The sequence below is a fragment of the Flavobacterium sp. Sd200 genome, assembly GCF_009826935.1.
Lineage (GTDB): Bacteria > Bacteroidota > Bacteroidia > Flavobacteriales > Flavobacteriaceae > Flavobacterium.
Window position 1 is genome coordinate 57,672 of sequence record NZ_WUMN01000002.1, and the last position, 57,671, is coordinate 115,342.

At 39.6% G+C, this 57,671-nt stretch carries 44 protein-coding genes (2 of these 44 cut by a window edge); 16 read left to right on the forward strand and 28 right to left on the reverse strand.

Annotated elements, in window-relative coordinates; genetic code table 11:
- From GR160_RS06380 to GR160_RS06430, 11 genes are all read right to left on the reverse strand, one after another.
- Nucleotides 1-1,236, reverse strand: the 5' portion of a protein-coding gene (locus GR160_RS06380) for an acetylxylan esterase (RefSeq protein ID WP_160749035.1). Its footprint begins 60 nt before the window's first position; 1,236 of the gene's 1,296 nt are visible here — the first part of the coding sequence; it begins with the start codon at nucleotides 1,234-1,236; its stop codon lies off the left edge, out of view.
- Nucleotides 1,237-1,238: 2 nt separating this feature from the next.
- A complete protein-coding gene (locus tag GR160_RS06385; protein WP_160749036.1) occupies nucleotides 1,239-1,952 on the reverse strand; it encodes a rhamnogalacturonan acetylesterase in 714 nt (237 codons plus the stop codon).
- Between the two features lie 162 nt (nucleotides 1,953-2,114).
- The gene (locus GR160_RS06390; protein WP_160749037.1) at nucleotides 2,115-4,106 is read right to left on the reverse strand and encodes a RagB/SusD family nutrient uptake outer membrane protein; all 1,992 of its coding nucleotides are present in this window, start codon (nucleotides 4,104-4,106) and stop codon (nucleotides 2,115-2,117) included.
- A gap of 17 nt (nucleotides 4,107-4,123) precedes the next feature.
- On the reverse strand, nucleotides 4,124-7,204 hold the full coding sequence (locus GR160_RS06395; protein WP_160749038.1) for a TonB-dependent receptor: 3,081 nt from the start codon (nucleotides 7,202-7,204) through the stop codon (nucleotides 4,124-4,126).
- Nucleotides 7,205-7,674: 470 nt separating this feature from the next.
- Nucleotides 7,675-9,702 carry a M3 family metallopeptidase gene (locus tag GR160_RS06400; protein WP_160749039.1) on the reverse strand — a complete coding sequence of 676 codons (2,028 nt, stop codon included), beginning with the start codon at nucleotides 9,700-9,702 and terminating at the stop codon, nucleotides 7,675-7,677.
- Nucleotides 9,703-9,712: 10 nt separating this feature from the next.
- Entirely contained in the window at nucleotides 9,713-10,036 is a 324-nt protein-coding gene (locus GR160_RS06405) for a type II toxin-antitoxin system RelE/ParE family toxin (protein ID WP_160749040.1), read from the reverse strand.
- On the reverse strand, nucleotides 10,033-10,251 hold the full coding sequence (locus tag GR160_RS06410) for a hypothetical protein (RefSeq protein WP_160749041.1): 219 nt from the start codon (nucleotides 10,249-10,251) through the stop codon (nucleotides 10,033-10,035). The genes GR160_RS06405 and GR160_RS06410 overlap by 4 nt, the downstream gene beginning before the upstream one ends.
- A 7-nt stretch (nucleotides 10,252-10,258) precedes the next feature.
- On the reverse strand, nucleotides 10,259-10,486 hold the full coding sequence (locus tag GR160_RS06415) for a hypothetical protein (protein ID WP_160749042.1): 228 nt from the start codon (nucleotides 10,484-10,486) through the stop codon (nucleotides 10,259-10,261).
- 109 nt (nucleotides 10,487-10,595) lie between these two features.
- Nucleotides 10,596-11,075: a 5-(carboxyamino)imidazole ribonucleotide mutase gene (purE, locus tag GR160_RS06420; protein ID WP_160749043.1), complete on the reverse strand. Its 480-nt coding sequence runs from the start codon at nucleotides 11,073-11,075 to the stop codon at nucleotides 10,596-10,598.
- A gap of 81 nt (nucleotides 11,076-11,156) precedes the next feature.
- Complete coding sequence (locus tag GR160_RS06425; protein ID WP_160749044.1) at nucleotides 11,157-12,332, reverse strand: 5-(carboxyamino)imidazole ribonucleotide synthase; 1,176 nt, start codon at nucleotides 12,330-12,332, stop codon at nucleotides 11,157-11,159.
- Nucleotides 12,333-12,470: 138 nt separating this feature from the next.
- Nucleotides 12,471-13,034, reverse strand: coding sequence for a dihydrofolate reductase family protein (locus GR160_RS06430; protein ID WP_160749045.1), 564 nt, complete (start codon nucleotides 13,032-13,034; stop codon nucleotides 12,471-12,473).
- A gap of 217 nt (nucleotides 13,035-13,251) precedes the next feature.
- Between GR160_RS06430 and GR160_RS06435 the strand changes: the two genes are divergently transcribed.
- A complete protein-coding gene (locus GR160_RS06435; RefSeq protein ID WP_160749046.1) occupies nucleotides 13,252-14,715 on the forward strand; it encodes a glycoside hydrolase family 130 protein in 1,464 nt (487 codons plus the stop codon).
- Nucleotides 14,716-14,789: 74 nt separating this feature from the next.
- Here GR160_RS06435 and GR160_RS06440 read toward each other — a convergent pair whose 3' ends face one another.
- Nucleotides 14,790-16,592, reverse strand: a complete 1,803-nt coding sequence (locus GR160_RS06440) for a hypothetical protein (protein ID WP_160749047.1) — start codon at nucleotides 16,590-16,592, stop codon at nucleotides 14,790-14,792.
- Between the two features lie 146 nt (nucleotides 16,593-16,738).
- Here GR160_RS06440 and GR160_RS06445 point away from each other — a divergent pair, with 146 nt between their 5' ends.
- The 4 genes from GR160_RS06445 to GR160_RS06460 all read left to right on the forward strand — a co-directional run bounded on the left by GR160_RS06445 (nucleotide 16,739) and on the right by GR160_RS06460 (nucleotide 21,527).
- The gene (locus tag GR160_RS06445; protein ID WP_160749048.1) at nucleotides 16,739-17,242 is read left to right on the forward strand and encodes a GbsR/MarR family transcriptional regulator; all 504 of its coding nucleotides are present in this window, start codon (nucleotides 16,739-16,741) and stop codon (nucleotides 17,240-17,242) included.
- A gap of 65 nt (nucleotides 17,243-17,307) precedes the next feature.
- Complete coding sequence (locus GR160_RS06450) at nucleotides 17,308-17,748, forward strand: hypothetical protein (protein WP_160749049.1); 441 nt, start codon at nucleotides 17,308-17,310, stop codon at nucleotides 17,746-17,748.
- A gap of 11 nt (nucleotides 17,749-17,759) precedes the next feature.
- Nucleotides 17,760-18,635, forward strand: a complete 876-nt coding sequence (locus GR160_RS06455) for a methyltransferase domain-containing protein (protein ID WP_160749050.1) — start codon at nucleotides 17,760-17,762, stop codon at nucleotides 18,633-18,635.
- Nucleotides 18,636-18,875: 240 nt separating this feature from the next.
- Nucleotides 18,876-21,527 (forward strand): TonB-dependent receptor domain-containing protein, encoded by a 2,652-nt coding sequence (locus tag GR160_RS06460; protein WP_160749051.1) that lies wholly within the window; start codon nucleotides 18,876-18,878, stop codon nucleotides 21,525-21,527.
- Nucleotides 21,528-21,991: 464 nt separating this feature from the next.
- Here GR160_RS06460 and GR160_RS06465 read toward each other — a convergent pair whose 3' ends face one another.
- A complete protein-coding gene (locus GR160_RS06465; RefSeq protein ID WP_160749052.1) occupies nucleotides 21,992-22,810 on the reverse strand; it encodes a hypothetical protein in 819 nt (272 codons plus the stop codon).
- Between the two features lie 133 nt (nucleotides 22,811-22,943).
- Here GR160_RS06465 and gcvP point away from each other — a divergent pair, with 133 nt between their 5' ends.
- From gcvP to GR160_RS06490, 5 genes are all read left to right on the forward strand, one after another.
- On the forward strand, nucleotides 22,944-25,793 hold the full coding sequence (gcvP, locus tag GR160_RS06470; protein WP_160749053.1) for an aminomethyl-transferring glycine dehydrogenase: 2,850 nt from the start codon (nucleotides 22,944-22,946) through the stop codon (nucleotides 25,791-25,793).
- A 153-nt stretch (nucleotides 25,794-25,946) separates the two neighbouring features.
- Entirely contained in the window at nucleotides 25,947-26,189 is a 243-nt protein-coding gene (locus GR160_RS06475; RefSeq protein ID WP_160749054.1) for a hypothetical protein, read from the forward strand.
- Nucleotides 26,179-26,484, forward strand: a complete 306-nt coding sequence (locus GR160_RS06480; RefSeq protein WP_160749055.1) for a type II toxin-antitoxin system RelE/ParE family toxin — start codon at nucleotides 26,179-26,181, stop codon at nucleotides 26,482-26,484. Before GR160_RS06475 ends, GR160_RS06480 begins: the two co-directional genes overlap by 11 nt.
- A gap of 164 nt (nucleotides 26,485-26,648) precedes the next feature.
- On the forward strand, nucleotides 26,649-27,020 hold the full coding sequence (locus GR160_RS06485) for a group III truncated hemoglobin (protein ID WP_160749056.1): 372 nt from the start codon (nucleotides 26,649-26,651) through the stop codon (nucleotides 27,018-27,020).
- A 130-nt stretch (nucleotides 27,021-27,150) separates the two neighbouring features.
- The gene (locus tag GR160_RS06490; RefSeq protein ID WP_160749057.1) at nucleotides 27,151-28,209 is read left to right on the forward strand and encodes a 3-oxoacyl-ACP synthase III family protein; all 1,059 of its coding nucleotides are present in this window, start codon (nucleotides 27,151-27,153) and stop codon (nucleotides 28,207-28,209) included.
- 7 nt (nucleotides 28,210-28,216) lie between these two features.
- On the opposite strand, the gene GR160_RS06495 is transcribed toward GR160_RS06490, so the two are convergent.
- On the reverse strand, nucleotides 28,217-29,683 hold the full coding sequence (locus tag GR160_RS06495) for a lipopolysaccharide biosynthesis protein (RefSeq protein WP_160749058.1): 1,467 nt from the start codon (nucleotides 29,681-29,683) through the stop codon (nucleotides 28,217-28,219).
- Between the two features lie 92 nt (nucleotides 29,684-29,775).
- On the opposite strand from GR160_RS06495, the gene GR160_RS06500 reads away from it, so the two are divergent.
- Nucleotides 29,776-30,306 carry a class I SAM-dependent methyltransferase gene (locus tag GR160_RS06500; protein ID WP_160749059.1) on the forward strand — a complete coding sequence of 177 codons (531 nt, stop codon included), beginning with the start codon at nucleotides 29,776-29,778 and terminating at the stop codon, nucleotides 30,304-30,306.
- 1 nt (nucleotide 30,307) lies between these two features.
- Here the strand turns inward: GR160_RS06500 and GR160_RS06505 are convergent, their stop codons facing one another.
- Nucleotides 30,308-30,940 (reverse strand): T9SS type B sorting domain-containing protein, encoded by a 633-nt coding sequence (locus tag GR160_RS06505; RefSeq protein WP_160749060.1) that lies wholly within the window; start codon nucleotides 30,938-30,940, stop codon nucleotides 30,308-30,310.
- Complete coding sequence (locus tag GR160_RS06510) at nucleotides 30,937-32,685, reverse strand: hypothetical protein (protein WP_160749061.1); 1,749 nt, start codon at nucleotides 32,683-32,685, stop codon at nucleotides 30,937-30,939. Before GR160_RS06510 ends, GR160_RS06505 begins: the two co-directional genes overlap by 4 nt.
- Nucleotides 32,686-32,761: 76 nt before the next feature.
- Here GR160_RS06510 and GR160_RS06515 point away from each other — a divergent pair, with 76 nt between their 5' ends.
- The 3 genes from GR160_RS06515 (at nucleotide 32,762) to GR160_RS06525 (ending at nucleotide 35,232) form a co-directional block, all read left to right on the forward strand.
- Entirely contained in the window at nucleotides 32,762-33,610 is an 849-nt protein-coding gene (locus tag GR160_RS06515; RefSeq protein ID WP_160749062.1) for a glycosyltransferase family 2 protein, read from the forward strand.
- Between the two features lie 84 nt (nucleotides 33,611-33,694).
- The gene (locus GR160_RS06520) at nucleotides 33,695-34,435 is read left to right on the forward strand and encodes an ABC transporter permease (RefSeq protein WP_160749063.1); all 741 of its coding nucleotides are present in this window, start codon (nucleotides 33,695-33,697) and stop codon (nucleotides 34,433-34,435) included.
- Nucleotides 34,435-35,232 carry an ABC transporter ATP-binding protein gene (locus GR160_RS06525; RefSeq protein ID WP_160749064.1) on the forward strand — a complete coding sequence of 266 codons (798 nt, stop codon included), beginning with the start codon at nucleotides 34,435-34,437 and terminating at the stop codon, nucleotides 35,230-35,232. The genes GR160_RS06520 and GR160_RS06525 overlap by 1 nt, the downstream gene beginning before the upstream one ends.
- A gap of 262 nt (nucleotides 35,233-35,494) precedes the next feature.
- Here GR160_RS06525 and GR160_RS06530 read toward each other — a convergent pair whose 3' ends face one another.
- The 11 genes from GR160_RS06530 to porU form a co-directional block, all read right to left on the reverse strand.
- Nucleotides 35,495-40,546 carry a gliding motility-associated C-terminal domain-containing protein gene (locus GR160_RS06530; protein WP_160749065.1) on the reverse strand — a complete coding sequence of 1,684 codons (5,052 nt, stop codon included), beginning with the start codon at nucleotides 40,544-40,546 and terminating at the stop codon, nucleotides 35,495-35,497.
- Between the two features lie 151 nt (nucleotides 40,547-40,697).
- Complete coding sequence (locus GR160_RS06535) at nucleotides 40,698-41,297, reverse strand: SprT-like domain-containing protein (RefSeq protein WP_160749066.1); 600 nt, start codon at nucleotides 41,295-41,297, stop codon at nucleotides 40,698-40,700.
- A gap of 12 nt (nucleotides 41,298-41,309) precedes the next feature.
- The gene (locus GR160_RS06540; RefSeq protein WP_160749067.1) at nucleotides 41,310-41,987 is read right to left on the reverse strand and encodes an SDR family oxidoreductase; all 678 of its coding nucleotides are present in this window, start codon (nucleotides 41,985-41,987) and stop codon (nucleotides 41,310-41,312) included.
- Nucleotides 41,987-42,934 (reverse strand): M20/M25/M40 family metallo-hydrolase, encoded by a 948-nt coding sequence (locus GR160_RS06545; protein WP_160749068.1) that lies wholly within the window; start codon nucleotides 42,932-42,934, stop codon nucleotides 41,987-41,989. The genes GR160_RS06540 and GR160_RS06545 overlap by 1 nt, the downstream gene beginning before the upstream one ends.
- A gap of 94 nt (nucleotides 42,935-43,028) precedes the next feature.
- A complete protein-coding gene (locus tag GR160_RS06550) occupies nucleotides 43,029-43,640 on the reverse strand; it encodes an alpha-ketoglutarate-dependent dioxygenase AlkB (RefSeq protein WP_160749069.1) in 612 nt (203 codons plus the stop codon).
- A 1-nt stretch (nucleotide 43,641) separates the two neighbouring features.
- Nucleotides 43,642-44,229 carry a leucine-rich repeat domain-containing protein gene (locus GR160_RS06555; protein WP_160749070.1) on the reverse strand — a complete coding sequence of 196 codons (588 nt, stop codon included), beginning with the start codon at nucleotides 44,227-44,229 and terminating at the stop codon, nucleotides 43,642-43,644.
- A gap of 78 nt (nucleotides 44,230-44,307) precedes the next feature.
- Nucleotides 44,308-45,981 carry a pyruvate dehydrogenase complex dihydrolipoamide acetyltransferase gene (locus GR160_RS06560; protein WP_160749071.1) on the reverse strand — a complete coding sequence of 558 codons (1,674 nt, stop codon included), beginning with the start codon at nucleotides 45,979-45,981 and terminating at the stop codon, nucleotides 44,308-44,310.
- Nucleotides 45,982-45,989: 8 nt separating this feature from the next.
- Nucleotides 45,990-46,988, reverse strand: a complete 999-nt coding sequence (gene pdhA, locus GR160_RS06565; RefSeq protein ID WP_160749072.1) for a pyruvate dehydrogenase (acetyl-transferring) E1 component subunit alpha — start codon at nucleotides 46,986-46,988, stop codon at nucleotides 45,990-45,992.
- Between the two features lie 195 nt (nucleotides 46,989-47,183).
- The gene (gene cdd / locus GR160_RS06570; protein WP_160749073.1) at nucleotides 47,184-47,666 is read right to left on the reverse strand and encodes a cytidine deaminase; all 483 of its coding nucleotides are present in this window, start codon (nucleotides 47,664-47,666) and stop codon (nucleotides 47,184-47,186) included.
- A 3-nt stretch (nucleotides 47,667-47,669) separates the two neighbouring features.
- Nucleotides 47,670-48,899, reverse strand: coding sequence for a type IX secretion system outer membrane channel protein PorV (gene porV, locus GR160_RS06575; protein ID WP_160749074.1), 1,230 nt, complete (start codon nucleotides 48,897-48,899; stop codon nucleotides 47,670-47,672).
- Between the two features lie 36 nt (nucleotides 48,900-48,935).
- The gene (porU, locus tag GR160_RS06580; protein WP_160749075.1) at nucleotides 48,936-52,796 is read right to left on the reverse strand and encodes a type IX secretion system sortase PorU; all 3,861 of its coding nucleotides are present in this window, start codon (nucleotides 52,794-52,796) and stop codon (nucleotides 48,936-48,938) included.
- A gap of 204 nt (nucleotides 52,797-53,000) precedes the next feature.
- On the opposite strand from porU, the gene gldJ reads away from it, so the two are divergent.
- Entirely contained in the window at nucleotides 53,001-54,680 is a 1,680-nt protein-coding gene (gene gldJ, locus GR160_RS06585; RefSeq protein ID WP_160749076.1) for a gliding motility lipoprotein GldJ, read from the forward strand.
- Nucleotides 54,681-54,790: 110 nt separating this feature from the next.
- Nucleotides 54,791-56,080: a UDP-N-acetylmuramoyl-tripeptide--D-alanyl-D-alanine ligase gene (gene murF / locus GR160_RS06590; protein ID WP_160749077.1), complete on the forward strand. Its 1,290-nt coding sequence runs from the start codon at nucleotides 54,791-54,793 to the stop codon at nucleotides 56,078-56,080.
- A 15-nt stretch (nucleotides 56,081-56,095) separates the two neighbouring features.
- Here the strand turns inward: murF and GR160_RS06595 are convergent, their stop codons facing one another.
- Nucleotides 56,096-57,671: the 3' portion of a T9SS type B sorting domain-containing protein gene (locus GR160_RS06595; protein ID WP_160749078.1), read on the reverse strand. 1,112 nt of this gene lie beyond the right edge of the window; 1,576 of the gene's 2,688 nt are visible here — the last part of the coding sequence; its start codon lies beyond the right edge, outside the window — the gene reads right to left on this strand; the stop codon is at nucleotides 56,096-56,098.

Sequence of the window (57,671 nt, forward strand, 5' to 3'; positions counted from 1 at the left end):
ATGTTCATTTACAGGAGTAATAAGAGCGGTTTTACTTGCCTTAATTACATTATATGCGGCATAACTTGTAGTAGGTGGGCACGTATTGTCATTAAAACCCCAAGTCATGAAAACAGGTACTTTTATTTGTTTTGCAAAGTTCACTACATCATAATATTCCAGCGTTTTTATGATCTCGGGCTTGTCCATGCCTTTTAGTTCTTTAAACATGTGAGGGTATCCTCCTGCCCTATCGTGCAGGTATCCTACCATATCGCTAAGGGCAGGATAGCTTGCTGCACAAACCGTAACCCTTGGATCTAAACCAGCAGTAACTAATGCCAATGCACCACCCTGACTGCCGCCCTGGGCTATAACATTTTTACCGTCCCATTCAGGAAGCGACGTAATGTAATCGATTGCGCGAACACACGAAAGATAAACTTTTTTCATATAATATTTATCCCTGTCTTCAATGCCGTTTACAAGGTAGCCATTGTCTCCCCCACTAAAAGCTCTTGCTATTTCTTTATAAGTCTTGGCATCAAGATCGGGCCTTATGCCATGTATCTCGGTCTCAAAACGTATCAATCCATTTTCGGCATAGGCCATACTTGTAGGGTTAGACGGATCTACCACATGTATCCCGGCACCCGGAGGTGTAAATACCACAGGATATTTACCCGGCTTTTTAGGTATGGTTAAGTATCCATATATATTCACGTCTTCTTTATAGGCCTGTACCTTTACAAGGTAACAATCTACTTTATCTGTAGAAAATTCGGGTTTAAAAACCTTTTCGACTTTCATGGGGCATAAAGCGGCCTCTTCTTTAGCTTTGCTCCAAAATTCATTAAAATCGTTAGGATATTTTGTGTAAGGCTCTATTTTTTCCGGATCAAAGCCCACTTTAACGTGGTGTTTATATTGCTGTCCTTCTATCTCGGCAGTAAGCCTGCAATCTACAAAACCAGGCTTGTTTAGAGTACCTAAACTAAGCTCAGCCTTTCCCTTTACGAGCTTTATTTTTCCTTCTTTAGTAGCCTTTAACAGTTCCGGACCTATGCTGTATTTAATTTCTATGTCCTGAGGTATACCATAGCGGTAAAACTGTATGGTTACTTTAGCTTCTTCGTTTACTTTATACACCCAGTTAGTACTGCCAGGGGTTGTAACCCAAAGCACGTCACTGTTAGTTTGTGCTATTGCTATGCAATTGGTAAGTAATAAAATTAAAAACAGTAGTATCTTTTTCATGTTTATTTAAACAATTTAGCAATTGGTGCTTTTACTTTTTTACAATCGTCAACAAACAATTTTGCTACCCTTTCTGCTCCCTGAACATTTAAATGAGTGGAATCCTGTTTTTTATCGGTAAACAAAAACAACGATTTTGATTCTTTTGGCCCCATACCACCAACCAAATTTCGGGTAAGGCTTTCCATATCCACATACATGGTCTTTGTTTCTGTAGCAACCTCTTTGGCAGCTTTTATATAATCGCCATGACTGTCTATAAGGTTTCCTTTTCCATCAAAATGCCTGCGTACTATAGATGAACACAATATAGGTGTTCCTTTATGTTCGCGGGTTTCGGTAATAAATTTTTTAAGGTTGTCTTTATAAGAAGTAAAAGGCTCCGTATGACGATCAGGATTTGGTTTTTGGTCGTTATGCCCAAACTGTATAATAACATAATCACCGGGTTTAATGCTGTCGCACACAGCTTTCCATCGGTTCTCGTTTATAAAACTCAGCGTACTGCGTCCGTTTACGGCATGGTTGTGTACTGTAGCTTTATCATTTACAAGTTTACGTAAACCTTCTCCCCATCCCAATTCCGGAAAAGCATTTTTGCTTTTAGGCGCCATAGTAGAGTCGCCAATCATCCAAATACCTGTAGTCGCAGGTTTCTCCGGTGCTAAAATAGCTGTAGTAAAAATCAGGAGAGCAAATACTTTTATAAAATTCATAATACCTAAGGTTAATGTGTTATAAACTATTTTAAAAATCAGCAATTAAATATAAAAAAAGTAAATCAACACACAATAACAAAATTACTGTGCATTGATTTACAGGATAATTATATAATGTCCGCTACTATATAATAGTTAAGCATTTACATTTTTATAACATTAATAACCAGGGTTTTGCATAGCCTGCTTTTGAGCTGGCGAAAGTGGCACACCTCCCGAAGTAACAAGGTCAAGGAAGGTTTGCGGTATTGGCCTTAACAGGTGTTTGTCCTGAACGTTTGCAGATGCAGTAGGATTATATGCCTGAACTCGTTTTACAAGCGTTTTAGTTCTTGAAAGGTCTTCCCAACGGTGGAACTCTCCACAAAGTTCTCTTGAACGCTCATTCAATAAGAAACACATCATACGGTCGTAATCAGAACTATAGCCAAGCCTTGCAATAACGCGCTCGTCTTCTGTCGGTAAAGCATTGATGTTTGTAACAGCAAGGCTGGTAGCAGCTGTTGTAGTGGCAATGTGAGTAGACTCATAGTATGAATTCTCTGTCATGTATGAGTTGTCATTAGGAACCGATGCAGTTGAAGAAGCAAAGGCTGCACCACCATCTACGTAAGCGGCACGGTTTTCACCTGCTTTAAACGAAGCACGGTCGCGAACTGCATTTATGTAAGTTAAAGCATCGTTGTAAGAACCTGAACCCATTGCAGCTAACTTAATTTTTGCCTCAGCAGCAATCAGATAAGTTTCTGCAGAACGTGCAAGTATCTCGTCACGGAAACCATTAGTTTCATTAATCCCAAGCCTCGAAGCATCAAAGTGTTTAGACAGCGATGGGAAACGTGGCTCTAATGTTAGCAACTGATTTGAGGCATTGTGTGCCACATAAACACTTGGAATGGTTTTGGTAGTTGTAACCGGATTTCCATTTTCCGTAAACGTACGGGTGTAAAGAATGCCCGGGTCGTTATTATACTTCCTTTGTGCAAAGGTATTGTCATTTATATCATTAATCACGTACATAATACCTAGATCACCTTTAACATAGTAGCTTCCTGACGCGTTGTTAAGACGGTGTTTAGTACGGAAACTTTTCCATAAACGCGAATCGTTAACAAGGTCATAATTTTCATACGTATAATATGAAGGAGCCAGCCTGCTGTATGGGCGCATACCTGTAAGGTCCCTTTTCATCATAGGAAGGTCATCATATTTTGAAGCAAACACCACGTGCATAAAGTTTTTGGCAGTAGCACCCGGGTCACTTGTAAACTGAGCTGATAAGATTAGTTCCGGCAGCGATTCGTTGGCACTGTTAGGTGCTGTAAAATTCCAAAGGGCACTGTAATTAGCCGCCAAAGCATGGCGTGATATTACTTCGTCGCAAAGGGTTACCGTCTGATTAAGATCCGCCTGTTTGGTTGAACTGTTCCAGGTGTCGTTAATCTCACTTGCGCGGCTAAGCAATGCTTTAGCAAGATAATGTGCTGCTGCATCTTTAGTAATTTTAGCAGGTGCTCCTGTATTAGCCAACAGGTTGTAAGCCTGTGTAAAATCGGCTACAATCAGGTCATATATTTCCTGAGGTGTAGCACGAGTAAACTCAGTCTCTACCGTAGTTGTAACGTTTGTTTTTAAAGGCACGCCTCCAAATTGCCTAACTAAGCGCAGGTAGCTGTATGCCCTGAAAAAATAGCCTTCTCCTAAAGCAGTTTGTTTAATAGCTGTACTGGTAGAAGAGCTTTCTGTTGCATATTTAATGATCTGGTTCGCAATATGGATACCCAGATAAGTATCATCCCATTGGCGCTCCATGCTTATGGTATTACTGTTAATAGCATTTATCCTCGACTGAAATGCTACAGTATAATTGTTCCATACACCGTTAGAGTCATCCCCCCCTATTACAAATTCATCTGTCCCGGAGTTCATAGAGGTCATCATTACCTCTCCGGCAAAGGGAACAGCAAACATACGGTAATATCCTCCTATTACTAATGATTGTATACCTTCATCTGTTTTATAATAATCTGTATTTCGTTGCGTAGTAAGCTCTTCGTCAAGAAAGTCGTCATGGCACGATTGCGTAAGACCCATAGCAGCTACAAGCAGTGCTATGTTGATACCCTTAATTAATATTTTACGTGTTTTCATACTGTTTTTTTTAAATCTTAGAATTCAAAGTTAAGCCCAGAAACAAAGCCTCTGTTAAAAATAGCATTGTTTACATCCATGTCCCTAAAGTCTATTGCAGAATAGATCATTCCCGGGTTAAGCGCCTGCACGTACAGCCTTAAACTACTGATTTTTAATTTATCTGTTATCGATTTAGGGAAATTATACCCTAAAGATATGTTTCTTATTTTAATAAACGTAGCATCCTCATAACCTAAACTTGTAGCATAAGGGTCTCCTGTTCCTGAAGTATAGATTGGCTTTTGGTAATCAGAATTCTGATTTATCTCTGTATAATAGTTTAATTGTCTTTGGTTGTAGCGTCCTGTTAGAGCCTCCCCACCTGCATTATACATATATTTCAGCCTACCATAAAGGAATATTGAAAGCTCTATACCTTTATATTTAAAGGTATTGGTCATACCCACAACATATTTTGGCATGGTGTTACCTACAATTGTACGGTCGTTGTTTTCATCTATTTTATAGTCGCCATTTAAATCTGCCGGCCTTGCGTTACCTGCTGAGAATGTGTGACCATTAGCATTAAACCTTGCCATTTCGGCAGCATCTTCAGGTTTCCATATACCATTAGACTTATAACCGTAAATTACACCTAACTGCTCACCGATAAACCAGTTGTTCTGAATATCATCAAACTTACCTGTAGAAAGCGTTACAATTTCATTATCCTGTGTAGAGGCACTTAATGTAGTATCCCAAGAAAAGTTTCCTGTATCTATATTAACAGTATTAAGTGTAAGCTCTAAACCATTACTTTTTGTTTCACCAACGTTTGCAATGGTAGTTGTATAACCCGTTACAGAAGGGATGTTTTTAGTTAAAAGCAAATCAGTAGTATGTGCAGTAAAATAGTCTAACTGACCTGATATCCTGTTACCAAAGAATGAGAAGTCAACACCAACGTTATAGGCAGTGGTTTTCTCCCATGTAAGATCCTGATTGGCAAGAGCTGTATTTGTTACCGTACCGGCATTAAGTCCAGGCCCTGTTGGATAAAATAATGGAGAAAGCGGGCCTTTTGTAGAGTAGGCATCAATAGCAGAGTTACCTGTAGAACCCACCTCTAAACGCAGTTTTAAATTATCAAGCCAGTTTACATCCTGAAGGAAGCTCTCTTTTTTAATAGTCCAGCCTAAAGCCGCACTTGGGAAGAAGCCCCATTTGTCTCCGTCAGCTAGCTGAGACACACCATCATAACGACCAGATGCTGTAAAATCATAGCGATCATTAAAAGAGTAGTTTATACGCCCCATGTAAGAATATATCTGTCTTTCTGTTAAACCAGAACCCCATGATAAAAGAGCAACGTTTGAATTAGTTAAAGCATCCCACTTTTGATCTGAATAAGGTATGTTGTTTGCAGCAGAGCTGTTATACTCATATTTAAATTTGGTTTCACTTTGCAGTAACGTAAGGTCAAATTTATGTCTTCCAATCTGCTTGTCATAAAAGATAAGGTGATCTAAAGTATAAGACAGGTTGTTGTTAGCGTTAAGCGACGCATAGCTTGTTCCTGAACGTACTACTGAAAGCTTATCAAGGTAAAGACCATTTCGGTTGAATGACATATCCGGACCGAAGTTAACCCTATATTTTAAACCTGCCAACGGCGACCAAATTTTACCAAAATCTAACTGTCCGTAAAAACTGGCAAATATCCTGGTATTTACACGCTCGTCAAAAGAGTAATTTACCTCATCAATCACAGTCCTTACACCATCATCTCCACCAGGGAATATAATACGGTTTCCGGCATCATCATAAGGTAGTGCATAGCTAAATACAGCACGTGCAGTATCATACAAACTACCCGCAGTACTCACACTACGACCCGCCTCAGACTGTCCGTAGTTTTGCACACCATAGCTTCCGTTCATAGTACCTCCAAAAGAGAACCAATCCACCGGGTTAATATCAACACTTACTTTTCCTGTATAGCGCTCGTATGCCTGCCCTATAACTGTACCTTTACTGTCAAGGTAACCAAAAGATCCAAATGCTTTTACCTTATCAGAACCTCCGCTCACGTTAAGTGTGTACTGATTGGTTACACCAGTTTGTGTAACATAGTCTGTCCAGTCTTTAGACTGCACTCTTGATCCGTCCCATGTTCCTGTTTCCCAACCTCTGGCAATATTTGCAAATGCTGTTGGATCAGCAGTGGCATTAAATATAGCCTGGTCGTTTGCAAGTGTAGGCTGGTCACCCCTTGGAAAAGTAACAGGATTTTCATAGTATCTTGCCCAACGCCTAAAAGTTATGTAATCTGAAGCATTCATCATAGGCGCAAGATTGTCAATATTTTCTATGGTGGTAGCATAATTAAGGTTAACAGTAAATTTACCGTTCTTACCTTTTTTAGTAGTTACAATTACAACACCATTAGCACCGCGCGAGCCATAAATAGCAGTTGCAGACGGACCTTTAAGAATGTCTATAGCCTCAATATCAAGAGGGTTTATATTATCTATACCGCCTGATATTAACGGAATACCATCCACAACATAAAGCGGGCTGTTTGAAGCCGTTAACGAACGTACACCACGAATGTTAATAGACCCCATTGTACCCGGACGCTCGTTTGAAGTAATATCTACACCCGCAGCTTTACCCTGAATGGCCTGAAGCGCATTGTTTACCGGCCTTGACGCTATTTCTTTAGCGCTTACACTGGTAATTGCACCTGTAACATCCGATTTCTTTTTTTGTCCATAACCAACAACAACAACTTCTTCAAGTTCTGCCGCATCATCCTTTAAAGATACACTATAGGTTGTTTGGCTACCCACTGTAATTTCCTGTGTTTGCATACCCACAAAAGAAAATACCAAAACGTTGCCCTGGGCAACTTCGATAGAAAATTTACCATCAACATCAGTCTGAACACCTGTGCTGGTGCCTTTTACAAGCACGTTTGCACCCGGTATAGGTAAATTATTAGAATCTACTACTGTTCCGCTAACTGTCTTGCCCTGCGCAAACGAAATAGCAGGTAAGAGCGTCATGAACAGCACCAGTAATCTGAAAAAAAAGCAACTTGTAGTTTTTTTCATAAGTTCATAATTTATTAGTCTATAAAATAAATATCTCGTAGTAAAATTAACTTTTAGATAAGCTTTCACTATCCTGTGCTGTCCTGTTAGAAGTTATTTTTGCAACCGATTACATCGTTTTAGTTAATTTTAAGAATGTAAAATGCTCTAAACCACCCGTAAACACTGGGAATGCAGTTTACAACGTTTTCGTAATAAAAAACTAAACCTGTATGATTATTTAGCTATTTTGAGTATAAACACGCTTGAAAATTCAGTTAAAACACTTCTAAACTCGTCGTGATCGGGTAAATAAATCACAAAAAAAGAAAGTTTTTACACTAATCTGATAATTTTACAAGGGTAATAAAACAGATAATGTAATTGCATTTACCATATTTAAATACAGATGTAATGATCAGTTTATATATAGAAAATGCCCTGTAAAGTAACTTTTACAGGGCATTTTCTATGTATGTCTTAAAAGTGGATTATAATAATCCAGCCCGTTTCAGCAAAGCATCGGGTTTAGGTTCCTGTCCCCTAAAGCGTTTGTACAGTTCCATTGGATGCTCAGTCCCCCCTTTAGAAAGCACATTGTCTTTAAAACTTTTGGCAACTTCTTTATTGAAAATACCTTTTTCTTTAAAGTATTCAAAAGCATCGGCATCCAATACCTCAGCCCATTTATAGCTGTAATATCCTGATGAATACCCCCCCTGAAATATATGGCTAAAAGCGGTGCTCATAGCATTCTCTGCCACGTCAGGATATAGCTGTGTGGCGGCAAACTGTGTCGTTTCAAAATCTTTAAGATTTGCAATACCGGAAGGGTCTTCGCTATGCCAGCCCATATCGAGCAGGCCAAAGCTCAGTTGGCGCAGGGTAGCAATGCCCTCCTGAAAACTGGCGCTTTCTTTTATTTTGGTTATATATTCTATAGGTATTACCTCATCCGTTTGATAGTGGCGCGCAAAAAGCTCCAGTGCTTCCGGCTCATAGCACCAGTTTTCCATAACCTGGCTTGGTAGCTCTACAAAGTCCCAGTACACACTGGTGCCAGATAAACTTGGGTACACTGTATCGGCCAGCATGCCGTGCAGCGCATGCCCAAACTCGTGGAATAATGTAGTAACCTCATTAAACGTAAGCAACGATGGCTTGGTAGCCGTAGGCTTGGTAAAGTTGCACACTATAGATACATGCGGACGCTCGTTAATACCACCTTTTACATACTGCGATTTATACGATGTCATCCAGGCACCGTTGCGTTTGCCCTTGCGCGGAAAGAAGTCGGCATAAAAAATGGCAACAAGGTTGCTGCTTTCATCATACACCTCATAGGTAGTTACATCGGGATGGTATTTGTCTATATCCTGAACCTCTTTAAAGCTAAGGCCAAACAGTATACCCGCTATGGTAAAGGCACCATTAAGCACATTTTCGAGCTTAAAGTAAGGTTTCAGTTTTTCGTCGTCGAGGTTAAACAGTTTCTGCTTTAATTTTTCAGAATAGTAGGCACCATCCCATTTTTCTAACGTTTCTATACCGTCCAGCTCCTTGGCAAAGGCTGCCAGTTCTGCAAACTCGCGCTGTGCAGCAGGGCGCGCCTTATCGAGCAGGTTGTTTAAAAAAGCCTTTACCTTTACAGGGCTTTCTGCCATGCGCTCTTCAAGCACAAAATCAGCATGCGATGCATATCCCAAAAGATTGGCACGCTCGTGGCGCAGCTTAACTATTTGCAGTACTATTTCGCTGTTGTCGTGTTCATTGCCTTTAAAGGCACGTGCTCCAAAGGCAATGGCTATTTGTTTGCGCAGTTCACGGTTATCGATATAGGTAACAAACGGCATATAGCTTGGATAATCAAGTGTGAATATCCAACCCTCTTTATCTTCGGCTTTGGCCAGTTCGTGTGCGGCTTCTACAGCACCTTCAGGCAGGCCGCTAAGGTCTTTTTCATCGGTTATATGCAACTGGTAGGCATGGGTTTCTGCCAGTACATTTTCTCCAAACTGCAGGCTTAGCTTAGAAAGCTCCTTATCAATTTCGCGCAGCTTCGCTTTTTTATCTTCGGGCAGGTTGGCACCATTGCGGCTAAAGCTTTTATAGTTTTTTATAAGCAGCATAGCCTGCTCCGGTGTAAGGTTAAGTGTGTCTTTAGCTTCAAACACAGCCTTTACCCTTCCAAAAAGTTTGGTGTTAAGGCGCACGTCGTTGCCAAACTCCGACAGTAAGGGCGAAATCTCTACCGCTATTTTTTGTATCTCATCATTCGTTTCGGCAGAATGCAGGTTAAAGAATATCGACGAAGCACGTTCTAACACATCGCCACTGTAAGACATGGCCTCAATCGTGTTTTCAAACGTGGGCTCTTCGGGATTATTGGCAATCGCATCTACCTCCTGTCGGGCTATTGCTATGCCGTCTTTAAGGGCTGGTAAAAAATCTTCGGTGGTAATGCCGTTAAAAGGCGCGGTATCGTGTTTTGTAGTAAACTTTTGTGTGAGTAGGTTCATAGTGTTGATATCAGATACGTCCGTAATATTTGCGTATCTCTTTAGTAATTGATTTAAAACTGCTGCGATTATCAAAAACGGTTACGACTTCTATTTCGTTGTTTTTGATACGGTATAAAAATGAGGTTTGTTTGGTAACGATGCAAAGATGCAGATTATAAAAGTGTTTTGATTTAATACAACTTTCGGGAAATTCTGACACCTGATATAATTTTTCATCCAGTTGCAGCCTGAAATTATCTTTGACCTTAACAGACCATTCGTCAATTAAATAATTGAACAATAGTAAAAGTTTCTTTTCTGCAAGAGGTGAAAAATAGAAATTATATCTCAAGGCAATTTCTTTTTAAGGTCTTCCCACGAAATACGCTCTCCCCTGTCTAACTGCTCAATACCATATTGTACTTCAAGCTTTTGATCTTCTGTCAGTTCATCATAAAAGTCTCTTTTTTCTTTGGTGATTAGCTTGCGCACTTTTTCTATTAGTTTTGAATCCTCTAAATCAAGTATCATTTTAGCCAGTTCTATTTTTGAAGCCTGAATATCCATACTGCTTTTATTTAAAATATTTCGGATAATGTTTATGCATATTCTCATTTACAACTTCATGTGAAACAGTCTCTCCTCTTTCCACCTGCGCAAGAGCCTCATCAATAGCTCTCATTTGATCATTGCTTAAGCCATATTCATTTGAAACAAGTTCCTGAATTTTCTCAATCAGCGAAGCACTTTCTGTTTCCAGTATTGTCTTAGCCAGTTCTATTTTTGCAGCCTGAATATCCATAGCATTGTCATTTACTTTCAAATGTACAAAAACTATTCCGAATGCATAACCGCAACGTTTGTCAAACAACGTAAAAAAAAACCAGCCTGCAGAGACTGGTTCATACTTATTACTTAAGGCTTTCGCCGGCTTTAATCACGGCTTCTTTTAAACCATGCTTGTAGGCTATAATTTTTGCCTGAACTAATTTGTCGTGACTACCCAAAATTTGTGCGGCAAGTATGCCTGCATTTTTTGCACCGTTTAGTGCCACAGTTGCTACAGGCACGCCGCCCGGCATTTGAAGGATAGACAGCACGCTGTCCCACCCGTCTATACTGTTGCTTGATTTTACCGGCACACCTATAATCGGCAGCGGGCTCATACTGGCCACCATGCCCGGCAGGTGGGCGGCACCGCCTGCACCGGCTATAATAACGCTGATGCCGTTAATGTGCGCCGTTGTGCTAAACTCAAAAAGCTTCTCGGGCGTGCGGTGTGCAGATACTATATCTACAACAGTTTCTACACCAAATTCTTTTAATATATCTATGGCATCCTGCATTACCGGCATATCGCTAATGCTGCCCATTATTACTGCTACTTTCATTTTTCGTTTAGCCCCCTAACCCCCAAAGGGGGAATTCCTGCAGGGGTAACAGGCTTATAATTCATAACTGTTTTCAATACGCTACTCCCCCTTTGGGGGCTGGGGGGCTGCTATAACCCTAATGTTATTTTTAACCTCTTCGGCTATTTTACGGGCTTTGGTTATATCCTGGTTCACTATGGTAACATGCCCCATTTTCCTGAAAGGCCTTGTTTGCTTTTTACCGTATATATGTGGCGTAACGCCGTCGCGACCTAATATATTTTCGATATTTTCATACACCACATTACCGCTATGGCCTTCGGCACCCACAAGGTTTACCATAATTCCGGCTGCCTTGCTGTCGGTATTGCCTAAGGGCAGATTTAATATGGCACGCAGGTGCTGCTCAAACTGCGATGTATAGCTGGCTTCTATAGAATAATGCCCGCTGTTGTGCGGCCTTGGGGCAACTTCATTAACTAAAATTTGGTCATCTTCAGTTTGGAACATCTCTACGGCAAGCAGGCCCACATGGTTAAATTTCTCCGACACTTTCAGGGCAATGCCACGGGCATTGTTAGCCACGGCATCGTCTATACGGGCAGGACAAATAACATATTCCACCTGATTGGCCTCCGGGTGAAATTCCATTTCTACCACAGGGTAGGTTTTTATTTCGCCATCAGGGTTGCGTGCCACTATAACGGCAAGTTCATTTTTAAATGGCACCATAAGCTCTGCAATGCACTGCACATCGGGCAGGCCGTTAAAGCTTTCTGCATTGCGAATAACCTTTACCCCGTTGCCGTCATAACCTCCTTCGGTGCTTTTCCAAACAAAAGGCATGGTTACCTCTTCGTTTTCTACGGCAAGCTTCAGGTCGGTTAATGTTTCAAAACGCTTGTAAGGAGCAGTGGGAATATCGTTATCAATATAAAAATCTTTCTGCACGCCCTTATTTTTTATCAGCTTAAGTGTTTTGGGCGACGGGTACACCTTTACACCTTCGGCTTCCAGCTTTTCGAGCGCTTCAACATTAACATGCTCAATTTCAAAAGTAAGCACATCTGCCTGTTTGCCAAAATTGTAAACGGTGTCAAAATCCATAAGGCTGCCCAAAAAGAATTTGTTGCTGCCTATTTTACAGGGAGCATCATCACTTGGGTCGAGCACATAGGTTTGAATATCAAATTTTCGGGTTTCGGTAAGGAGCATCTTGCCAAGCTGGCCCCCACCCAAAATCCCTAATTTAAAATCAGAAGAAAAATAGTTCATTACAGCGTGTTGTTTGAAACGCCAAAGATACTGAAAAAATCAGGGTAATAATAAGCCACTAATTACACGAATTTGCACGAACAATTTTCTATCAAAATACAGGTTAGAAACCTGATGTGTTTTCAATCTTAAATTAAGCTATGGTTTATATACCAAAGAAAGCACTCCGGTTTCATAGGTTTTACTTTTAAGCAGTTTCATATCGAGCCATTCTGTACTGTCGGGCAAAAAGTGTTTGCCTGTACCCACAAAAGCAGGTGATACCGTAAGGTGAAACTCATCTGCAAGACCAGCTTCTACAAGCGTTTTACATAGCGTGAGGCTGCCCCACAAAATAATATCTTTACCTTCCTGCTGCTTTAGGTTTTGCACATACTGTACAGCGTCGGTATTTACAACCGTGGCAGGGTTCCACCTGCCCCATGGCGCATTTACCATTGTTGATGAAAAAACAAACTTAGGTGTACTGTTAAGCATAGGTGCTATAGCTTCTTTATCGGGGTCAGCATCGGGCCAGTAGTCTAAAAACATGCGGTAGGTATTGACACCTAACAGTATAGCATCTATACTTTCCATAAGTTTTAGCTGGTCGCTTTCCCAACCCTGATTGTAATCCGGAAACTCAAAAAAAGCCGTTGTGCCATCGCTGTCGGTAGCAAAGCCGTCCGCCGATATCCATTGCTGTACAATTAGCTTCCTCATAACTCCTGGTTTTTACATTTTGCTACTAATAAATTTACCAAACATTTAAACACACCTGTATTAATACCTTGTGAAAGTTTTGAAGCGACGCTCTCAGCTTAAATTTCCTGTACTATTTTTCACATAAGTTTAGCATTTTATAGCCTAAGTATTACAGATTTATATTCGTATTTTAGAGGTTCCTTTGATATGCCTGTTAACCTAAAAACGAAAATACATGAGACTATCTGTAGAAAGAAAGCCCGTAAAGGTATTGCCGGATACCAAACGCGTTATAGCACGCTACTTTTTTAACGGCGAGGAACGCGCTGTAGAGCTTATAAAAAAGATACTGGCATTAGGCAAAGAAGAAACCTTTGCACTTGTTTCTCCGTTGCTTCAGGACTTTTCCAAACGTCACCGCAACATTACGCGCAAGTTGCTGCGCAATGCAGAGCGTGTAAAAAAATATGTAAAACAGGCAGGCTTTGAGTTTGAAAAACTGGACGAAGACTGCAAACTGCTTATAGGTTCTTACTTTACTCACGAATATTCTATAGAGTCGGCTGCTTTTTTTAACCCCTCCATAGTTCCGGATCCGGATCAGAGCAACCTCGAAGAGGGGCAGCTGCGCGTTATTATAAGCTTTAGGGCGGTGGGTGAAGGACACGTGTCGTCGGTAGTTTTCCGCCGGGCCATTATAGACCGCAATAACGACATTACTGTTATACCTGCCGGAAATTATATAGACGAGGCCGAAAAAGTACACAACGTAATGTACCAGAAAAGGCTGTTCCTTAAAAAAGCCGAAGAGGCCGATATTAACGATGAATTTATAAACTCGGTAGTAGACAGTCTCGACGACCGTTTTAACTACGAGCAGCTTAAGGCACTTATAAATGAGGAAAGGGGAAAAACCAGCGACATAAAAACCCTGAAACAGTACAACCTTATACTAGCACTGAGCGACAGCTACAGGCGTATAAGCTTTAGCAGGGATACCGATATTAGCGACAGGGTTATTTTCCCGATATCCGACTTTGAAAGCAAAGGTATTGAAGACGCCCGTTTTGTATTGTTTACTGACGAAAACGGCAAAAAAACCTACTATGCCACTTACACCGCCTACGACGGGGTGCACATTATGCCCAAGCTGCTAAAAACCTACGACTTTTATGATTTTAAAACCAGCCCGCTTAACGGTGAGGGTGCCAAGAATAAAAACCTGGCGCTGTTTCCACGGAAGATAAACGGCAGGTTTGCCATGCTGTCGCGCATAGACGGATGGAACAACTATCTTATGTACAGCGACAATATAAACGAGTGGGACGACCCGGTTAAAATTCAGTGTCCTGAATATCCTTGGGAGTTTGTACAGATAGGCAATTGTGGATCACCTATAGAAACCGAATACGGCTGGCTGGTCATAACCCACTCGGTAGGCTCAATGAGACGCTACAGCATTGGAGCATCGTTATTAGACTTAGATGATCCTTCGAAAGAAATAGGCCGCCTTAAAGACCCGCTTATTGTGCCCAACCCGGATGAGCGCGAGGGCTACGTGCCAAACGTAGTGTATTCCTGCGGTTCTATAGTGCATAACGATGAACTCATAATACCCTATGGCCTTAGCGACCACAGCTCTGGCTTTGCCACCGTAAAGCTGCAAACATTACTGGACAGGCTGAGGAACGGAGGATAGTTTTTAGATTATTGGATGTAAGATTATTAGATATAGGAAACCCCGGAGTTTGTGGCTTCGGGGTTTTGCTGTTATTAACTTTTGATTTTAATTTTAGTATCCTTACTAATTGCCGTGGCAGGGATTATTATCGCATCATCGGAAGTTGTTGCACTACCAGAGTCACCATCCGATTCGCCGGAGGCCGATTCAGACTGGGGTGTTTCTGTATTTTCTGTAGTTTGCGCAGCAGGGGTTTTGGCGCTTGCTTTTGATTTAGCGGAACCTGAAGAACCATTGGTAGACTTTTTACCGTCAAACACAGTATATGTTAAAGAGATAAACCCTCCTGACTTGAAAGGTCTCCGGTACTCAAGATCTTGAGTAGACACATAAGATACCAAAGTATTATATAGTTCCGACTTTAATTCCTTTACCCTCACAAATGAAATACCGCCCGTTAGGTTAAATTGCTTATCCTGCCCAAAAAACAATGACACCCCCGCAAAATAAGCAATTTGAGGATCATCATTTATTGTTGCCCCTGCACCAATAGATGGGCCTATACCAAAAAATTCAGACAACTTTATACCAAAATTAGCAAAACCTGCAATGCCCACAGGAGCACTTTCATTTCCCGTAGAAACTAATTTATAACCCGATGATTCATTAATAGTTCCTGTCTCTACAACTGGTTGCCTTTGCCAGCCATATTGTTCAGAAGTCAATTTGCTGCCAATACCAACAAATGGGCCGGTACCAAAACTATAAAACCATTTATTTCTTACTCTTAATTTCACGCTTAATTCACTACTGTAAAGTGGTAGCCCCTTGAAAGGAGAAGAATCAGCAACTTCTGATGGTGTTATGTCAATATTTAAAGAAAGTTCATTACCAAAAGCAAAAATCGGTGGGCTTGTATATTCAAAATTTGTAGCTACAAAATTATTGCTAAAATAGACCAACTCTAACATTTTCTCGTCGGTTAGATTATCAAGAAAAGCTTTGAAATCGTCGAGTTCTTTTTTTAAGGTTTTTTTGTCATTTATAGATTTTTCGGCGACTGCTATCTGTTCCTTCAGACCGGCAATTTCACTGTTAATTTTATCTATGTTTTTCTTATGATTGTTTTTTTTGACCTTATCTTTTTCTTTGTCAAACAAATCCGATTCTTTCTTTAAACCTTCTTCTTTTTGCTTTAATGCTGTTTCATGCTTTTCTAATTGTTTAGTTTCGAATTCTAACAAAGTATTATTTTCAGCGTTCAAACTGCTATACTTCAACCTTAAATCAAACAATTTTTCTGATAAATTTTTAAATTCATCAAAATTTATAGATTCACAACAATCAACATCAACAGGACAAATGGAATTTGCTTTAATCGTATTTACAATTAAAGTATTGTAACTATCTTTAAAATCAACATAAGCATCAATAAAGTCATTTTCAATTTTAATAATGATTTTTTTGTTGGATTTATTATCTTGAATGGTATCACCGTCTGTACTTGCCTCAGAACCTCCACTTCCAGGTAAATTTTCTACATCTCTGTTTGAGTTTAATTTAGAGAAATCAAAACCATTACCTAAAAAAAACTGTTTAAACAAAGTAGGCTCCTCACTGCTGAACACAATATCATCTGCACTAACCTTAACATCATACAAATATCTGTTGATATTTATAATCTTTATTTGAAACTCCTCATTGTACCTCACCTTAATATCTTTAAGGCTTTTTACCTGCTTACTATTATAATAAAAGTGTTTACAGTTAAAATCATAAACTAACACATTTTCGTCATTAGGGCAGTCTGAACAATCTTTGTAAAGCCTTTTTTGCGCAGATGACTCAGCAAAAAACAAAAGAAATGCTAACATAAAAAATAAATATCTTTTCATAATTTAAAATTTTAGATTCCAACAAACCACAAACATTTTTAACAGAAAAAAAATACCTATTAATAGGTATTTTACTCTCATTGTCAAATAATTAAAAACTTTCATTTATTTTTGAAACTTCAAAAAATTATTCATACATTTGAACTATGGAATTTAAGGAAGCTAAAAATAAATTTGTGCAAAGCTGGGGGGCATTAGGCTCGCAATGGGGTATTAATAAAACTATGGCGCAAATACACGCCCTGCTGATGATAGCTCCTGAACCCCTAAGTATGGAAGACATAATGGAAGAGTTGCAAATATCTCGTGGCAATGCCAGTATGAATCTTCGCGCCCTTATGGACTGGGGCATTATATATAAGGAATACAAGCCGGGCGAGAGACGCGAGTTCTTTACATCTGAAAAAGACCTTGACGAACTTGCTGTTAAAATTGCACAGGAACGCAGCAAACGCGAAATTAAGCCTGCCCTTAAAGTACTTAAAGAAGTATCGTCGGGCACTAATGAGAATTCTGCCGAAGCAAAACACTTTACAGAGCAAACTGCTAAACTTTATGATTTTGTTTTAAAGGCTGACAACATGCTCGAGAAATCGATAGAATTTAAAGACAATTGGCTGGCACGCCTTGTTATGAAAATAATGAAATAAAAAAATTTAATACGTAATTTCAATTTTTTCTGAAAGTTTAAAATAATCAATAAAATATATAAATCATGAATCTAAACATCCCTAACTGGCTCATAATACTGGGAGGTATTGGCCAGATATTTACTGCGCTCATTTATCCTTATATCCGCCATCGTGTGTTTGACTGGTACAACGATGTAAAACAATTAAAACCACTTAACCAGGAAATTGCCAAAACCTACGGGCGTTACATACAGGGACTCAATTTTAGTTTTGGCCTCATAGCATTGCTGCTCACTAACGATTTAAAAAACGGTACACCTTTAGCCATTGCTATAACTGGTTTGATCGCCACATATTGGGTAGGCAAAGTAGCCACACAAATTGCCTACTACCCCATGTATGAGATTCCGAAAGAAAAGCTGTTTAAGTTTGGAGGTTATGGCATGAATGCATTGTTTGTGTTATTTGCAGCAGTATATTCTCTATTGCTGACTTACAACCTTGTTCATTATTATAACCTTTAAATTTTAAAGCAATGACAACATCAACCTTAGATCGGGACCAGTTAATTCATAAAAAAAACACTTTAGAAACAGTGCATTTTTATAATGAAGCCACTGAAGATTATGAATTTTGGAGCCGTGATTTTAATATGCACTTTGGTTACTATAATCCGTTTCGTACCAATCCTTTTAAGCGTGACAGTATGCTTAACGAAATGAACAGGCAAATCTTTAAACGTCTTGCTAATGCTAAAATGCTTTGCGACCTTGGTTGTGGTATGGGCGGCACTATGCGATACGGTTTAACTAACAATTCTGCCTTAAATATAACCGGAATAACACTTTCTGAGTTTCAGGCTTCAGAAGGCAATAGGCTGTTAGGAGGCCTCAACGGAAATATTACCGTTAACGACTACAACAACACAGGATTTAAAAATAGTACTTTTGACGGAGCAATTGCCATTGAAAGCTTTTGCCATAGCGGCCACAGCGAACAATCATTTAAAGAAGCTTACCGCATAATAAAACCGGGTGGTCGCCTGATAGTAGCAGATGCTTTTCTGAAAAAAGATTTTGAACAATTATGTATTGGAGGTAATTATTGTTACAAAGGTCTATGCGAGGGATGGAGCCTTGAGAAACTTGGCAACATACATACTGTAAATATCATGCTTAAAGACATTGGGTTTACAAATGTAGCCATTGAAGAAGTTTCTTTTAAAGTGGCGCCATCTGTACTTCACGTACCGTTTGCAATTACAGGTTTCATCTTCAAAAAAACACTTAACAGTCACCCCATCAAAGCTCAAAGCATTAAAAATCTAAAAGGGTCACTCTTCGCATTACTGTCAGGTTTACAAATGAATAATTTTGGCTACTACATCATAACCTGCACAAAACAAGTGTAATCCTACAAATGTTTTATTTACTACAAAAATCATCTCAAAACCCAAAAAATATAACATTACTTAAAATTCATTCTTGCGTAAAATTAAGGTTAGTCACACACATACTATGCAGGCATAACTTAACTCTTGGTTTCAAAAAAGTTACGCTTTTGTAAGCTCTCTTCCTTTTAACGCTTCCTTAACGTACTTTAAGGCTTAACACCTAATTTTTGCGGTACTAATCTAAAATACAACGCAAGAATGAAAAATTTTACCCGTTATTTTTTTACGGCTTTCGTTATGCTGTTCTCAGTAGTAATGATGGCCCAGGAAACCATTAAAGGTAACGTTACCGATACGCAAAACCTGCCACTTCCGGGTGCTACAGTAATGGTTAAAGGCACTAAAGATATTGCCACAACAGGCATAGACGGTACATTTACACTTAGCACATCTGCAACATCGGGCAGTGTTATCATAAGCTTTTTGGGCCACAACCAAAAAACAGTAGCTTTTACCATTACACCAGGCACACCTCTAACCCTTGAACCTATTATGCTTACAGAAGACAGCGAAGAACTTGACGCCGTAGTAATAGTAGGTAAAGGCGTTATCGACATGGCTCAGGACAGGCGCACTCCTGTTGCCGTGAGCAACATTAGCCGCAGGGAAATTCAGGAAAAATCAGGTAACCAGGAGTTTCCGGAAGTAATGAAAAATACACCCGGCATCTATGTGGCCAGCCAGGCAGGTGGTTATGGTGATTCTAAAATGTTTGTTCGCGGTTTTGACCAAACTAACACAGCATTTATGCTTAACGGCCAGCCAATAAACGGTATGGAAGACGGTAACATGTATTGGAGTAACTGGAGCGGCATGACCGATGTAGCCAACCAAGTGCAGGTGCAGCGTGGCTTGGGTTCTTCTAAGCTTGCCATATCATCTGTAGGTGGTACAGTAAATATTGTAACTAAAGCTACAGATCTTCGCAAGGGCGGCTTTGCCCAGTCTATGATAGGTAATGACAACTACAGCCGTACAACGGTGGGCTACAACACCGGCCTTATGGAAAGTGGTTTTGGTGCAAGTGCCATGCTTACAAAATGGAGTGGCGACGGATACAACCGCGGTACTTATGGCGAGGGATACAACTATTTCCTTTCTTTTGGGTATAAAGCAAACGACAAACACCTTTTTAACTTCTTAGTGTTTGGTGCTCCTCAGCAGCATGATCAAAACTATACAAAATCTATTGCCAACTATCTTAGGTATGGCCGTAAATACAACAACAACTACGGCTTTCTTGATGGCGATTACATAAGTGAAAGGGTTAACTACTACCACAAACCCGTAGCAAACTTTAACTGGGATTTTACTATCAGCGATAAAATGAACCTTAGTACGGTAGCTTATGCCTCTTGGGGTCGTGGTGGCGGTACAGGTAACTATGGCTCATCTGCCAACAAAAAATATACATCAGACGGACATATTGATTTTGGAACCATACGCACAAACAACAGGGCACTTACTGACGGTATAGGCACAGTAGCAAACTCATACCTTATACGTAACTCGGTTAACAACCATTCATGGTATGGTGTGGTAAGTAACTTTAACCACGAAATAAGTCAAAACCTCAGCTATAATGCAGGTGTAGACCTTCGTACTTATAAGGGCACACACTACAGGGAAGTATCAAACTTTATGGGACTTAACGGATTTTTTGTAGATGATAATGTGCAATATCCGGACTACACAGTTACAGAGCAGTTTAGTGCTAACCCGTGGAGTTCATTCACTAACAAGCCAGCCAACACTCAAAAAATTGATTACGACTATGATGAGCGTATTAGCTATTTAGGTGTTTTTGGTCAGGTAGAATATAAAACGGATGAATTCTCTGCGTTTGTTCAGGGAGCAATATCTAATCAAAGCCACGTGCGTTGGGATCGCCAGCAATATTCTAAAGAACAGGAAAAATCAGATAAAGTTAACAACACAGGCTACAACATTAAAGGTGGTGCAAGTTATACTTTTGCAGAGCAGCACACCCTATTTGCTAATGCAGGTTTTTATTCAAGACAGCCTTACCACGATAACATATACCTGAACTTTGGTAATGAGGTAAACAACTTTACAGAAAACGAAAAAATCACAGGCCTTGAAGCGGGTTACCGTTTTAGGAGCAACTATGTAGATATTAACCTTGACGGTTATATGACACGATGGAAAGACAGGGTTACTACAAACGCTATGTATAATGTACTTAATACTATTACGGGCAACGAAGAACAGCTTTTCAGCAACAACTCAGGCGTACATCAACTGCATACAGGCGTAGAACTTGAAGTTACAGCCCACCCTACATCTCAGCTTGATATTAAAGGTTTTGCTTCTATAGGTAACTGGAAATATGACGATAATGTTTATACAAGGGTATTTGACGAAAGCAGGAACATTATTCCTAACAGTGTTTATAAAACAACAGCAACCAGCACCAGCTTTATACAAAACGAAACTATAAACGAAGTAAAAGGCAGAAAAGTGGGTGGTGCTGCACAAACAGTATTTGGCCTTGGCGCATCTTATAAAATAGTTAAAGGCCTTAGTGTAGATGCCGACTGGAGAATGTATGATAAACTATACTCTTCTACAGTAACAAAAGATATCGTAGAGATACCGTCTTATGATCTTGTAGATGCCGGTCTTACCTACAGGCTAAACTTTACAAACACATCTTTAGTTTTCCGCGCTAACGTAAACAACGTGTTTGACGAAGTTTATTTAAGCGAAATAACATCTTCTAACGTAGTTACACCAACATCTGTTAACTACAGGGGCGTTAATGTTACAAACAACGTGTTCTTTGGCAACGGCCGTACGTGGAACTTTAGCATGAGATATAATTTTTAGGTAGTTTAATATTTTTTTGTTACAGGCGCCCTGCACACTTTGTGCGGGGTGCTTTTGTATTTAGTAAATCCCGCAAAGTTTCGCAAAAGAAAAACTGAAAAGCTTAAGTAAAACTTTGTGATCCTCTGTGCCTTCTCCGTGTAAATAATACCAAAATTATGTATATAATTCAGTCTGCCGGAAATTTACATAAATAGATTACAATTTTACCACAAAGGCCACGAAGTTTTCACAAAGCTCACAAAGCAGTACGAATAATTTGCACACGACGAACAACAAGTTGTCTTACTAAGTTCACAAGGCATTGTGACTGGTGCTGTTGGCAGATATAACTTTGTGAACTTAAAAGCGAAGCGTAATACCTTGTTCACTTCGTGAAAACTTCGTGGCCTTTGTGGTAAAAAACAATCCAGTTTAACCATTGGTTGAAAAGACTAATCTATATTCATAAATGCTACAAAACCCTAATAAACCCTATCTAACAAAAGCAAAAGCCCAAGCCAGATAATGGGCACGCTTTCTACCCAAAATAAAGTATAATACTTAGGCCGTTCAGGGTTGGCAAAAATGGTAAACAACCCTACCATAAGTATCAAAAAAACATTAACCAAAAGCTGTGCAGGATCAACAAAGGTTTTCAGGAATTCTAAAAAGTAAAAAACGGCAAGCAAGCCCATATTCAGCAACCTTGTATTTTTTACTCCTATTTTTTGCGGTACGGTTTTTAGCGCAGGATCGTCTACGCTCAGGTCGATGATTTCAAAAATCAGGATAAGAATGATCACAAGCAGAAAGCGTTGGCAAAACTTCAGCCACGCATCATGTCCAAGTTCCAATCCTGTATTAAGCAATGGCATCAGGGTGGTAACTCCTGCCCAGCATAGTGCAACAATGTATATTTTTATTCCGGCAAAATTGCGCAGGTTTCCTTTTGCCGAAACAGGCACCGCATACAGCACCGCAAATAAAAACAATATCAGAGCGGCAATTTGTGCTTTGACCGAGAGCATAAAAAAGCACCATGCCCCTATTCCAAGCGAGAATAAACTTAAAGACAAAACTGCCTTATGAAAATTATTTAAAGGACGCTTTTTGCGGAAACGACTTTCATACTTTATAAAGTTGTAACCGAAAACTGTTCCGAAAAAGGCAAAACCCGCCATAGGAGCATCAAATGGATTGTGGAACATATAGTTGGTCATAAGCACCAGCGAGAGCACAGCAACAGCCACATGCAGGCTGCCGTGAATGTATATATAGAACAATTGTTTTGCAACCTTCATCTTACAAAAATAATCAATATCACAACAGTTACTCATTTGCAATGAAAAATTCACAAAATGAGGAAATAAGTTGTATTTTAATTTGAATATAAATCACTAATTTTGCGCCTTTAAACTACAGCACACAACGCACATGAAAACAGATGCTTTTGCTTTAAGGCATATTGGCCCAAGAGAGGCCGACCTTCAACACATGTTTAAAACCATCGGTGTAGAATCTATAGACCAGCTGGTATATGAAACCCTACCTGATGATATCCGTATAAAGGCGCCCCTAAATCTGGATCCAGCCCTTACCGAATATGAGTACCTAAACCACATTACTCAACTGGGCAATAAAAACAAAATTTTCAGGTCTTACATAGGCTTGGGTTACCACCCAGCCATTGTTCCGGCACCTATTCAGCGCAACATTTTCGAAAACCCGGGCTGGTACACTGCCTACACGCCTTATCAGGCAGAGATAGCCCAAGGGCGTCTTGAGGCACTTTTAAACTTCCAGACTACGGTTATCGAACTTACCGGAATGGAAATTGCCAATGCATCGCTTCTTGACGAAGGTACTGCCGCTGCCGAGGCTATGGCATTGTTATTTGACGTGCGTACACGCGACCAGAAAAAGAACAATGTAAACAAATTCTTCGTAAGCGAAGAAATACTGCCACAAAGCCTTAGCGTGCTGCAAACCCGTTCTACCCCAATTGGAGTAGAGCTTGTGGTGGGCAACCACGAAACGTTTGACTTCTCGTCAGAATTCTTTGGTGCTATATTGCAATACCCGGGCAAATACGGCCAGGTATATGATTATGCATCGTTCATTCAAAATGCAAAATCTAAAGATATTAAAATTGCTGTTGCCGCCGATATACTAAGCCTTGTAAAACTTACATCGCCTGGCGAACTTGGTGCCGATGTTGTGGTGGGTACAACCCAGCGTTTTGGTATACCAATGGGTTATGGCGGGCCTCACGCGGCTTACTTTGCCACTAAAGAAGAGTACAAACGCTCTATGCCGGGCAGGATTATTGGTGTTACTATAGATACCAATGGCAACCGTGCACTGCGCATGGCACTGCAAACCCGCGAGCAGCACATTAAACGCGAAAAGGCAACATCTAATATATGTACGGCTCAGGTACTACTTGCCGTTATGGCAGGTATGTATGCAGTATATCATGGACCAAAAGGACTGCAATATATTGCAGATAAAGTTCATGCGGCTGCTGTTACCACTGCCGATGCGCTTAACAAACTTGGTGTTTACCAAACCAACACGTCGTTCTTTGACACTATCGTGGTTAAAGCCGATGCTGCCAAAGTTAAAGCTGCCGCCGAAGCTAAAGAAATCAACTTCTATTATGTAGATGCCGATACCATAGCGATAGCATTTAACGAAACTACATCTGTAAAAGACATTAACGATATTGTTGCTGTATTTGCAGAAGCTACAGGTAAAACTACTGATACTGTTACTACACTTACCGATGCTGTTTCAATTCCTGATAGTTTAGTTAGAACTAATGAATTCCTTAAGCATGAGGTTTTCAATAAATACCACAGCGAAACGGCTTTAATGCGCTACATTAAAAAACTGGAGCGTTTAGACCTTGCGCTTAACCACAGCATGATATCTTTAGGCTCATGTACCATGAAGCTTAATGCCGCTGCCGAAATGCTTCCGCTTAGCCTGCCTAACTGGAACAGCATTCACCCGTTTGCACCTGTAGAACAGGCAGAAGGATACCAAACCATGCTTAAAAAACTGGAAGAGCAACTAAACGTTATTACCGGTTTTGCAGGCACTACCCTACAGCCTAACAGTGGCGCACAGGGCGAGTATGCCGGCCTTATGGTTATTCGTGCTTATCAGGAATCTATAGGTCAAAGTCACAGAAACATTGCTCTTATTCCTGCATCTGCACACGGAACCAACCCTGCTACCGCACACATGGCCGGTATGGAGGTTGTGGTTACCAAAACATCTGAAAACGGAAACATAGACGTAGAAGATCTAAGGGCAAAAGCCATACTGCACAAAGACAACCTTGCGTGCCTAATGGTTACCTACCCTTCTACACACGGTGTGTATGAAGCTTCGATTATAGAGGTTATAAATATTATACATGAAAACGGCGGACAGGTTTACATGGATGGCGCTAACATGAATGCACAGGTTGGCCTTACCAACCCTGGCACTATTGGTGCCGATGTTTGCCACCTTAACCTACACAAAACCTTTGCTATACCTCACGGTGGCGGTGGCCCGGGTGTAGGCCCTATATGTGTGGCTAAACACCTTGTGCCGTTCCTGCCTACCAACCCTGTTGTGGCTACAGGTGGCGAAAATGCTATTACAGCCATATCGGCGGCACCATGGGGATCAGCTCTAGTATGCCTTATCTCTTACGGCTACATAACCATGCTGGGCGAAGAAGGACTTAAGAGTTCTACCGAGCATGCCATTATAAACGCTAACTATATTAAAGAGAGGCTTGCCGGTTACTACGACACGCTTTACACAGGCGAGATGGGACGTGCAGCACACGAAATGATATTAGAATGCCGTCCGTTTAAAGCAAACGGCATAGAGGTTACTGATATTGCCAAACGTTTAATGGACTACGGTTTCCATGCACCGACTGTATCATTCCCGGTTGCAGGCACGCTAATGGTAGAGCCTACTGAGAGTGAGAACCTTGAAGAGCTTGACCGTTTTTGTGATGCCATGATAGCCATCCGTAAAGAAATAGACGAGGTTACTGCCGATGATAAAAACAACGTGCTTAAAAATGCGCCGCATACTTTGGCAATGATCACTACTGATAACTGGACACTACCTTACACCCGCGAAAAAGCAGCGTTCCCATTAGAGTACCTGCACGAAAATAAATTTTGGCCGGGCGTGCGTCGTGTAGACGATGCATACGGCGACCGCAATCTTGTTTGTTCATGTGCGCCAATTGAGGCATACATGGAAAATTAAGTTTTATAAGGCTGTCTTCGGGCAGCCTTTTTTATTAAGCCACGAATTACATAAATTGCACTAATATTTGATTTTGCCAAATAGGTGTATTTTATGAAACTCGTGGTTTTTTTATTTATTAAAATGTATAACTTTGATAAAAACACTATTGTTATGGAAACTACTTTTCATTTTTCTTCTGCTGATGAAATTTCTCCTGATTTTATAGAAACCCTCAAAGCTGCTTTCAAAAAAAAGCCAATTGCTATAACTGTAGAAGAAGATTTTTATATACCTGCATGGCAAAAAGAAGAAACATTAAAGAGAAAAGAGCACATAAAGAATCATCCGGATTCTTTAACAGATTTTGACATCATGATGGCAGAACTCGAACAGGAAATGGATAATGAAAAATAAAAAATTTGTTGTCGACACAGTAAAATCTGACCTGAAAGAAGCTGCCGAATGGTATAACAATGCTAAAAAGGGATTAGGATTAATTTTTCTGAGAGAAATAAACCAAAATGTTAACAACATAGCCAATAACCCATTAATTCATAATATACGTTATTCAAATATACGAATCGCATTTTGTACTAAGTTTCCTTATGGCATCCACTATGAATATTTGCCAGAACAAAATCAGGTAAATATTCTGGCAATTTATCATACCTCCAGAAATCCTGATCTTTGGAAAGACTCTGATATCTAAATTTAGAGATAATTCTAAGAATGTTAAAGCTATCAACACCTACAAAGAGGCATATTGTAAATAGGTTTAGTAAAAAATCTCATTACTTATCTCAATACCGTTATGACCTCAATCATTAAATCCTTATAATTTATTACTGAAATTTGTAGTAAACATTATAGGTTATGAAAGACATAGAAAACCGCGAAGACCTCGAAAAACTGCTTTGGGAATTTTACACACGGTTGCTTAACGACCCAGGCATTAGCTATATTTTTACTGATGTAGCTAAGATAAACCTTGAAACCCACATGCCGTCGCTTACAGATTTTTGGGAGCAAAGCCTTTTTTATACAGGCAATTACCGCAAAAATGTAATGCAAATGCATTTAGACCTGAATGAAAAAGAAAGACTTACCGAAATTCATTTTGAGATTTGGCTCAACCACTTTAACATAACCGTTAATGATTTGTTTTTTGGCATAAATTCCGAAAAAATTAAAACAAGGGCGCAATCAATCGCAACTGTTATGAAAATAAAAATGGCAACACACTGAAATTGTCAATTTATTAACATAGATTTGTTAGCTGACGCTGCAATTAAATTTATATGCAGGCATAGCATTTTTAACAAAGCTATCCCGTTATTTATACTTAAATTAGCTTAAGCAAACAAATAGTATTGAGATGAACATAAAGATAACCGGTTCAGGCTGCTACATCCCTAACCGTATAGTTACTAATAAAGATTTCGCACAGCACCAGTTTTTAAATGAGAATGGTTCTCCTTTGTCGTATTCTAACGAGGTAGTAACCGAGAAGTTCAGGCAGATTACCGGTATTGATGAGCGTCGTTATGTTGAAGAGGATTTACTAACATCAGATATTGCTTTTTTTGCTGCCGAACGTGCCATTCAGGATGCAGGCATAGACCCGGAAACACTGGATTATATAATTTTTGCGCACAACTTTGGAAATGTTAAGCAAGGTGCTATACAGGCCGATCTTTTGCCAAGCCTTGCCAGCCGTGTAAAGCACAGCCTTAAAATAAAAAATGCAAAATGTGTTGCTTATGATATTCTTTTTGGGTGTCCTGGCTGGGTAGAAGGTGTTATACAGGCACAGGCATACATTAAGAGCGGTATGGCTAAACGCTGCCTGGTTATTGGTGCCGAAACCCTGAGCCGTGTGGTAGACCTGCATGACAGAGACAGTATGATATACAGCGATGGAGCCGGAGCAACGGTTATAGAAGCTACTGATGATGAAGGGGGCATTCTTTCACACGAAACCGCATCGTTTACTTATGATGAAGCTTATTTTCTTTTCTTTGGAAATTCATATAACAAAGACCATGATAAAGATGTTAGATACATAAAAATGTATGGCCGAAAAATATATGAATTTGCCCTGAGCCATGTACCACAGGCCATGAAAGAATGCCTGGAAAAAAGTGGTGTTGCCATTGGCGATCTTAAAAAGATACTTATACATCAGGCAAACGAAAAAATGGATGAAGCAATTGTAGAGCGTTTTTATAAGCTGCACGATGCTACAATGCCAGAACGTGTAATGCCTATGAGTATTCATAAACTGGGTAACAGCAGTGTAGCAACCATACCTACATTATATGACCTTATGATAAAAGGGCAACTTGCCGACCAGGAGCTCAATCCGGGCGATATAGTGCTTTTTGCATCTGTAGGTGCCGGCATGAATATTAATGCCGTTGTATATAAGGTTTAATAAAGCTTTATTGCAACTTAATAAACTTCTTTAAGGCTTGTTTTACCCACACATTTAACTGGTAAACAAGCCTTAACCTGTAAACAACCATTACTGTTACAAACACATAAAGACTTGTTTTATAAATAAGGTTCATAAAGTGCGAATCGGTTTTAGGTAATCCCCATACTGCAAACCCAGCAAGTAAAAATACGATTGCCATTTTTAAAAACTTACCGTCGAAAGGCAACAGATCAAATTTCTTTTTTAAAAATATCAGTTTACTTACGTTAAAGGTTGTCATACTTATAAACGATGCAAAAGCTACTCCCATTATACCATATCCTAAGCTAATGAACCAAATATTGAGTCCTACATTGAGAACCACCAAAGAAAGTATGGCGATCATATTGAATCTGTAGTATTTAGAATAGGTAATAATTTCTGTATTAAAACCTGTCGCCATATTTATCAGTACACTAAAACCAAGCACTTTAATAATGGGTATTGTATCTTTAAGCTTATCGTAAGCAGGAAGTATCCTAAACAATTCTTCCAAACCTAAAAAAATACATCCGTAAAAAATTGCCCCTATAAAAAAAAGCAATCGCGCTATTTCTTTATACTTTACATTTAATTCCTTATATCGTTCGGCTTTTAAATCCGCCGAAATAAGCGGAGCATATAATGCAAAAAGCCCCATTGCCGGAATCTGCATAGTTGATGCAAGCGTTACTCCGTTTCTAAAGATACCGTTTGCCTCTTCAGAGATATATTCGAATATTATTATTCCATCGATCCTAAACGCAAGTAAAGACCCAAGGCTGCCTGCAAACGAATATAAGCTGTATTTATAATAATCGTTACGGGGAATTTCTTCAAACAGTTCTTTAAAACTATAATTAAATCCCGGTTTATAATACTTGAAAAGATAAATACCAATAAGAAAAAAAATTGCTATATAGCAGCAGGCATATAGCGTTAAAGATGTATAAAACCCTACAAAGTTGTTTATTAAAAGTATAAATAAAAGCGGCAAAATTATTTTAGGAATAATTTTTTCAAATAAAGTTGGCACTGCAAGCCTTCGCATGTCCTGTGCCTGTTTTCTAAAAAGTTCAATATAGGACAACGCTAAAGCAACAGGAAATGCAAAATATAAAAGCTCTTTATTTTTATAATTCCCAAAAAAATTAAGTAGAACAATAACTAAGAAGACCACAACACCAATTACACTAATAGATGCCAAGCTGTAATTAAATAACTGCTTTTGATGTTTTTCACTTAATCCCGGATAGAACTTAATCAATGCGTGAGAAGCACCCAAAACCATTATCGGGAAAAGCATTTGCGAAATATTATCTATAAAACCTATTGTTCCTGAAAGCTCGTAATTAAGCGGATAAATAAACAATGCTGATATAACACCAATGAAAGTACCTGAGTAATTAATTATACTGTAAAGTATAGCCTGCTTTTGTAATTTACTTTTCAAGTCAGTAAAATATATTAATGGCAAATATAGTCCTGATTTTTATAAATGAGGATTACTTTTTTTTATATTTTTGAAGCATCTATTTAAACACGATGTACGAAAAAAGCTTTCCTCACAAACGATATAAATTAACACTTGAATTTCTTACAAAACATGTTTCTCCAGAGGAAAAGATTTTAGACTTAGGTATCAAAAATCCTTTTTCTGAAATAATGGAAAAAGAAGGATATAACGTTAGTAATACCGGAGGTGAGGATATTGATATCGATCAAAGTACAATCGTTGACAGACAGTATGATGTGTTAACGGCTTTTGAGATCTTTGAGCATCTGTTAAACCCATACACAGTGCTTAAAAGTGTAAAAAGTGACAAGCTAATCATATCAGTCCCTTTAAGGCTATGGTTTAGCCCTGCCTATCGCAGTAAAACCGATATGTGGGACAGACATTATCACGAGTTTGAAGAATGGCAGTTAGATTGGCTATTAGAAAAAACCGGATGGGTAATTAAAGATCGTAGCAGATGGACAAATCCCACAAAAAAAATTGGCATTAGGCCATTGTTACGACGTTTTACACCGCGTTATTATATTGTCTATGCGGAAAGGAATTCAAAATCATAGCCTATCGCAGCAAACTAAAATGTGACTTTACTTCCATAAACATTCCATTACAATCTGTGTAAGTTAGCACAAACCAATAATCTGTTGCAAAAAGAGCTTCAGAATTGAATTTGCCATCCCAACCACGCTCTTTCAGAGGATTAATTTTTTTTATCAGTTTGCCATAACGGTCATAAATTGTAACATTAACATTTGTCATGTTACTTATGTCTTTGATGGTCCAATAATCATTTATACCATCATGATTTGGTGTAAAATACTTGCTATAGGTATAAGTGGATTTGCATGGAGGTTCGCAGGGTTCTATACGGGCAAGATAGCTGTTCCCTCTTTTAATTACTGTCTTACCCCTGAGTACTATCTGCTTCCCTGCTTTCATGGTAATGTTTGAAGCAGAATTTTCAGTAATTATATAATTATTACTAACGTTTATTGAGTTTTCAGCCCAATATAAATACGAATTATTCTCTTCCGGATTTCTCAATGTGATGAAAGGATCGCAACTTACAATCTCATCTCTTAAGAAACTTTTTAAAATAGCCGTATCATTTTCAACCCTATAAGCATTTTTCACAGGATCGGGAACCATGACCAATTTGATCAATATTATTTTAAACAACAGCAACTTCATCATTGTTTATTTTTCAGTTTATCAATCTCTCTCTGCTGTAATTCTATTTTTTTATTCAAGTCTATTACATATAATGTGAGCTCTTCTATTTTTTGCAACAAAAGTTTATTCATTTCACCCAGTTCAATTCCGTCATTTTTAACCTCTTTTTCACTTGGTATGTGCATCAAATGCTTTTCTTTATTAATGTATGCTTCTACTTCATTTAATGTAGGCAAATTGTAATCTTCGTCAAATACATAATCGGCCCATTCCTGTTTTAATGTTACCCTTACTTCTTCAGTCAATATACCTCCCTCTACAAAAAGGCTGTAATAACTAACATCTTCGTTACCTGAACGGGTTGGAATCAGATTGGTTTTAATCCCTACTTTACCATTTGTATAAATGTTATCATTTATAGACATCGAAACAGTGTTATCAAGCTTTAACCAGTCAGAATCAAACTCAGCCGGAGCAGGAACAGGATATTCAAAAACATTACCACTACTATCTGTACCCAGTAAAAAATCAGGTGTTGTAGCGTTGCTTAAATTTTGAAAGCGTACCGTTCCATTAGTATGAAGATTGGCAGTAGGATTATTTGTATTAAAACCAACTAATCCATTAGTATACTTGGTATCGTTTATATTCATGGGCACGCCTCCGTCAGGTTTTATCCAATCAGCATCACTCGAAGCTACCCCACCCGTCACAGGAGTATATTTACCAACATTTCCTAAAGCATCAACACCTAAAATAAAGTTAGCAGCTGTTTTTTCACTTAAACCCTCAAAGCGTACTGTACCATTTGCATGAAGATTTGCAGTGGGATTAACTGTATTAAAACCTATGAGGCCATTGGTGTATTTAGTATCATTAACAGACATCGGCACATTCCCATCAGGCTTTAACCAATCTGCATCAGATGGCGTTGCAACAGGCACAGGATATTCAAATACATTTCCGCTACTATCTGTACCAAGCATAAAACTTGGGTTTACAGAATCTGCTAAACTTTCAAAACGAACTGTACCATTTGCATGCAAGTTAGCTGTTGGGTTGACAGTGTTAAAGCCTATCAGGCCATTAGTGTATTTGGTATCATTAATAGACATTGGTACATTCCCATCAGGTTTTAGCCAGTCAGCGTCTGATGTGCCACCACCACTCCCTCCACTATTTAACAAAGAAGCAGGGTATTCGAACACATTTCCGCTATTATCTGTACCCAGTATAAAATTAGGAACAGATGCATTAGCAAGATTCTCAAACCTTACAGATCCAACGGTATGTAAAAGTGCGGTAGGTGTTTCGGTATTGACACCTACATTTCCGTTAGCAGCAATTGTCATTAACCTTGTCGAAGAGTTTCTCCATTGAAATAAAGGCCTGTTTACTATTGCCCTGTATGTTCCTGCAGGCCCCCAAACAAATTCGTTAGTATTGGTAAATATAGGCTGTGTAGGAATTGTTGTTGTGAAAAGCATTAGCGGCGATGAACCATTATCTAAACTCCCAGCAATAGATGATGTAAATACCATAGAAAAAGAATTACTTGTATCGCGATAGGACCAAAAAGTAGGTATAAACTGGTTTTCATTTTGGGTACCATTAGAAACCTCAAGCCTGTCATTACCTGCACCTGCAACTGTAAAATTGGAAACACGTTCAGAACTCGATATACCTCCGGAAGATGAACTATGAGGGAATGCCACCTGAGCGGAAGCAATAACTGTAAAGAAAAAGAAAGCGACAAACAACTTCATAAATCGATTTTTTAAACCCTAAATTTAGCTAAACAAATTAAAAAATAAAGATATTTGCACTATTTCTACACAAAACATGAAATACTATGTAATTATTCCGGCGCATAATGAAGAAGCCTTTATGGGCATAACACTTCAATCGTTGGCAGAGCAAACCGTGCTACCCACAAAAGCCGTTGTAGTAAATGACAACAGTACCGATGCTACGGCTTCAATTGTTCAGGAATACATAAATAAACATCCATGGATAACACTGGTAAATAAACAGTCTGACGAGGTGCACATGCCCGGCAGCAAAGTAATACAGGCTTTTAATGCCGGTTATGCTACTATCGATGATAATTATGATATTATTGTAAAATTGGATGCTGACCTGATATTGCCCCCTGATTATTTTGAGAGCATTTTAAATGAATTCATAAAAGATGACACGGTGGGTATGGCAGGTGGTTTTGCCTATATAGAAAAAAACGGACAATGGGTAATAGAAAGCCTTACCGATAAAGACCACATTCGTGGGGCATTTAAAGCCTACCGTAAAGAACTTTTTATGCAAATGGGCGGATTGCGCACTGCCATGGGCTGGGACACAGCCGATGAGCTTCTTGCTAAATTTTATGGCTGGAAAGTAGTAACAGTAGAACGTTTAATTGTTAAACACCTTAAGCCCACTGGGGCTAACTACAATAAAGCTGCACGCTACAAACAGGGCGAAGCTTTTTATACTTTAGGTTACGGACTTATAATCACCACAATAGCGGGTGCAAAACTTGCCATGCGCAAAAAAAAGCCACTGCTTTTTATAGATTATATTATGGGCTTTCTTAAAGCAAAAAATGAAGGAAAGGCACTTTTAGTAACTAATGAACAGGCAAAATTTGTGCGCAGCTACCGCTGGAAGAAGATGAAAGAAAAGTTGTTTTAATACGATAAGTATTAAAAAACTATTAAGTATTGCCATTAACCCGATACAAATCGGTACATTAGCCATTATTTTCGCTTTATATAAATGATCAAAATTTTACACCAGATAGGCCGCTACTTCCTTATGCTTAAGGAGGTTTTTAACAAACCCACCAAATGGGTAGTAATGAGGCCACTGATATTTAAAGAAATAGACGACCTTATAGTAGGGTCTATGGGCATTGTAGCCTTTATATCGTTCTTTATTGGCGGTGTTGTAGCTATACAAACCGCACTTAACCTTACCAACCCGCTTATACCAAAATCACTTATAGCATTTGCCACAAGGCAGTCAGTAATATTAGAGTTCTCTCCTACTTTTCTTTCAATTATTATGGCCGGAAGAGCAGGTTCTTATATTACATCAAGCATTGGTACTATGCGCGTTACAGAACAAATAGACGCCCTAGAGGTTATGGGTGTTAACTCATTAAACTATCTGATCTTCCCTAAGATCATTGCTTTTTTATTGTATCCTTTTGTAATATCTGTATCAATATTTTTAGGTATTCTGGGGGGATGGCTTGCCGGTGTATATGGTGGGTTTATATCTAATGACGAATTTATAGGCGGCATACAACGAGAGTTTATACCCTTTCATATTATATATGCCTTTATAAAAACATTCATATTTGGGTTTATACTTGCCACTATACCTTCATTTCATGGCTTTTACATGAAAGGTGGAGCTTTAGAAGTGGGTAAAGCAAGCACAACATCGTTTGTGTGGAGTTGTGTGGTTATTATTTTGATAGACTATATTTTAACCCAAATACTTTTAAGCTAATGATAGAGATAAAAGACATAAGAAAGTCGTTTGGTGATGTTGAAGTGCTTAAAGGGATATCGACAACATTTGAAGCAGGAAAAACCAACCTTATTATTGGCCGAAGCGGATCGGGTAAAACCGTAATGCTTAAGACACTCTTGGGTATACACACCCCCGATTCGGGAACAATAGCCTTTAATGGCAGGATATACACAGAACTTGATCCCGATGAAAAAAGGGCATTACGCACAGAGATAGGCATGGTATTTCAGGGCAGTGCATTATTCGACTCTATGAACGTCGAGGACAACGTTGCTTTTCCACTTAAAATGTTTACCAACAAGCGCACAAAAGACATTAAAGACCGTGTTAATGAAGTGTTGGAAAGGGTAAACCTTAAAGATGCTAATCGAAAATTTCCTAATGAAATATCGGGTGGTATGCAAAAGCGTGTAGCCATTGCCCGCGCGATTGTAAACAACCCAAAATATCTTTTTTGCGACGAACCTAACTCCGGACTCGACCCGGAGACCAGTATAGTTATAGACGAACTGGTACAGGAGATCACTAAAGAATATAACATTACCACCGTTATCAATACACACGATATGAACTCGGTACTACAAATAGGTGAAAAGATCGTATTCCTTAAAAACGGGATTAAAGAATGGGAAGGTAATAAAGACGAGATACAGGTTACAAGAAATAAATCGGTAGTGGAATTTGTATATTCATCAGATCTATTCAAAAAAGTACGTGAAAGCCTTTTGGCCGATGCCGATGAAACAATCAACGGACATACCAATAAAAAATAGTTTCTTTTATACTTAAAAACAAGAAGACCCGGTTTTTTAAAACCGGGTCTTCTTGTTTTATATCATCCCTAAGAGCACAAACCTGGAAAGAGTATCAATACAATGAACTACACTAAAAACCTCTTAAAAGGATTAAAAATAGCATCTACATATCAATCAACACATACAATCTTAGTCTAAACAAAAGAGCCCGGCAAAAATTCCGGGCTCTTAAATATTATAAAAAGTAAAGCTTAGGTTTCCCTAAGCTTTACTGGCATTCCTAATTATTTCTTTGAACGTAAACCCATCCGGTAATTTGCTTATCTGCCATTTTTAAAACGTAGAAGTAAGTACCTGTAGGAAGGTCGCCTTTATCAGACTGTCCAAACCATTCTTTAGTATAATTGCTTTTCTCATAAACCTGTAAACCATAGCGGTTAAATATCTGAAGGTTCTCGACATTTAGATAAGTAAGATCGAAAACATCGTTCTTATCATCTGCATTATCCGGAGATATACCTCTTGGTATCATACAGGTTGTCCTTTCAACATCAATATTTCCATCTTTAACACAACCTGTAACATTAGTTACTGTTGCTGTATAAGTTGCGTTCTCAGTAAGACCTGTAATATCAACCTGAGACTCATTACCTGTCTCAGATAATCCAGGGCCAGACCATTTAATTTCGCGGGTAGCACCTATCTCATCAATATTAGCAACCTGAAGTATCAAACGGTTATTGATACAGTCTGCCTGTAATACTACTGTAAACGGATCCCTGTCTATTGTCAGGCTTGTGCTTTGAGGAGCTGACTGACAGCTACCATTAGTATCTGTAATAACAACAGCATAAACTACATCTTCAGTAGTAGTAACGTTTGTTAGAACACCACCTGTAAGGGTAGTATCTACCACACCATCTACAGACCATGTGTAATTTATATTAGAATCGCTAAGATCAAAATTCACTGGGGTAACCCTGATTGTTGTTGGTTGTCCAGGACATACGATAGGATTATCAGCCGCAACAGTAAACTGAGGAATTGCCGTAACTGTTACCCCTACGTTTGCAGAAGGATCAGAAATACATCCATTAACTGTAACTGTAACTGTATAGTCAGCAGTGTCAGCAAGTGCAGAAGTAGCAATAGTATAAGTATCAGATGCCGCACCTGTTATTGCGACAGTATTTTTATACCATTGGTATGTTGCACCAGCAACAACAGCGGTAGAAAGACTAATTGCACTGCCTTCACAAACCACAGCATTAGTTACAGTAGCAACAGGTTGTGCAGGAGTAGCGTTAAGCGTTATAGTTACATCGGCATCATCAGTAGCACCACAAGTGCTTGTTACCGTATATTTAAATACAAATGTACCTGCAAGGTTTGCTGTTGCAAAAGTCCCGTTAGCGGCATCAAACTCGGTTGTTAACGGAGCAGTAGCACTAACCAGTGTCCAAACAGCAGAAGCAGTATTTGGTGTAGCAGCCGTATCGAAAGCAGCTCCTAAATAATTAGTAAGTATCAATGTAGCACTTGAAGCCGTAGTACATATTGTATCATTACCATCTATACCGGCAGCCGGAAGTGGTGTTACAGTAACAGTGGTTGTTCCAGCTACAGAAGGACATCCGTTTACAGTTACAACAAGAGAATAAGCTCCATTGTGTGTTGCAGGATCTGCATTACTAATTACAAGCTGAGGAACAGCAGTAGTTACTGTTGCAGCATTAGGCAATGTCCATGTATATGTTGCCCCTGTAACCGCTGGAGTATCTATCTGTACAGTTCCATTAGCACAAACAATCAGTAGTGCCGGAGTAATAACAGGAGTCGCCGGAGTTGGGTTAAGATTAATAGTAACTATAGTATCATCAGATGTACCACATGCAGAAACTTCATACCTAAACTGGAACTGTCCAAACAGTCCGGCAGTATCAAATGCACCTGTTGCAGGATCAAACTGAGCACCTGCAGATACTGCACTAATGTCTGTCCATGTACCGTTTGCATCAAAAGAAGCACCAAGATATGCAGCAGACTCCAACATTTCTATTGTACCTGTTGCAGTATTACAAATATTAGCCGTTTGTCCGTTACCTGCATTAGGCATAGCCGTTACTGTAACCGTTACCGGAACAGAAGCCGACCTACACGCGCCGTCTGCACTAACCGCAACAACACTATAAGAACCTGTATTAGCTATAATTGCAGAAGTAAAGGTTACAGTATCGCCACTAACAGTTACGTTAGCCTCAGTATTAGGCAATGTCCATTCGTATGTCACACCCGGTGTAGTACTTACAGCTGTTAAGCTAAAAGTACTGCCTTCACACTGTATTGGCAGTGTAGTAACCGTTGGTAAAGCAGGAGTTTCAGTTATATTTATTGTTATTGTAGCATCATCAAAGCCACATGCGCTTGTTATTGTATATGTAAAATCAAAAGCACCGGCAGCAGTAAGACCGCTAACAACACCAGTATTAATATCTACAGTAGCACCAGTTGGCAGCGCAGTAACAGCAGCAAATGTACCTCCTGTCTGAGCATCTGTAGAAAGATAATCAGTAAGTGTAAATGTAGTAACCGCATCGCTACATACTGTTGGAACACTAAAATCGGCACCGGCATTTACAGGTGTATCTATAAGTGTGTAAGTAAGCGTTTGGTTAAGACATGATGTAGGATTTAGAGGGAAAGTAACATCTACCTCATAAATTCCGTCATGCGTTGCAGGATCATAAGGATTGAACGACAGTGTAGAAGTAGTACCTAAAGACACAGTACTTCCCTGTAAGTGCCAATTGTAAGTAAGGAACGGATAAGGAGTAGCCTCCAATGCTACCGGAAGACCAGGACAAACACCGTTTTGTGTAATAGCCAAACTTCCACCAGGAGTTACAGAAGCTATCTCAGTACCTGTACTACAATCATCCCTTACCTGGAAAGTATAAGCTACACCATCCTGTAAACCTGTAAATATATTAGACGTTTGTTCAGGAACAGTTATTGGCGCTGTTATACTATATCTTAATGGATTTAAGTTAGTAACACCCTGCGCTATTACCACCACTTCATTTCCGCCTGAAGAACATGGAGCAGTAATTACATTTGTAATTTCAGGAGCTCCTGTATAGCTAAATGTTGAAACTGTGTTTATACAACGCTCTACCGCAGTACCATTTCCGTAAACGTTAAAAGATTGTATTACTCTTATATTTGGGCTGTTTACCCCTGTAATAGAAGCACTTGTACCCGCAACATCCCAAGTAGCAAGGTTGGTGGTAATACCGTCAACACCGCCTGAAAATGCAGCATCATTAAAATTAATAGCATTGGTAGAGTTAAGAGCAGTTCCCGGAACATATACCGCTCCGGTTTGAGGGTGACCCCAAACACCTGGACTAACTTCTTTTTGAAGGAAATAAATAGCGCGTGTTTCGTTATTACCTCCCTGATCGTTTATAGTTACGGTAAAACTGTTACAAGCTCCTTCTCTGTTTATAACAGCAGTACGCTCATCAAAATGATACCCTACAATAGTTGTACGATATTCCTGAGTACCACAAACATCCCTTACGTTGAATACATAATCACCTTCAGGAAGCGAGTTAATATACAATACATCAGGGTTAAGACCGTTTGGCCCAACATTGGCATCTATATTAACCGGAAGTACCGGATTTGCTGCTCTAAATGCAGGAGGACCATCAACAATTTCACCACCAAGAATGTTAAGCGAAAGCAATTCATCAAATATCATGATAGAACCATCTCCTTCTCCACAACCCGGACGCTGATTATCGGTTAAATCTGCACCACCCATGTTAGGCTCTACAACAACCGTTTTAACATAAGTGTTTCCACACTCGTCTGTCATCGTAAATTCATAAGTACCCAATGGAAGTACACTTGTAAACATATGAGGCGCCAACGGGTTAATATCACCGGTCCTGTTAAGCTGATTAGCAGGTAGCCCCGGAACAGCACTGGTAATCATAATAGCTGTAGGTATTGTTTGGTTCCAGTTGGTATTACCCGGAGCCGGGTTAACAACTGTTCCTGTAACAGCACCAGGACCACCACAAGGAGTTACCTGTGTAAAATCTGCATCATAAGGAAGTATTCTCTCTATAACAACAGTTAATGTTATAGTACCATGATCCGGACACTCTGTATTAGTCACTTCCATCACATATGTACCGTTAGGCACGGTTATATCTCCACCTGGCTCATAATATGGAATTGTATTACCAAAAGAGAATGATGGGCTGTCAAAATTAGGATACATAGGGTTTGCTACAGCAGGATCAAATCCGGCAGGAAACGAAATAAAATTCACATGGAAAGGACCATTAGCTGTAACATTATTTAAAGTCACATCAATCAACGCCAAACAATGCCCAAAATTAGGCACTGCCTCGCCTTCAAATTCTTCATTCACCACAGTATTGCGTGTACCTATAACATTACCACACCTGTCGGTAGCAACTAACTCATAAGAATATTGTTGTCCTTCAAAGTATGGTAACGCAGGTGTTACGAATGGCAAACCTGCCACTAATCCACCAGCTATAGTCTGAACGATAGGCGGAGACAACACTACACCACTTGGATTGGTTACAGTATATGTAAACGTTAACGGATAGTTTAGTGATGTAAACGCCGGGATAGTATGCATACGGAATATATGGTTACAATCAGGCAGTGGCACCGGAGGATTTACAGGCACACCAGCCAGGATATTTATATTCGTTACAGCATTAGATATAATTACTGTTACATCTGTTTCACGACCACAAAAATCGGTCATCCTTACATTGTAAGTACCGGCATCAAGACCCGTAAATGTCGGGCTTGCCTGTTGTGGCCTTGTAACAGGGCTTGTAATTTCATAAACAAGACCTACAGGAGAACCTACAAGTATATTCATTGTTATAGCACCTGTACCCGGGCAGGAAGCCGGAGTAGCAATAGCACTATAGGACGGCTGCGGTGTTAACGCAGTTTCGTTAATAGTTGCCGTAGTTGTAGCAGTGGTCGTTACACCTGCAACAGTTTGTGTTGCAACAATGGTATAAGTACCTGCAACAAGGTTAGACATACTGGCTGCCGTAACGTTTGTGGTAACACCATCAGGCCCGGTAACAGCATAAGACACCGTACCACCCGGAGTGGCCCCTCCAAGAACAAAAGCAAGTGCTCCTGTACCGGGACAGCCTTCGTTGGTTACGGTAGCCGTAACCGATAATTGCGCCGACGCTCCCAGCGTGACCAGGAAGAGCAGTAAAGCGGCAAACAATGATTTAGTTTGTAAAGGTTGTTTCATAATTAGCTAATTTTCCAATAAATATAATAAGTTTACACTTACACAGTTTAGTTAACGTTTAATTTAACATAACAGGACAAAGCAACAATGCCCTACCCGGTTGCTAAATTATTTTATTTTTTTTAAATAATTGTTAATATTACAACTATTATTAGCCCGGCACAGGCTCAACTTCAGCATTTGGGTTAAATAAATAAATTTTCCCCGAACTCACCTCCATACATTCAAAACGTTTTATACGCTGTGCTCCCATCCTGAATACTTTGCCGTTATGTATCCTGAACAATGCCCCATAAGGAATCTGGAACACATAATTCTTCCCGGTATTTTCATCGAACTGCTTCAATGCCAAAGACAAAGTAGCATCAGTATCACTGCTTGCCTTCGGGTTTTTAAAATGCCTTGCAAGCAACGGCAACAACTGCACAGGAAAAACTTCCGGTCTTATAAACGGCACCATTAGGCGTTGAAACGTTAGCTTCCACTCGTTGCCATGGGGTTTTATATTTCTGCCATATTTTTCAAAAGCGGCAAGATGTGCAATTTCATGCACCAGTGTTATCAAAAAACGGTATTTATTAAGGCTGGCATTTACCGTTATACGGTGGTAGCCCGAAGCATCCCTATGATAATCGCCATGACGGGTTACCCGTTCGTTGACTATTTTAAGATGCACACCATACACTTTTATCAATTCAAAGAGTGCATCTACAGCATGCTCAGGGACATATTGCGCCAGTATATTTTTCACTAAGCAATTTATTTAAGGCGTGGTGCTCGACACCTGCAAAACCTTACCATTAAAATAAACATTACCCGTAAGGGCAAAATTGTAAATATAATCCGCTATTTGCGCAGCAGTTAAAGGTGCCTCATAGCCAGGGAAGGCTTCCTGCAACATCTCGGTATTAACAGCACCAAGCGCAAGAACATTAAAAGCAATTCCCTGCTCTTTGTATTCTTCAGCCAACAGTTCAGACAGTGTAATAACCGCACCTTTACTCGAACTGTAAGCCGCAAGTCCTGCAAATTTCATGGTACCCTGCACACCTCCCATACTACTGATGGTTACAACATGACCACCTTTGCCCATGAAAGGCAAAATTGCCCTGTTTAAAGCCGCAACCCCAAAAACATTTACTCTGTATATGTATTCAAAGTCTTCAGCAGTTATATCAGCAAAGGGTTTCAAAACCAAGGCACCTGCATTGTGTATCAAAACATCAACATGCTTCCAGCCCAACTCAATAAAATCTATTACCTGATTTAAACCATCTGCCGATGCAAGATCTACACTAAGGCAGTCTATGTTTTCATGATTTGACAACACTTCGGATATAGTACGCGAAAGTGCCAGCACTTTATTTCCGGCATTTGCAAATTGCAGGGCAAGCTGATAGCCTATACCCCTGCTTGTGCCGGTTATAATTATATTCTTCATTATTTTTTCATTACAATATCGCCTGCCGGAGCATTTACCATTTTATCGGTGACCGGAATCATTTGCTGTATAAATGACGTCATGTGTTTGGTATCCATGTGTTCAAAATCGTCTTCTACTTTATGATAATAGGCAAAATTCTCAAAATCGAATGTACAAATGGTCTGTGCAGGCTTTTTAAATTCGTTATAGAACGAGAAATTATCGCTCCTGCGGAAAAGCTGATATTTCATCTCCACATCAAGATAACCCACCAGTTTTTTACCTGCATACTCATTTATTTTCTCACCCATTGTGGTCATGCCATATCCGGTAAGGTAAGCCAGGATATCCCTTTTCATTGCCACACCCACCATTTCAAAATTAAGCATAGCATACAGGTTAAAATTTTGGGCCTTTAACTTAGCCGCAAGGCTTTGCGACCCCAGCAGTCCGGCTTCCTCGGCAGAAAAAAAGCAAAACATTATGCTACGTTTATTTGACTTGGTCTTACCAAAATAGTTAACCAATTCGGCAACGGTAGTTACCCCCGAAGCATCGTCATTGGCACCGTTATAGATACTATCTGTAGCTACAGGATTTTTTTCTGTACCGATATGATCGTAATGGGCACCAAAAACAACAAACTCCTTTTTTAATTTTGGGTCGGTTCCCTCAAGATACCCAACAACATTATAGGTAGGCTTATCAAAATTGGTAAGTGTATCTTTATAAGAAATAAAATAAGGCTTTACCCCATTTTTCTCAAAAACATCTTCAAGATATTGAGCAGCAGTCTCTAAACCTCTACTGCCTGCCAAACGGCCTTTTAGCGCATCAGACGATAAAAATTTTAGTGTTTCAGACACTGATTTTTCCTCTACTTTATAAGTAGCCGCAGTTGTCTTTTTTTGTGCATAAGCTGAAAAAAAACCTGCAATAAAGAAGAGTAAAAATATTTTTTTCATAAAGGTTTTGTGTTTGCTTCGCTAAAATAAGAAAAAAATAAAAATACCGTTGGTATTAATTACTTAACATTACACCCAATTACCCCTTTTTTTATTATTTAACAACAATTGTCCTGAAAGTTAAATTTACCCGGAGTTTTGTTACATTTTTTACAGGCGGAAGGCGATGTAGCCAATAAGTTTGCGTTTCATCTTTCATTACAAGGAGGCTGCCATGCTCTAAAAACACATTAACCACCTCTTTTGTTACCTTATGTTTAAATGCAAACCTGCGTTGCGCACCAAAACTTACCGATGCAATTGCCCCATTTTTCTTCAGGTCTTTTTCAGCATCGCTGTGCCATGCCATTCCCTCATCACCATCATGATAAAGATTTAGCAAACATGAGTTATAGGTTTCGCCTGTTTTTTCTTCCACAAGTTTTTTAAGCCCCAACAACTCCGGAGTCCACGGCAGGGCATGTTTTGTAGTATTACTGTAGGTGTACTCAAAACGCTGCTCGCCATACCAGGCTACTTTTCGTTTTGTAATGATGAGTTTACCAAAAATCACAGCTTCATCGTTTCTCCATTCGATACTATCGAGAAGCGTTTCCAAATAATAGCTGGCTTTTTCCAAAGGCCTTATAGCACCATAATAGTTTACAGTACCGTCATGAGGCAGCAGATTATTACTCTCATTTATTTCTCCGCTAAACAAATCCATATCATACAACAAGAATCTTTAAAGTTGGCACAAAATCTTTCACTTTATTAAGTAACCCAGAACTCATTGCTCCTTTATTAACCTCCAAAACTTTTAAATTAGGAGGCAAATCCTCTAATTTAATATTCTGAACCAAAGTATCGGTTAATGACAAATGCTTAACACTATGCATTAACTTAAAGCCGGGCGGAAGTGCTTTTAAGTCGCAATTTTCAATTCGTAATGTTTTCAGTTTATCAAGACTTGTAATTCCGGCAGGTACATCTGTTATTTCACACCCTCTAACTCTAAAATGTTCAAGGTTCTTCAAATTAAATATCCATTCCGGAAATTCAACAAAAGGCACATTAAGAATACTCAACTTCTTTAAGGTAGTTAAGTCTCCTATCTGTTCCGGGACATAAGGAACATGCTTAAGATGGATTTGGATATGTAAACTTTGAAGATTTACAAACCTTGAAAACTCCGCGCTATAATTATTCAAATTTTCAGGAAACTTTATACTAAGTTCCCTAACCGATTTTGGAAACTGAACAGCCCTATCAATACTATCGTACTCTCCAAACAAATATTCCTTAAGCTTTCCCACACAACTAAATTAACAATTTAAAACAAAATACCCGACCTGAAAACAGGTCGGGTATTTTTATAATTTAAACACTGTAGCTTATGCAAGCATCGTTACAGGGTTTTCTATATATTGCTTAAGCGTTTGCAGGAACTGAGCCCCTGTTGCGCCGTCAATTGTGCGGTGGTCGCAAGTAAGCGTAACCGTCATGGTATTACCTACTACAATTTGCCCGTTCTTAACAACCGGTTTTTGCACAATAGCACCTACAGAAAGGATAGCCGAGTTAGGCTGGTTGATAATAGAAGTAAACTCCTGAATACCGAACATACCTAAGTTAGATACCGTAAACGTACTACCGTCCATCTCTGCCGGAGTAAGTTTTTTGTTACGTGCTTTACCGGCAAGATCTTTAACCGATGTACCTATTTGAGAAAGGCTCATAAGGTCAGTAAATTTAAGCACCGGAACCACAAGACCGTCTTCTACCGCTACAGCAACACCAATACTGATGTGTTTGTTGTAAATAGTAACATCCTCTTTCCACTGTGTATTGATTTGCGGATGCTTGCGCAATGCCATTGCACTTGCCTTGATAACCATATCGTTAAACGATACTTTAGTATCCGGCACAGCATTAATAACAGTACGGCTTGCAATAGCATTATCCATATCAAGCTCTATAGTAAGGCTGTATTCCGGAGCAGTAAATTTAGACTCACCTAAGCGCTTAGCGATAACTTTACGCATTTGGTTGTTCTTAACCTCTTCGGTTTTAACCTCACCAGCCGGAACAAATGGTTTTGCAGCAGCAGCCTCTTTAGCAGGTGCAGCTTCTTTAGCCGCAGGAGCAGATGCAGCAGCAGCCGGAGTATAGTTTTCGATATCTTTTTTAACGATACGGCCATTTTCGCCTGTACCTTTAACTTTTGCTATATCTATACCTTTGTCTTTTGCAATTTTGCGGGCAAGCGGAGAAATAAATACCCTTCCGCCATCGGCAGTAGCAACTTCTTCGGTTTTTTCTTCTTTAGTATCTTCCGCAGGTTTTTCAGCTGCTTTTTCTTCTTTAGCCTCAGGTTTGCTTTCGGCTACTGGAGCAGCACCGCCTTTAGCAGACTCCGCTGTAATACCAGAAACATCTGTACCAGCAGGACCAATAATAGCAAGAAGACTGTCTACAGGAGCGGTTTCACCTTCTTTAACACCAATAGATAAAAGTGTACCAGCGTTAAACGACTCAAACTCCATAGTAGCTTTATCTGTTTCAATTTCAGCAAGAATATCGCCTTCTTTAACAGTATCCCCTACTTTTTTAAGCCATGTAGCCACAGTACCATCGGTCATTGTGTCACTAAGGCGCGGCATAGTAACTACAACAACACCTTTAGGCAATCCGGCAGCAGGAGCTTTTTTCTCTTCTGCTTTAGGCTCAGATTTCTCTTCTGCCTTAGGCTCTTCTTTAGCTTCCTCTTTCTTTTCGGCAGGTGCCTCAGCACCACCTTTACCATCAAGAAGTGCTTTATAATCTTCGCCTTCTTTACCGATGATAGCCAAAACTGAATCAACCGGAGCAGTATCGCCCTCGTTAATTCCTATATATAATAAAGTTCCTGCATCAAATGCTTCAAACTCCATTGTTGCTTTATCTGTTTCAATCTCCGCAAGGATATCTCCTTCTTTAATTGTATCTCCCACTTTTTTAAGCCACGTAGCCACAGTACCTTCGGTCATGGTATCGCTTAGGCGCGGCATGGTAATAATTTTTGCCATGGTGTATATTATAGTTTATGTGGTAAAAATGGATAATTTTCCTGATCATAAACAACGTCATACATAACGTTTGTTTCAGGATAGTCAGACTCTTCTGCAAATTTCTCACATTCTTCTACAAGGTCTTTTACTCTTTGGTCTATAGCCTCGATCTCAGCCTCTGTAGCATAGTTGTTTTCTTTTATTACATCAAGAACCTGAGTAATAGGGTCTATTTTACGATACTCTTCTACCTCCTCTTTAGTACGGTAGTGTTGTGCATCACTCATTGAGTGACCACGGTAGCGGTATGTTTTCATTTCAAGGAACGTTGGTCCGTCGCCACGGCGTGCGCGCTCAATAGCTTCGTTCATAGCTTCAGCAACCTTAACAGGGTTCATTCCGTCTACAGGGCCGCATGGCATTTCGTATCCTAAACCAAGTTTCCAAATATCTGTATGGTTAGCAGTACGCTCTACCGATGTACCCATTGCATAACCGTTGTTCTCTACAATAAACACTACAGGAAGTTTCCACAGCATAGCCATATTGAAAGCCTCATGAAGCGAGCCCTGACGTGCAGCACCATCACCAAAATAAGTAAGGGTTACACCGCCTGTTTCAAAATATTTATCAGCAAATGCAAGACCTGCACCAAGAGGAATTTGTCCACCTACAATACCGTGACCGCCATAAAAACCTTTTTCTTTAGAGAAAATGTGCATCGAACCGCCAAGACCTTTAGAGGTACCAGTACCTTTACCTAAAAGCTCTGCCATAACACGGCGAGGATCTACACCCATACCAATTGGCTGCGGGTGGTTACGGTAAGCCGTTATCATTTTATCTTTAGACAGGTCCATAGCGTGCAACGCTCCGGCAAGTACTGCCTCCTGACCATTATATAAGTGTAGGAAACCCCTAACTTTTTGCTGAATGTATAAAGCCGCAAGTTTGTCTTCAAACTTTCTCCAAAACTGCATGTCTTCATACCATTTCAGGTACACTTCTTTTGTAATTTCTTTCATTGCTCAATATTATTGTTGCTGGTGGTACTTTAAACCGTGTAAAAATATGCAAATAATTTTTAACATAAATTCGCGAACGGCAAAAATACTATTTCCCTTTAATAACTAAAAAATTTAAACCAAGTATTTTATTATTTTTTAAGAACGCTTTGTTAAATACAAAAGGGACTTACATAATAAATCCCTTTTGTTGTTTTATAAATATTCGCTGCCAAAAACCATAGGCAGCAGGTTTTTTAACGATTCTGAAAGATAAACCTTACCAGTTTCACCCATAAACCAAATTTCTATAGGTGTTTGCTGCTTTAGTTCATATTCACCAATAGACTGCCTGCACGCACCACATGGCGGTATAGGACTCTCTACAGGCTTTTGTTTTGAGGCAGCCGTAATAGCCATCTTTAATATCTTTACCCCCGGATACAAAGCCCCAGCCTGAAAAATAGCCACACGCTCGGCACAAAGACCCGACGGATAAGCTGCATTTTCCTGATTGGAACCTATAACCACCTTGCCATTTTCCAGCAACAACGCTGCACCTACATGAAATTTCGAATAGGGTGCATAAGCATTATTACGCGCACCTACTGCCTGCTGCATTAACGCATTAACATCGGCAGGAAGCGCATCGGCAGAGGGATAGACCGTAAAGGTAGATGTTATGGTGATGTTTTCCATCTATTAATATTCGTCGTATTCGTCGCCGAAGTTAAAGCTAAGTGAGAAACGAAGTGTGTTTTCTAACGGGTTTCTTACGGTTGAAGCAGAGAACAGGTAAGACACATCGATCTTTATAACCGTATATTTAAAGCCTGCTCCTAACGAGAAAAATTTACGCGCACCTTTTTGCTCGTTCTCATTAAAATACCCCAAACGAAGCGCAAAAGCATTATTATATAAATACTCTGCTCCTACCGAGTAAGTAATTTCTTTAAGTTCTTCACTAAATCCACCCGGGGCATCGCCAAATGATTTAAAGATACCAGACACCCAGTTAATATCGTTGTAAGCATTTCTGTTTTGCTGATTTTGCTCAGTGGCTTGCTCTCTAGATATATCTCCCGGATCAGTAAAATCACCATTATCATTAAGATCTATAGCCTCCACAAGACTCTTAGGTGTTGGCACTAAAAGCTTAGCGAATTCCACATTTACACCAATAGTGTTGTACTCGTCGAAAATAAAATCAAAACCACCACCAAGCCTAAAATTAGACGGAAGAAAGTTAGAACTCAGGTTAGGATCGTTATCATAACTGATCTTTGGACCAAGGTTCTGGAAGTTGAAACCTAATCGGTAACGCCCGTCAAAACTATCATAAGCCTCTTCTTCGCTTTGGTAAAAACCAGATAAATCGAATGCATAGCTTAATGCCGCACTGGCATCGCTACTTCCTCCTGACGCTTCAGGAATGCGAAGGTTTGAACTGATGAAGCGACCTGCAACCGACATTGAGAAACGCTCAGAAAGTTTTAGTGCATATGAAAGGTCTACCGCCAATTCGTTAGGAGACCTTGTTACTACCGGTTCATCCGGATCGGCAGTTTGCCTAAGCTCTATATCTCCAAGCCCGAAGTAGCGAAGGCTGGCACCAAAAGCCATCCTGTCCTGAAATTTATTGTAGTAAGTTACCTGCCCAAGAGAAATATCATTCGCTATACTGGTAAGATAAGGCGTATAGCTGGCCGAAAGACCATGCTCCTGCAAGGCAAAGGCATATTTTGAAGGGTTCCACTGCTGTGAAAAAACATCGGCAGATGTTGCCACACCCTGATCTGCCATACCGGCCGCACGGGCATCTGCAGATATCAGCAAAAAGGGCACACCTGTGGTGATAACCCGGTTTTCGTTTTGGGCTTTTGCTGCCTGAATTCCTAAAACACACAGGGCAGATAAAAGTATTTTCTTCATCAATTGTAATTTTAAAGGGTCACAAATATACTATTTTTATAGCAAAACAAGTTTTTCATATTTCTCTGCTTTTTTATTAGTAGTGGTAGATTTTACAGTTAGCTTGTAAATATATACGCCTTTACCAATCTTATCGCCAAAATCATCGCGCCCGTCCCATTTAAGGTCGCGGCACAAAAAGCCATCAGTAGTAACCGTTTGGTTTATGGTTTTTACTATTTTTCCGGTAACGGTAAACACCTGCACCTGCACATCAAGTGGCTCGAACGGCCTGTTATGGCTAAACCAAAATTCGGTATAACTAACAAACGGATTAGGGTAGTTAAGCACTTTTTCGAGCGTTACACCCTCGTCTCCTGCTACTACAAACTGTATTTCTGCAGTAACAAGATTGTTATAAACATCCCAAGCCCTAAACGTTAACGTATGCAAACCAGGCGACAGGTTAGCAAACGGAAAGCGCACTGTTCCGTGACTGTAATCATTAAGATCGGCTTCATAATAATCGTTCATTAAGTACTCTACAGTATCGTCGCCATCCAATATCCCAATAATATCATGCCCTATACCACTTGCCGTGTTTATACCATTAGCATCTTCAAGATAAGCCAGCAATATAGGAGATGCATTGGTTATCCCTCCTGATATAAACGTTTCTGTATTCATATACAGTTTTACAGTAGGAGCAGTGTTATCTACAGCCGCATTGGTATTAATACCGCCTACTTTAATAACGCTATTATAGCCCATGTGGTCTTCGAGCACGTTATTTCTTTTACTGTAAAAACTTATACGTCCATTACCCACCGGAATACGGATATCGCGCGGCACCACGAAGCTAAACTGAAACTGCCCGTTTGTTACCACGGCACTACCCCTAAAAATAGTTTCACCAAGGGTTGTAAAAGGAATTTTAAGACTATCATCTGAAGGAAAATCATTTGCAAGCGTTATCCTGTCTATATTTTTATCAAAAACCGCTACCTCTACCTCGCCATTATAACTGGACAGCATATTATTATTAACATCGGTTACAATACCGCCAAGTTTTACACGACCAAGCGACTGCAACACATCGGTAGACTGTGCAACCGGAACATCGTTAATAGTTGTAAGAAGAATATTAGGCTTAGGGATAGCCATTTTTAAGGCAGGATCGCCAATAAAGCATATCATTCTTATGTTAGGACTATTATTGGTTAATTTAGCCTGACGCATAGCCTCAGCCATTGTAGGATATTCGTTTTGGCCAAAAGCATACAACCTGCGTATAATCTCCGGATTGAAAAGATTAGCATTAGTAATAAACAATGCCCTTGTTGTAGTGATCATTGCTATAGCCCCCCCTGTAGGATTCCAGTAAATATTTTCCCCGGCAGTTTCCATAAAAGGGTTATCAAACTTGGTAACATCACAGGTTGCCGTAATAAATAAAGGATACTTATACCTGTTAGTAAGATTTTGCGCATCGCTGGTTTCAAAAAGCCTTTCGCTGGCCATTCCCGTTTCGCCACCATGCCCAAAATAATTTACCACTAACGCCCCATAATTTATAGCCCTTATAAATTGTTCTTTAGCATCAGGATAACGCTGCCCTCCTGATGACGACTGCTGCACATACGCATCAAGGTAAAATTTCCTTATGTTTACATAAGGACGCTCCCTTTCAAGCGGAACTACAACCCCACGTTCAATTACATTAACAAAATCCAGAGACCCATCTCCATCAAGATCATCTACTGCGGTTATAAATTCATTGCGCCACCTGCCGTAAGCTTCAGGGCTTTCATATTCAAAAACCTTGTTGACCATTTGCTCTGCCTGAGCCCTGTCTTTTACAAGCATCCTGCCCACAGCTATATCCAATTCTTCCAAAACACCCCCGGAAAGTTGAAGTGACCCTTCATTATCATCCATCAGGCCATAAAAATCGTCAGTACAAAAGGTATTAACTATGCTAAAATTTTGGTTTCCGGAAAATATAGGACTATATCCATGAAAAATAGGCACTATATTAGAATTGTTGCGAATCCGGTTTTTATAATCAAAGGAGGCATCGCCAAAAAGATTGATGTATTTTACACGCTTCTCCGCAGTCGACGCATTATTATAAACATACTTTATAAAGTTTCGGATAGCAGCTATATCCTGTTTACCGGATGAAAATTCCTGATAAATATTTTCAAGATTTACCACCTTTACATTTAAACCTGAGCGGTTGCGGTGGTAGGCTGCAAGGCTCTCGGCTGTGCCATTTAGAAAAGCGGGCGTTATAATAAGATAATCTATATCCTGAAACTGCCCCGTAGAATTACGAAATATTGTTCCTTTCAAATCCTGATTGGCCACGCGAGAGTTAGACTCGCGAAGAGGCGTGTAATAATCCGACCCTTCCACTGCAATATATTGCCTTACCTCACCCTGAACGGCCTTAAACGAAAACTGGTTGCCCGTGCTGTTCGTTATTTTTGTCGCATTATATATATCTGTAATATCCCACACCTCAGCGATACCGCCGGAACTTGTAAAATTATATTGTATTACACCTGTATTATTTGCAGCAGCATTGTAACGAAACCTGAACTGCTTTCCGTTTCCGTCTAAATTTCTTTTACTCCTTAATATTATATAATCAAGCCATGCATTTGCAGAAGGCACACCATTATTATTATAGGTAAGTTTTACCCTTACACTACCATCTGCCGAGGCAGTATAAGGATATGTAGCTGAATTTTCTGATGCCGAGATATTACTGTCTGTTGTAGGAGCAAGAGACAGTGTTCCAACAGCAGAACCATTAGCCTCGACAGACATAGAAGAAGTTGAAGCAGAATATGCAGCAGCAGCAACTGTTATCGACACAGGCTCGGTTGTTACAATATCGGGAACCGAAAAGGCAAACTCATGCACATTCGTAATATTGAACTGTTCTCCATGCCATTTCCTTCCAAGCCTTGCAATATTGACAAGATCTTTCTCATAAAACTGATAATCGTCAAAAACCGATGTTTGTGTGTTTGCGGCAGCAACAGGCTGTGCAGCTTCGGCTATCCTTTTACCGTTACCCCCACCCGATGTAACATAATAATAAGACCTGTCGGCATAAAGGTTGTTATGCGTTCCGCTGTCGGCATTCCAATTGTCTACGCCTTCGGCATAAAACAAAATATAATCGTTATTATCAAAACGTCCGTCTTCTTCACCTATAAACTTAATGGCATTCTCTACAAGATCGTTAGCATAAGGAGTACCGTTAAGCAATGGAGCCATGCGCCCGCCATGCCCATATATTTTTATAGTTTGCGGATCTACATTTACATTAAGCCCTATTTGTTGTAAAAAACTGCGGGACACACGGTAAACACCTGATTTTTCTACATAAAACCTAACCCACTCACCACCTGAAAGCACTGAACTTGTTACAGCCGCCACCGACTGCACAGATCTTTGTGCATTGCCTCCAAGGCTGTAACTGTAAGTAAAAGATTTAATCCTTTTAAATGAAGAGCCCTCTTTTATTACAGGAGACAAAGTAAGCCTTGCATATCTTGTATTACGGGCACGTGCAGATAAAATCGCAGCGTTAATATTTGAAGGAATATTACCCGAATCCAAACCGCCAAGCTGGGCAACCGTTATATTTTCGTAAACAACATTGGTAATAAGCAGAGAATTAGAATCAACTTCGCCTGCAACCTCAAACTTATAACCAAACAGAAGTTGTTTTAATCCAGGATCAAAATTCATATACTCAGAATCAAACTGCGGCATAACAAAAGGCTCCTGACCTATAAAAGTAGCAACATTATCTTTCCAGTTTAAAACGATATTTTCTCTCTGCTGACCGTAAGAAAGCAAAGAAAAGAGCAATACGAATAAAAATAACCTGTTTTTCATTGATATCAAAACGCAGACAGCAACGATATATTACTGCCAAAAAAAAATATTTTATAATCCTGATTGCAATATTACTTTAAAAGTAGCGTTATTGAAAGGTACATTTAACACAATTTTGGATTTTTATTAAAAATTTTAAATTAGTGTTGCAGTTTAATGGTTAATTATTATATTGCGCCACGAAATTTATTTACCTACAGAAAGATGAAAGTTAACAAAATCACGGCTTTAAGGATGTTGCTGGCAGTAGCGGTAACAGTGGGTTTTACCAGCTGTAGCAAAAAAGGCTCTGGCGCTGGGAGTAATGTCTCATCAGCTACGGGATGGAAGATCAATGACAAGAAAGGTGGTTTCCAGCACAACACCAAGTACAAGCAACAAGAAGCAGGCCCTGGACTTGTTGCGGTTGAAGGCGGAACATTTACCATGGGTAGGGTTCAGGACGATGTAATGCACGATTGGAACAACACACCAACTCAGCAGCACGTGCAGTCTTTCTTTATGGATGAAACAGAGGTAACTAATGTAATGTACATGGAATACCTTGACTGGTTAAAAAGAGTTTTTCCTCCTACGGAAGAAAACTATAAAAATATTTATGTAGGTGCACTTCCTGACACTCTTGTTTGGAGGAGCGCACTTGGTTATAATGAAACTATGACCAACAACTACCTACGCCACCCTGCTTACTCTAACTATCCTGTTGTGGGCGTTAGCTGGATACAGGCTACAGAATTTAGCAAATGGAGAACAGACCGTGTTAACGAAGGCATGCTTGAAAAAGAAGGCTACCTTAAAAAAGGTGCAAAAGTAAGCGATGTTACTGCTGAAAGCACTTTTAACACAGAAGCTTATCTTGAAAGCCCAAGCAAAGCATTTGGCGGTAACGAAGAAATTGTTTACAAAGGCCAACGCAATAAACTTGCAGGTAAAGAAGATGCTAAAAACGTTTATGCACAAAGAACTTCGGGACTTATTTTACCTGAGTACAGGCTACCAACTGAGGCTGAGTGGGAATATGCTGCTATTGCACTTGTAGGTAACCGCGAATACAACCTATACCGAGGTAACAAAAAATATCCTTGGAAAGGTCTTTACACACGTAACGGAAGCAGGACACGTAAAGGCGATCAGCTTGCTAACTTTAAACAAGGTAAAGGTGACTACGGAGGAATTGCAGGATGGAGCGATGACAATGCAGATATTACTAACGCTGTAAAATCTTACCCTCCAAATGACTTTGGTCTTTATGATATGGCTGGTAACGTAGCCGAGTGGGTTGCTGACGTGTACCGTCCGATAGTTGACGACGAAGCTAACGACTTTAACTACTACAGGGGTAACGTTTACATGAAAGACAGTATTGGCGATGACGGAAGGGCTGCCCTTGTTACTGCTGAAACTATACAGTATGACACTCTTGCTAACAAAAGGATTCAGTACAGAAGCCTTCCAGGCCAGATTGCCCGTATAAAAATTACTGACGAAGATGCTTACTTAAGGCAAAACTATACAAGAGGTGATAACAGAAACTGGAGAGACGGTGACGGTCAGTCTGTACGTAACTACGGTGGTGTTGGTTCTGAAGAAGATGCTGACGAAGAAAAATCAACAGCAAAAATGTACAACTCTCCACGCAACAGCGTAGAAGTTGATACAGCTACAGGAACTCTAAGAGGTATCGAAGATAAAGTTAAGAGATCTACACTTATTAACGATAACGTAAGGGTATTTAAAGGTGGTTCTTGGAGAGACAGAGCTTACTGGTTAGACCCTGCACAAAGAAGGTACTACCCTCAGGATATGGCAACAGATTACATTGGTTTTAGATGTGCTATGAGTAAAGTAGGTCCAAAATCAAGCAAAAAAACAGCAAGAAACTAAAAGCTGTTAAACTATAAAATCATAAAGAACCGCTTAAAAAGTAATTTTTTAAGCGGTTCTTTTTTTATTACAAAAGTCCTATCTTAGGGCTTTTATTTTTCACACCCCTTATGGAAACAACACTACTGTACCAGTGCTTTTTGCAGTGCACATCACTATCTACAGATACCCGAAAAATAGTTCCGGGTTCTATGTTTTTTGCCCTTAAGGGAGAAAATTTTGACGCAAATACTTTTGCAGCAGAGGCGCTGAATAAGGGCGCAGCCTATGTTGTAATTGACAATCCTGAATATAAAATAAGCGACAAGACATTACTGGTAGAGAATAGCCTCCAGGCATTGCAGCAATTAGCACAGCACCACCGAAGGACGCTTGGGTTGCCCGTTATTGCACTTACAGGCAGCAATGGCAAAACAACCACTAAAGAGCTAATAAACGTTGTTTTGAGTAAAAAATATAACACTACAGCTACCATAGGCAACCTTAATAATCACATTGGAGTACCACTCACTTTATTGTCTTTTACAAAAGATACTGAGATAGGTATTGTAGAAATGGGAGCTAACCATCAAAAAGAAATCGAGTTTTTATGCAGCATAGCCGAGCCTAACTTTGGCTATATTACTAACTTTGGCAAAGCACACCTTGAAGGATTTGGTGGCTATGAAGGCGTTATAAAAGGCAAGAGTGAGCTATATAATTATCTTGCTCAACATACAAAAACCGCAATTGTAAATCTTGACGATGCCATACAACAGGATAAAACCAAAGACTTATCCCGTTTTACTTTTGCCGCTAATAGCTACGACGGCAATGTAAGAATAGAAAGTATAGAGGCAAACCCCATGGTGAGTCTTATATACAATAACCTAAAAATACAATCGCACCTTATAGGTATATACAATTCAGCTAACATTAGTGCTGCTATTGCTATTGGCAATTATTTTAAGGTTGAAGACGAAGACATAAAAAATGCCATTGAGAACTATATTCCTGCAAACAATCGCTCTCAGCTAACCGAAAAGAACGGGCACAGCATTATACTGGACGCATATAATGCAAACCCGAGCAGCATGAGTGCTGCCCTCACTAATTTTATTCAGCTTGATGAACCACATAAAGCAGCTATACTGGGCGATATGTTTGAACTTGGAGCAGAGAGCCTTCAGGAACACAAAAGTCTTGTTAAGCGCTTAGAAAACGAACAAAACATACAGGTATATTTTGTTGGTAAAGATTTTTATGCAAACAGGACAACAAACTCTCATTTACATTTTTTTGAGACCTTTGATGATCTTAAAAATAACTTCCCGACATATATAGGCAATGGGACCAAAAAGACGATCCTTATCAAAGGATCACGTGGAATGGCCTTAGAAAGAGTGTTAGAATTGATATAATCAATAAACCTTCACCTATCGGATAAGGCTAAAATGACCTCTGAAATAGTTCCCATTTTGCAAGTCGGCTGTAAACCAGTAATCATCAGCAGGTAATTTACGATCCTTAAACTGACCATCCCAACCATAAGACTGTGGGGTTAATTGCGCCAACAACTTGCCATAACGATCATAAATATAGACTGCCGCGAAAGGAAATTTACGAATACCAGCTATTTGCCAAAAGTCGTTATCACCATCATTATTGGGGGTAAAGAATTTTGGATAGTCCAATAAGATGACCTCTCGCCAATCCAGTCCACAACCCTCACTATCTTTCACATAAACTTTATAAACACCTCCATCGAGGTTAGTAAACATATTGTTATTATAATAATTTATACCATCTATAGAGTAAATAAGATTACCGTCACCTGAAGCAACTATCTCAATAGTATTCCTGCCACCGGAAAGTTCGGTAAAATTAACTTTATCTATAACAGGCGGTTGAGGCCTGACTAAATTAAAAGTAAAAGAAACTGAACAGTTCATTCCATTCACATACTTTTGAACAGTAAGCGTGTATTCTCCGGCACTTGATAAATTTGCCACATTTGTATTAGAGACAGCTACACCATCCTGATACAACCACTGCCAGGAATCAAACCCGGGATTTGTTGTGAGCCGTATTGATGGTGTAGCGGCACATATTCCATAAATATCTTCCAGGCCAATTTCAGGTAGCCTGTTCACTATAAGTTCAAATTGAGTATCTGCATAGCAAAGATTATTTGAATTATGCATTACTCTGGCATGAATGATTTGATAATATGGAATAGTATTTTGAAAAAAATCAAAGGGAGAGCCTGATAACTGATTCCCGTTTGCATCAGTAAACAATACATAAACATCGGTCTGACTGCCTACTATTTGGTCTGTAACCCCGGAAAGGTCAAAATGTGCAAACCCATTACCTTCGTCGCAGGCATACAGATTTTGCGGCACTCCGCTAATTACAGGACGGGGAGTAGTTTTAAAAATAATAACCGTATCTGAGTAACATCCGGTATTTAAATTGGTAACTCGAGCAGTAATATTCTCAACAAAGGGAATAGTATTAGTATATGGATTGGATAAGGCAGGCAAAATATTCCCGCTAACATCATAAAAATCAACAGTAACATCCTGTTGATTACCCAAAAGAACATCAACAATACCAGACGTATCAAAATATTCTGATATACCGTCACCATCATCATCACAACCCATAATATCGCCAACTGCATTGGCAACTGGGGGCGGTTGGACTGAAAGAGAAAAAATAGTTTCGGCAAAGCATCCTGTCGCACTCGTTACCCTAGCGGTTATAGATTGCAGGTTAGCTGTAGTATTTATAAAATTTGTATTTAACAGCGAAGTTATCGGCTCACCGTTGCTAAAATAACTTACCGTCATACCCGTTTGTTCCCCTAAAACATCTGACTCCACCGTACTGAGATCAAATGCGGCAAATCCATCGTTGTCATCATCACACACATATTTGTTACTAACTGCGTAGGCATTGGGCTTAGGCATTACAACCAAATTAAATGTAGTCTCTGCATAACATGAC

What these genes read in the sequence shown, in the direction of transcription:
- GR160_RS06385 (WP_160749036.1), bottom strand. Translation starts at nt 1,952, where the DNA reads ATGAATTTTATAAAAGTATTTGCTCTCCTGATTTTTACTACAGCTATT.
- GR160_RS06390 (WP_160749037.1), bottom strand. Translation starts at nt 4,106, where the DNA reads ATGAAAACACGTAAAATATTAATTAAGGGTATCAACATAGCACTGCTT.
- GR160_RS06395 (WP_160749038.1), bottom strand. Translation starts at nt 7,204, where the DNA reads ATGAAAAAAACTACAAGTTGCTTTTTTTTCAGATTACTGGTGCTGTTC.
- GR160_RS06400 (WP_160749039.1), bottom strand. Translation starts at nt 9,702, where the DNA reads ATGAACCTACTCACACAAAAGTTTACTACAAAACACGATACCGCGCCT.
- GR160_RS06410 (WP_160749041.1), bottom strand. Translation starts at nt 10,251, where the DNA reads ATGGATATTCAGGCTTCAAAAATAGAACTGGCTAAAATGATACTTGAT.
- GR160_RS06415 (WP_160749042.1), bottom strand. Translation starts at nt 10,486, where the DNA reads ATGGATATTCAGGCTGCAAAAATAGAACTGGCTAAGACAATACTGGAA.
- purE (WP_160749043.1), bottom strand. Translation starts at nt 11,075, where the DNA reads ATGAAAGTAGCAGTAATAATGGGCAGCATTAGCGATATGCCGGTAATG.
- GR160_RS06425 (WP_160749044.1), bottom strand. Translation starts at nt 12,332, where the DNA reads ATGAACTATTTTTCTTCTGATTTTAAATTAGGGATTTTGGGTGGGGGC.
- GR160_RS06430 (WP_160749045.1), bottom strand. Translation starts at nt 13,034, where the DNA reads ATGAGGAAGCTAATTGTACAGCAATGGATATCGGCGGACGGCTTTGCT.
- GR160_RS06435 (WP_160749046.1), top strand. Translation starts at nt 13,252, where the DNA reads ATGAGACTATCTGTAGAAAGAAAGCCCGTAAAGGTATTGCCGGATACC.
- GR160_RS06440 (WP_160749047.1), bottom strand. Translation starts at nt 16,592, where the DNA reads ATGAAAAGATATTTATTTTTTATGTTAGCATTTCTTTTGTTTTTTGCT.
- GR160_RS06445 (WP_160749048.1), top strand. Translation starts at nt 16,739, where the DNA reads ATGGAATTTAAGGAAGCTAAAAATAAATTTGTGCAAAGCTGGGGGGCA.
- GR160_RS06450 (WP_160749049.1), top strand. Translation starts at nt 17,308, where the DNA reads ATGAATCTAAACATCCCTAACTGGCTCATAATACTGGGAGGTATTGGC.
- GR160_RS06455 (WP_160749050.1), top strand. Translation starts at nt 17,760, where the DNA reads ATGACAACATCAACCTTAGATCGGGACCAGTTAATTCATAAAAAAAAC.
- GR160_RS06460 (WP_160749051.1), top strand. Translation starts at nt 18,876, where the DNA reads ATGAAAAATTTTACCCGTTATTTTTTTACGGCTTTCGTTATGCTGTTC.
- GR160_RS06465 (WP_160749052.1), bottom strand. Translation starts at nt 22,810, where the DNA reads ATGAAGGTTGCAAAACAATTGTTCTATATATACATTCACGGCAGCCTG.
- gcvP (WP_160749053.1), top strand. Translation starts at nt 22,944, where the DNA reads ATGAAAACAGATGCTTTTGCTTTAAGGCATATTGGCCCAAGAGAGGCC.
- GR160_RS06475 (WP_160749054.1), top strand. Translation starts at nt 25,947, where the DNA reads ATGGAAACTACTTTTCATTTTTCTTCTGCTGATGAAATTTCTCCTGAT.
- GR160_RS06480 (WP_160749055.1), top strand. Translation starts at nt 26,179, where the DNA reads ATGAAAAATAAAAAATTTGTTGTCGACACAGTAAAATCTGACCTGAAA.
- GR160_RS06485 (WP_160749056.1), top strand. Translation starts at nt 26,649, where the DNA reads ATGAAAGACATAGAAAACCGCGAAGACCTCGAAAAACTGCTTTGGGAA.
- GR160_RS06490 (WP_160749057.1), top strand. Translation starts at nt 27,151, where the DNA reads ATGAACATAAAGATAACCGGTTCAGGCTGCTACATCCCTAACCGTATA.
- GR160_RS06500 (WP_160749059.1), top strand. Translation starts at nt 29,776, where the DNA reads ATGTACGAAAAAAGCTTTCCTCACAAACGATATAAATTAACACTTGAA.
- GR160_RS06505 (WP_160749060.1), bottom strand. Translation starts at nt 30,940, where the DNA reads ATGATGAAGTTGCTGTTGTTTAAAATAATATTGATCAAATTGGTCATG.
- GR160_RS06510 (WP_160749061.1), bottom strand. Translation starts at nt 32,685, where the DNA reads ATGAAGTTGTTTGTCGCTTTCTTTTTCTTTACAGTTATTGCTTCCGCT.
- GR160_RS06515 (WP_160749062.1), top strand. Translation starts at nt 32,762, where the DNA reads ATGAAATACTATGTAATTATTCCGGCGCATAATGAAGAAGCCTTTATG.
- GR160_RS06520 (WP_160749063.1), top strand. Translation starts at nt 33,695, where the DNA reads ATGATCAAAATTTTACACCAGATAGGCCGCTACTTCCTTATGCTTAAG.
- GR160_RS06525 (WP_160749064.1), top strand. Translation starts at nt 34,435, where the DNA reads ATGATAGAGATAAAAGACATAAGAAAGTCGTTTGGTGATGTTGAAGTG.
- GR160_RS06530 (WP_160749065.1), bottom strand. Translation starts at nt 40,546, where the DNA reads ATGAAACAACCTTTACAAACTAAATCATTGTTTGCCGCTTTACTGCTC.
- GR160_RS06540 (WP_160749067.1), bottom strand. Translation starts at nt 41,987, where the DNA reads ATGAAGAATATAATTATAACCGGCACAAGCAGGGGTATAGGCTATCAG.
- GR160_RS06545 (WP_160749068.1), bottom strand. Translation starts at nt 42,934, where the DNA reads ATGAAAAAAATATTTTTACTCTTCTTTATTGCAGGTTTTTTTTCAGCT.
- GR160_RS06550 (WP_160749069.1), bottom strand. Translation starts at nt 43,640, where the DNA reads ATGGATTTGTTTAGCGGAGAAATAAATGAGAGTAATAATCTGCTGCCT.
- GR160_RS06560 (WP_160749071.1), bottom strand. Translation starts at nt 45,981, where the DNA reads ATGGCAAAAATTATTACCATGCCGCGCCTAAGCGATACCATGACCGAA.
- pdhA (WP_160749072.1), bottom strand. Translation starts at nt 46,988, where the DNA reads ATGAAAGAAATTACAAAAGAAGTGTACCTGAAATGGTATGAAGACATG.
- cdd (WP_160749073.1), bottom strand. Translation starts at nt 47,666, where the DNA reads ATGGAAAACATCACCATAACATCTACCTTTACGGTCTATCCCTCTGCC.
- porV (WP_160749074.1), bottom strand. Translation starts at nt 48,899, where the DNA reads ATGAAGAAAATACTTTTATCTGCCCTGTGTGTTTTAGGAATTCAGGCA.
- porU (WP_160749075.1), bottom strand. Translation starts at nt 52,796, where the DNA reads ATGAAAAACAGGTTATTTTTATTCGTATTGCTCTTTTCTTTGCTTTCT.
- gldJ (WP_160749076.1), top strand. Translation starts at nt 53,001, where the DNA reads ATGAAAGTTAACAAAATCACGGCTTTAAGGATGTTGCTGGCAGTAGCG.
- murF (WP_160749077.1), top strand. Translation starts at nt 54,791, where the DNA reads ATGGAAACAACACTACTGTACCAGTGCTTTTTGCAGTGCACATCACTA.